The sequence below is a fragment of the Streptomyces sp. NPDC049585 genome (genome assembly GCF_040675615.1).
Taxonomy (GTDB): domain Bacteria; phylum Actinomycetota; class Actinomycetes; order Streptomycetales; family Streptomycetaceae; genus Streptomyces; species Streptomyces luteosporeus.
The window spans coordinates 54,870-98,503 of sequence record NZ_JBFAPE010000024.1 but is presented as its reverse complement, the minus strand read 5'-3'; the positions used below and the strand labels follow the sequence as shown (position 1 = coordinate 98,503).

The window sequence follows — 43,634 nt, the reverse complement described above, 5'->3', positions numbered from 1 at the left end:
CGGCCCCCGGCGTGATCACTACTTTAGCGGATTTCCCTCCCGGCTCCTAATCGGAGCCCGGTCCGAAATTCGGACACGCCGAATTCCATCCCGTTCAGGGGACCCGTACACGTAGTGGGGTGTGCTGCCGTGTGGCAACTCGGAGAACTCTACACGAGGTTCAGGGGTGCTTGCGCCGCCCCTTGGGCGTGCCCTTCCCGGGGCGCGCCGCCGGGTTGCCGGTGCGGGCGGAGCGGCGGCGCTCGTGGCGGGCCAGGGCCTGCTCGTACTCGGTCCGGTGGAGCTTCTCGCCCGGTGCCTCCTTGAGGCTGCGGGCGAAGTAGGCGAGGAGGCTGCCGATGAAGCCGATCATGCGGAGGCTGTGCATCGACCGCTCCACGGACGGGTCCGCCGGTGCCTCGGGCCGCCGGACGAACCCCTCCCAGGTGCGGCGGAAGGCGAGGGCGCTGCACACCGCGAAGGCGACGACGACCATGGCGTTGACGAAGCCGCCGACCTTGGCGATGGCCAGTCCCTCGTAGCCGAGGCGCAGGACGAAGGCGCCCGCCGCGGCTGCCGCCAGGGAGCCGAGGGCGACGCCGGCGCGGCGCAGGGCGTAGCCGCCGTCGTGGTCGACCCAGGTCGTTCCGAAGAACCGGATCGGCTCCGGCCTGGGGCCGCCGGGCTCGGGGGCGGCCCCGCTGGTTGCCTTGTTCTCACCGCTCATGGGCCGATTATCGCCGTCGTCGCTTCGCTCAGGCCGAGCAGTGCGGGGCGACGAGGCCGCTGCTGCCGGTCTTCACGTACGCGTCGGAGACGTACTGGCCGGGGGCTATGCAGTCCCAGACGTCGGTGGTGCCGCAGGGGCCGGAGACGGTCTCGCCGCGGGTCTGGCAGCGGATGGGCACGCTGGAGCCCTGCGGGAGGGTCTTGACGACTTCGCTGTCGGTGCTGGGGCCCCGGCGGACGTTGACCTGGTAGCCGGGCGCTATCGGGTAGGTGGCCATGTGCGGGTCCCCCGTGTTCTGGTGCCGGAAGTGTCCGGGAAAGTCGAAAGGCATGCGCAGGCTAGCAACGCGCGGTGCCGCCTCCCCGTTCGGCCCGGGGCGATCGATTAGGCTCCGCAAGCCGGAGATGCGGCCGGATTTCATGGGTGACGGTGACACGGGGGTGGGCATGCCGCCGCTGCGCAATGCCGGGACGGGACCGGGGGCGGACGACGATCCGGAATATGTGGGTCGGTACCGGCTGGAGGGTCGTCTCGGTTCCGGTGGCATGGGCGTGGTGCATTTGGCGCGCTCGGCGTCCGGGCTGCGCCTCGCGGTGAAGGTGGTGCACGCCGAGTATGCGGAGGATCCCGAGTTCAGGGCGCGGTTCCGGCAGGAGGTGGCGGCGGCCCGGCGGGTGAGCGGTGCGTTCACCGCGCCTGTGGTGGATGCGGATCCGGAGGCCGAGCGGCCGTGGATGGCCACGCTCTACATTCCCGGCCCGACGCTTTCCGCGCAGGTGAAGCGGAACGGTCCGCTGAAGGCGGACGAGCTGCGGCGGCTGGCGGCCGGGCTGGCCGAGGCGTTGCGCGACATCCACCGCGCGGGCGTGGTGCACCGGGATCTCAAGCCGAGCAATGTGCTGCTGGCCGCGGACGGTCCGAAGGTCATCGATTTCGGTATTTCCCGTCCGTACGACAGTGAGCTGCGTACGGAGACGGGCAAGCTCATCGGTACTCCTCCGTTCATGGCGCCGGAGCAGTTCCAGAGGCCGCGCGAGGTGGGGCCGGCGGCGGACGTCTTCGCGCTGGCGTCGTTGCTGGTGCACGCGGCGACGGGGCGGGGGCCGTTCGAGTCGGACAGTCCGTACCTGGTGGCGTACCAGGTAGTGCACGACGAGCCGGATCTGGCGGGTGTGCCGGAGGACCTGGTGCCGGTGGTGCGGGCGTGTCTGGCGAAGGATCCGGTCGATCGCCCCACGCCGGACGCGGTCATGGCGATGCTGCCGCCCGCGGCGGCCGGTGCTCCGGTGTGCGTGCCGGTGGCGGTACCCGTACCGGCGCCGCCGGTGCCCGTCGCGGCGCCCGGTCGGCGGCCGCGGAACCGGCGGCGGATCACCAGCGGCATAGTGGCCGCGGTGGCGGTCGTGGCGGCGCTGGGGGCCGGGGGCGGCTGGTTGCTGGACGAGGTGCGCGAGATAGGTGCTCCGGGTGGGCATCCGTCCGCGTCCCGCTCCGCGCCCGCCGCCGCGGCCTGGCGGCCGTGGGAGACGTCCGTGCCCGCCGATGCGGCGGGCAGCGGTGAGGTGCGGGCGGGTTTCTGCACGTACGCGGCGGGGGCGCTGTACTGCTCGGCGCGCGGGGTGCCCGCGGCCCGGATCGAGGCCGGGAGCGGCACGGTGGCGTGGCGGCGGGAGGCGTCGGGCCGTGCGCCCGGCGCGGGTGCGCCGAGTGCGCCGGTGGTCTGCGGCGGGCTGGTGCACGCGTTGGATCCGGACAAGCGGGAGCTCGTGGCCCTGGACCCGGCCGACGGCCGGCCGCGGTGGACGCGGGACGTGTCGGCGTACGGCGGGCGGGTGTACCACGCGGGCAACACCGTGCTGCTGGTCGCCGGGGACGGCACGGTGACGGCGGTCGACGGCGCGACGAACAGGGAGCGGTGGCGGCACGGGTTGCCGGGGACCGGTGGGGCGAAGCCGGTGTTCTCCGCCTTCGGCGGTGGGCCGGCCTTCGGTGTCACCTTGTCGCCGGACGGGCGCCGTACGCATGTGGCGGCCGTGGATCCCGTCAGCGGCAGGACGCTGTGGGAGTGGACGCGTGAGGGCAGTCTGACGGTGGTGGGGGCGACGGCCCGTGGCGATGTCGTCTATTTGTCGGAGGCGGATTCCCAAACGCGGATTTCCGCTGTGATCCGTTACGCCCCGGGGATCGGGCGGGAGCGGCGGGTTCCGTTGGAGACGCCGCTGGAGGCGATGGGGGTCACGGCGCACGGCGACACGGTCTACGTCCTGTCGTCGGACGGCGGTCTGACGGCCGTGGAGACGGGGGCGTCCGGGGCGGGGAGCAAGTGGCGGATGGAGACGTCCGTGGCCAACGGGTCGGGGCTGGTGGCGGACGGGGACCGGCTGTACTTCTCCGCCGCCGACGGCCGGCTGCTGGCGGTGGATGCGGCGCGGGGTGCGCTGCTGGGGCAGACGTCGCCGCGGCTGGCGCGTGCGGGGCGGGGCTTTCTGCAGCTGCTGCCGCTGCCGGTGGTGGCGGAGGGGAAGGTGTTCGGCGCGGCGCCGGACGGGACGGTGTTCGCGGTGGACGCGCGAAATCCCGCGGCGTGGCGGTGACAGGGCCTGGCCCTGTCACCGCCCGCAATCGCGCCTAGCCCAGCTTGGTCACGTCGCGCACCGCGCCCTTGTCGGCGCTCGTCGCCATCGCCGCGTAGGCGCGCAGGGCCGCGGAGACCTTGCGGTCGCGGTTCTTCGGGGCGTACGTGCCGCCCAGGGCCTCCCTGCGGGCGGCCAGTTCGGCATCGGGCACGAGGAGCTCGATCGACCGGTTCGGGATGTCGATGCGGATCCGGTCGCCGTCCCGGACGAGGGCGATCGTGCCTCCGGAGGCGGCCTCCGGCGAGGCGTGGCCGATGGACAGGCCCGAGGTGCCGCCCGAGAAGCGGCCGTCGGTGATGAGGGCGCAGGCCTTGCCGAGGCCGCGGCCCTTGAGGAAGGAGGTGGGGTAGAGCATTTCCTGCATGCCGGGGCCGCCGCGCGGGCCCTCGTAGCGGATGACGACGACGTCGCCCTCCTTGATCACCTTGCCGAGGATCTTCTCGACCGCCTCCTCCTGCGATTCGCAGACGACGGCGGGGCCCTCGAAGGTCCAGATGGACTCGTCGACGCCGGCGGTCTTCACCACGCAGCCGTCGACGGCGAGGTTGCCCTTGAGGACGGCGAGGCCGCCGTCCTTGGAGTAGGCGTGCTCGGCGGAGCGGATGCAGCCGTTCTCGGCGTCGAGGTCGAGCGACTCCCACCGCTCGGACTGCGAGAAGGCGGTCGCGGAGCGGACACAGCCGGGGGCGGCGTGCCACAGCTCGACGGCTTCGGCGGAGGGGGAGCCGCCGCGCACGTCCCAGGTCTTGAGCCAGTCGGCCAGCGTGGGCGCGTGCACGCTGTGCACGTCCTCGTCGAGCAGGCCGGCGCGGTAGAGCTCGCCGAGGATGGCGGGGATGCCGCCGGCGCGGTGGATGTCCTCCATGTAGTACGTGCCGCCGGGGGCGATGTTGGGGGCGACCTTGGCGAGGCAGGGCACGCGCCGGGAGACGGCGTCGATGTCGCCGAGGTCGTAGTCGAGCCCGGCCTCCTGGGCGGCGGCGAGCAGGTGGAGGATCGTGTTGGTGGAGCCGCCCATGGCGATGTCGAGGGCCATGGCGTTGTCGAAGGCGGCCCGGGTGGCGATGTTGCGCGGCAGGACGGACTCGTCGTCCTGCTCGTAGTAGCGCTTGGTGATCTCGACGACCGTGCGACCGGCGTTCTCGTAGAGGGCCTTGCGGGCGGTGTGGGTGGCGAGGACGGAGCCGTTGCCGGGCAGGGAGAGGCCGATGGCCTCGGTGAGGCAGTTCATGGAGTTGGCCGTGAACATGCCCGAGCAGGAGCCGCAGGTCGGGCAGGCGTTCTCCTCGATGCGCAGGACGTCCTCGTCGGAGACTTTCTCGTCGGCCGAGTCGACGATGGCGTTGATCAGGTCGAGCTTGCGGACGGTGCCGTCGACGAGGGTGGCCTGGCCGGCCTCCATGGGGCCGCCGGAGACGAAGACGACGGGGATGTTCAGGCGCAGGGCGGCCATGAGCATGCCCGGGGTGATCTTGTCGCAGTTGGAGATGCAGATCAGCGCGTCGGCACAGTGGGCCTCGACCATGTACTCGACGGAGTCGGCGATCAGGTCGCGGGAGGGCAGCGAGTAGAGCATGCCGCCGTGGCCCATGGCGATGCCGTCGTCGACGGCGATGGTGTTGAACTCGCGCGGCACGCCGCCGGCGGCCTTGATGGCGTCGGAGACGATCCGGCCGACCGGCTGCAGGTGGGTGTGGCCGGGGACGAATTCGGTGAAGCTGTTGGCCACCGCGATGATCGGCTTGCCGAAGTCCTCGCGCGCTACGCCCGCGGCGCGCAGAAGGGCTCGGGCGCCCGCCATGTTGCGGCCGTGGGTGACAGTGCGGGACCTCAGCTCGGGCATCGGGCTCCACTCCTCGCGTCCTGGGTGCTGGGCCTTCGAGCCTACGCGGACGGCCCGCGATCCGGACAGTGTTTCCGGGATGCGAGACGATCGGGCGACCGGTTCAGTCCCCGGCCCGCAGGTGGTGCTGCACCACCGGTGCCGTCGCCGCGACGATCTCCTCCAGGTCCGCCGAGGCCAGCGGTTCCAGCCCGATGACGTGGCGCATCATGACCACTCCCACCAGCTGGGCGGCCGCGAGCTCGGAGCGCAGCCGGGTGTCGGGCCCTTCCAGGTGGCCGGCCACCCTGGCCATCAGCCGGGTGGCGACGAGGTCGCGGAAGACCGCCGCCGCGGTCCGGTTGGCCACGGCCGAGCGGAGGACGGCCAGCAGCGGCTCGCGGGTGACGGGGTCCTCCCAGATGCCCAGGAAGAAGCGGGTCAGCCGCTCCCCGGCACCCTCGGGGTCGCCCTCGGCCACGGTGTCGGGGGCACCGAGGGCGGGCGTCATGGTCACCTCCACGGCGGCGGCGAAGATCTGTTCCTTCGGGCCGAAGTAGTGGTGGACGAGTGCGGGGTCGACGCCGGCGGCCTTGGCGATGCCGCGGATGGAGGCCTTGTCGTAGCCGTGCTCGGCGAACTCGGCGCGGGCGGCGCCCAGGATCCGCTCGCGGGCGCCGGGGCCGGAGCCCGCCTCCGTACGGGCGGGCCGGCCGCGCCGGCGGGGGGCGGGCGTACGGGGGGCGTCGTCGTCCGTCACCGGCCCGGCACTCCCGTGGGCGAGGCCAGGTGCAGGCGGGTGTAGGCCAGGGCCTCGGCGAGGTCGGCCTCGCGCTCGGCGGCGGACATCGCCCGCCGGGTGTTGACCTCGATCACCACATGGCCGTCGAAACCGCTGGTCGCCAGGCGTTCGAGCACCTCGGCGCAGGGCTGCTTGCCGCGACCGGGGACGAGGTGCTCGTCCTTCGCGGAACCGTTTCCGTCGGCGAGGTGGATGTGCGCGAGCCGGTCGCCCATGCGCTCGATCATCTGCAGGGCGTCGCTGCGCGCGGTGGAGGTGTGCGAGAGGTCGATCGTGAAGTGCCGGTAGTCGTCCTTGGTGACGTCCCAGTCGGGCGCGTAGGCGAGCATCTCGCGGTCGCGGTAGCGCCAGGGGTACATGTTCTCCACCGCGAACCGGACGTCGGTCTCGTCGGCCATGCGCCACAGCCCGCGCACGAAGTCGCGCGCGTACGAGCGCTGCCAGCGGAAGGGCGGGTGGACGACGACGGTGCTCGCGCCGAGCTTCTCGGCGGCGGTGCGGGCGCGCTGGAGCTTGACCCACGGATCGGTGGACCACACGCGCTGGGTGATCAGCAGACAGGGCGCGTGGACGGCCAGGATCGGCACCCGGTGGTAGTCGGACAGTCTGCGCAGGGCGTCGATGTCCTGGCTCACGGGGTCGGTCCACACCATGACCTCGACACCGTCGTAGCCCAGCCGGCCGGCGATCTCGAAGGCCGTCGCCGTCGACTCCGGGTAGACCGATGCCGTGGACAGCGCGACCTTGGCGTCCGGAATGCGCACCACTGGCTCTGTCACGAGGGACAGCGTATGCCCGCCCCTTCCGCGGCGGGCAGGTGGTCCTGCGCACGGGCCCCTAGGGGGTGGGCAGGTGGTCCAGTCGGCGCAGGATGACGCCCTCGCGCAGGGCCCACGGGCAGATCTCCACCTCGTCCACGCCGAACAGTTCCATGGCCGCCTCCGCGACCAGGGCTCCGGCAAGTACTTGTGCTGCGCGGCCGGCGGAGACGCCGGGCAGCGCCGCGCGCCGGGCCTCGCTCATCGCGGCGAGCTTGGGCACCCACTCCTCCAGGGACTTGCGGTTGAGGGTGCGCTGGACGTACAGGCCGTCGGCGGAGCGGGCGGCGCCGCAGATGCGGGCGAGCTGGCGGAAGGTCTTGGAGGTGGCCACCGCGTGGTCGGGGCTGCCGTGCCGGGCGAAGGCGCCGACGTGCCGGGCGATCTCGGTGCGCACGTGGCGGCGCAGGGCCCGCACGTCGGCGGGGTCGGGCGGGTCGCCGGGCAGCCAGGCGGCGGTCAGGCGTCCGGCGCCGAGGGGCAGGGAGGCGTCGGCGACGGGTTCCTCGTCCAGGCCGAAGGCGACCTCCAGGGAGCCGCCGCCGATGTCGAGGACCAGGAGCTTGCCGGACGACCAGCCGAACCAGCGACGGGCGGCGAGGAAGGTCAGCCGCGCCTCCTCGGTGCCGGTGAGGACCGGGAGGGTGACGCCGGTCTCCTCCTTGACGCGGGCGAGCAGCGCGTCGGCGTTGGTGGCCTCGCGCACGGCGGAGGTGGCGAACGGCAGCACCTCCTCCACGCCCTTGTCCTCGGCCGCCTGCAGCGCCTCGTGGATCACCGCGATGAGGCGCTCTATGCCCGCGTCGCCGATCGCGCCGGCCTCGTCGATCAGTTCGGCGAGGCGCAGTTCGGCCTTGTGCGAGTGGGCGGGCAGGGGGCGGGCACCGGGGTGTGCGTCGACCACCAGCAGGTGGACGGTGTTGGAACCCACATCGAGGACACCGAGTCTCATGGCCTGAACGCTACTGCTGTCGCTCCGGCCACTTAGGCTTGAGGGGTGGCGAAGACGAAGAAGTCCAAACCGGACAAGACGCGAGAAAAGTCGCGGGGAGCGGCCGTGGCCGACGAGGTCGGGCTGGATTTCGCCCGCGCCTGGGTCACCTTTCCCGATCCGGCGGACGACGACCAGGTCTTCCGCTGCGACCTGACCTGGCTGACCTCGCGCTGGCACTGCGTGTTCGGCAGCGGCTGCCAGGGGATCAAGGCGGGGCGCGCCGACGACGGCTGCTGCACGCTGGGCGCGCACTTCTCCGACGAGGAGGACGAGCAGCGGGTCGCCGGGCACGTGGCCCGGCTGACGCCCGAGATGTGGCAGTTCCACGACGTGGGCGCCGACTCGGGCTGGACGCAGCTCGACGACGACGGCGACCGGCAGACCCGGCGCTGGAAGGGCTCGTGCATCTTCCAGAACCGGCCCGGTTTCGCGGGCGGTGCGGGCTGTGCGCTGCACATCCTGGCGCTGAAGGAGGGCCGCGAGCCGCTGGAGACCAAACCGGACGTGTGCTGGCAGCTGCCGGTGCGGCGGACGTACGACTGGATCGACCGGCCGGACGACACCCAGGTGCTGCAGGTCACGATCGGCGAGTACGACCGGCGCGGCTGGGGCCCGGGCGGGCACGACCTGCACTGGTGGTGCACCTCGGCCCGGTCGGCGCACGGCGCGGGCGACCCGGTGTACGTGTCGTACCGGGCGGAGCTGATCGAGCTGATGGGCAAGAAGGGCTACGCGCGGCTGGTGGAGCTGTGCGAGGAGCGGATGGCCTCGGCGCTGCCGATGGCCCCGCATCCGGCCGACGCCTGCTGACCCGGCGCAACCGGTCAGCCGGTGCGCGAGGGGTCGGGGGTCTGCCCGGCCGGGGGCGGCGGGCTCGTCGGGCCGGCCGGCGTGGGCGTGGTGGGCTGCGGCTCGGCGCCGCGCCCCTGGATGGTGACGACGGTGCCGCCCGGTGCGATGGCCACGCGGGCGGTCCAGGGCCCGGCCGGTTCGCGGCCGTGGTCGACGGAGACGGTGATCGTCACGCACTGGCCGGGGTGGAGGACGCCGCCCGGCTGGCTCAGGTGCAGCCAGGGCGCGGTGGCGGACATCGACCAGCTGACCGGCTCGCCGCCGTCGGCGCTGAGGGTGATGAGGGTGCTGGTGCCGCTGGGCCGGGCCGTGACGGTCAGCCGGCCGGGCCCGGCGACGACCCGGCCGGACCGGGCGGCCTGCGGCGGCGCGTCCGCCATGGCCGGCGGCGTCGGCCCGGCGGTCACGGGCGGGGTGCTTGTGCCGTCGGGGCCGAGGACGGCGACGGCGACCTGGGGCGCGTGGCGGCCCGGTACGGGCGCCGTGCCGCCGGTGCTGCGAGTGGGGCCGGCGGGTGCCGGCTGTTGTTGGTACGGACCGGTGTACGGGTCGGCGTAGGGGTCCGGGTGGCTGCTGTGGTGGGCGCCGCCGCCGAGGCTGTCGGTGTCGGTGGCGGAGACGGAGGCCCCGCCGGCGTCGGAGTCGGTGCCGAGGGGGCCGCTGCGGTAGGCCGCCCACAGGGCGAGCAACGGCGCGGCGACCACGGTGGCCACGACGGTGGTGGTCAGGGCGCGGGTGCGCAGTCGGCTGCGGCGGCCCGAACGGTCCTTGGGGGCGAGGGGGAAGCCGCGGCGGTCGAAGCGCGGGGCGCCGGCCGAACGGCGGCGCGGGGCGCGGGGAGCAAGGGCATCGAGCATGGCGGCGTGCGTGGCGCCGCGGGGTGCGGTGACGACGGGCAGGGGGGCACAGGAGGCGGCGGTGCCGGGCCAGGGCTCGCCGGCGGTGGCGCGCTCGGCGGTGCGGCGGCAGTCGGCGCACTCGTCGACGTGCCGGACCAGTTCGCGCCGCAGGGCGGCGCCCAGCAGGACCTCCTTCCCGCCGTCACCGGTGAAGCGGCTGACGACGGGGCAGCGGCCGGACTCCACGACGGCCAGCGCGGTGCGGGTGCGCTCGACCTCGCAGGCGGCGGTGGCCAGCAGGGTGCGGGCGGCGTCGTGGTCGAGGCGCAGGACGCAGGCGACCTCGTGGGGGGCAAGGCCGTGGCGGACGGCCAGTTCGAGGGCCTCGCGCTGTTCGGCGGTGGTGCCGGCGGCCTCGGGCCAGGCGAGCCGGGCCAGTTCGGCAGCCTCGGGGCCGGTGGGGGCGGCGATTTCGCCGGCCAGGGGGTCGTCGACGGTGCCGCGCTCGGCGAGCCGGCGCAGACATTCCCAGCGGGCCAGGGCGTACAGCCAGGCGCGGTGCGTCTCCTCGGCGGCGGGCGCACGGTCGGCGCGGCGCTCGGCGAGGGCGAGGACCTCGCCGAGGGCGGCGACGGCGGCGGCGTGGTCGCACAGCACCGACAGGCAGTAGGTGAACAGACCGTCCAGGTGCGGCTCGTAGCGGGAGGGCGGGGTCTGGACAAGGGTGTCGTGCCCGCTGGCGGGGTGCGGGGGGCGCGGGGCGGCCGGGGACAGGTCCGTGCGCGGCGCACCGCTGGGTGCGCGGTGCGCGCCGGTGGCATGCGTGGGGGGCTCGGGCCTGCTCGTCATCATCCCGGGACGGTAAGGGGGTGCCGCGGGCCCGTCGGCCCTGCTCACGGAGGTTTAGCCCATACGGGTGACCGTCTCCCTCGAAAGGGGACAGGAACGCCATATTCCGACCCGATCAGGTGACTCCCGGACCGTTGGTCCGCGCGGACGATCGAACGTCTGCCGTCCCGCGCCCGCCCGGCACCGGACGGTCCCCGTCCCGTCCCGGCCGGCGTTGTCGGTGCCCGCCGCTACGGTGGTGCGCATGGCTGCTGCCCGTACCTCCCGCTCGTCCGCCAAGGACCGGCCGTCCTTCCGCTGCACCGAGTGCGGCTGGACCACCGCCAAGTGGCTCGGCCGCTGCCCCGAGTGCCAGGCGTGGGGCACGGTCGAGGAGTTCGGCGCGCCCGCGGTGCGCACCACCGCCGCGGGCCGGGTGACGTCCGCGGCGGTGCCCATCGGCCAGGTCGACGGCCGCCAGGCGGCCGCGCGCAGTACGGGCGTCGCCGAGCTCGACCGCGTCCTGGGCGGCGGCCTGGTGCCGGGCGCGGTGGTGCTGCTCGCCGGCGAGCCCGGTGTCGGCAAGTCGACGCTGCTGCTGGACGTGGCGGCCCGGGCGGCCGGCCCGGAGCACCGCACGCTCTACGTCACCGGTGAGGAGTCGGCCGGGCAGGTGCGGCTGCGCGCCGACCGCATCGGCGCCCTCTCCGAGGACCTGTACCTGGCGGCGGAGACCGACCTGTCGGCCGTCCTCGGCCACCTCGACGCGGTCAAGCCGTCCCTGCTGATCCTCGACTCCGTCCAGACGGTGGCCTCCCCCGAGATCGACGGCGCCCCGGGCGGCATGGCGCAGGTGCGCGAGGTCGCCGGCGCCCTGATCCGCGCCTCCAAGGAGCGCGGCATGGCCACGCTGCTGGTCGGTCACGTCACCAAGGACGGCGCGATCGCCGGCCCGCGTCTGCTGGAGCACCTGGTCGACGTGGTGCTGCACTTCGAGGGCGACCGGCACGCGCGGCTGCGCCTGGTGCGCGGGGTGAAGAACCGCTTCGGTGCGACGGACGAGGTCGGCTGCTTCGAGCTGCACGACGAGGGCATCACCGGTCTCGCCGACCCCAGCGGCCTGTTCCTGACCCGTCGCGCGGAGCCGGTGCCGGGCACCTGCCTGACGGTCACCCTCGAAGGCCGCCGCCCGCTGGTGGCCGAGGTCCAGGCGCTGACCGTGGACTCGCAGATCCCCTCCCCGCGCCGTACGACCTCGGGCCTGGAGACGTCCCGGGTCTCGATGATGCTCGCTGTCCTGGAACAGCGCGGCCGCATCAGCGCCCTGGGCAAACGGGACATCTACAGCGCCACCGTGGGCGGAGTGAAGCTCTCCGAGCCGGCCGCCGACCTGGCCGTCGCGCTCGCCCTGGCCAGCGCCGCCAGCGACACCCCGCTGCCGAAGAACCTCGTGGCGATCGGCGAGGTGGGCCTGGCCGGCGAGGTCCGGCGGGTCACCGGGGTGCAGCGCAGGCTGTCGGAGGCGGCCCGCCTGGGCTTCACGCACGCCCTGGTGCCGGCCGATCCCGGCAAGGTGCCTGAGGGGATGCGGGTGCTGGAAGTGGCCGACATAGGCGAGGCTCTGCGGGTGCTGCCGCGCCGGCCGCGGCGCGAGGGCGGCTCCGCCGCGGGCGGGCAGGCCCGCGGCAGAGCGGCGGCGGGTGCGGCGGCCGTGCCGGAGGACAGCTGAGGACAGCTCCCTAATAGGCTGTGCGCCAGTAGACTTTCCCCTGGTCCCGCCCGCCCGTACGTACGCTCCGACGCACACGGCCCGCGCGACGCGCACGGCGTGCACGACGGCGCGTGGTACGAGCAGCCGGGCGGCCCGCGGCACCGTTGACCTTGCGACCGGAGGAGTGCAGTGGCAGCCAACGACCGGGCCTCGGGCCCCGGCAAGGCCGGAGGCGGCTCCGGTGGCTCCGGCCTCGACGCGCTGATGCGCGCTTCGCTGAGCGCCGTCGCGCCCGGCACGGCCCTGCGCGACGGCCTGGAGCGCGTCCTGCGCGGCAACACCGGCGGGCTCATCGTCCTCGGCATGGACAAGACCGTCGACTCGATGTGCACCGGCGGCTTCGTCCTGGACGTGGAGTTCACCGCCACCCGGCTGCGCGAGCTGTGCAAGCTGGACGGCGCGCTGATCCTCGACAAGGACATCAGCAAGATCGTGCGGGCCGGCGTCCAGCTCTACCCGGACGCGTCGATCCCCACCGAGGAGACCGGCACCCGGCACCGCACCGCCCAGCGCGTGTCCATCCAGTCCGGCTTCCCCGTGGTCTCCGTCAGCCAGTCGATGCGGCTGATCGCGCTGTACGTGGGCGGGGAGCGCCGCGTGCTGGAGGAGTCGGGCGCGATCCTCTCCCGCGCCAATCAGGCGCTGGCCACCCTGGAGCGCTACAAGCTGCGCCTGGACGAGGTCGCCGGCACCCTCTCCGCCCTGGAGATCGAGGACCTGGTCACCGTCCGGGACGTCACCGCCGTCTCCCAGCGGCTGGAGATGGTCCGCCGCATCGCCACCGAGATCGCCGAGTACGTCGTCGAGCTCGGCACCGACGGCCGGCTGCTCTCCCTGCAGCTGGACGAGCTGATCGCCGGCGTCGAGCCGGAGCGGGAGCTCGTCGTGCGGGACTACGTCCCCGAGCCGACCGCCAAGCGCACCCGCACCGTCCCCGAGGCCCTCGCCGAGCTGGACTCCCTCACCCACGCCGAGCTGCTCGAACTGCCCATCGTGGCCCGGGCGCTGGGCTACAGCGGCTCGCCCGAGACGCTGGACTCCGCGGTCTCCCCGCGCGGCTACCGTCTGCTGGCGAAGGTGCCGCGGCTGCCCGGCGCCATCATCGAGCGGCTCGTGGACCACTTCGGGGGGCTGCAGAAGCTGCTCGCCGCGAGCGTGGACGACCTGCAGACGGTCGACGGCGTGGGCGAGGCGCGCGCCCGCTCGGTGCGCGAGGGCCTGTCGCGACTGGCGGAGTCCTCGATCCTCGAACGCTACGTGTAGGAACCGACATGGGTGAGGGGCCCCGCATCGCGGGGCCCCTCACCCATGTCGCGCGGTGCTCTCAGGCCCGCTCCAGGACGAAGTCGGCGTGCTCGGTCACCCCGGCCACCTTCACCTCGACCCGGTAGGTGCCCGACGTCACGGCCTGCGCACCGGACGGCGTGGCGCACTGCGGGGCGCTGGGCCGGCGGTCCCACTCCAGCGTGTGCCGGGACTCGCCCGCGCCGGGGACCTCGAAGAGGACGGCGCCGGTGGCGCGCGGGCAGTCGTCGGACTGCCACACGTGCGCCTCGCCCTTGCTGTCAGTGATCTTCAGCAGGGCGGCGGTGGCGCCGAAGTTCACCTTGCAGGCGCTGTTGCCGGCGTTCTTCACGACCAGCTCGAACTTCGGCTTCTCGTCGGGCTTGTAGGAGTCCTTGACGCTGCGGATGGCCAGCCGCACCGAGCCGGGCCCGCAGTCGGGCAGGGGCGAGGCGGCCGGCACCGCCCTGCCGCCGCCGCTGACCTGCACCCCGGCGCCGCCGCCGAAGCCGCCGGCCGCACCGCCGCCCGTACCACCGGTCCCGGTGCCGGCGGTCCCGCCGCCCCCGCCCGTACCGCCGCCACCGCCGCCGGTGGCGCCGCCCGTGCCGGAGTCGCCTCGGCCGCCGGGGCGTTGGCTGATGTGCGGGCCCGAGGGGGTGGGTCCGGGGGTGATGGTGCTCTCGGCCGGGGACTCGCCGTTCTTGGAGCCCTCGCTCTGGGCACCGCCCGACCCCCCGCCGTCACCCCCCAGGCTCATCAGCCACATGACCAGCAGGACGAGAAGAACGAGCAGACCAAGCGCAACTGCCCTCCGCCGCCAGTAGATGGAGGAGGGAAGCGGCCCGATCGGATTGCGCAGTGATCCCACGCGAAGACTCTACGAGAGAACCGGGGGCGGACCAGCCAGTACCCGCCGTTGGAGTGCCTACTTTTCCCATGATCTGCCCGCAAGCGGGCCCTAAGCGGGCGGCGTCCACTCGGTCTTGTGCCCGAAACCCCGTCCGTTGTCGACCAGGCGCAGCCAGTTCGGGCGCAGTTCCCACAATCCGGTGCGCGCCATGGCCTCTTTCAGTCGCTCGGTGCGTTCGACATAGGGGAAGCGCGAACTGTAGGCGGGCCAGGCCGCTTCGCGTGCGGCGCCGGTCAGCAGGCGGCAGTTGCCGCGTCCCTGAATACCGGTCAGCACCGTCCAGTCCTGGCCGTCGGCCTGCGCGGTGAAGGCGACACGCGCGTCGCCGGAGAGCAGGGCGCGGCCGTGGCGGGTGTTCTCGGCGGTGACGAAGAGCAGGGTGGGATCGGGGCTGTCCGCGAGGGCGTACAGCACGGCGCAGGCCTGCGGGCCCTGTTCGTCCACGTAGGCCAGGGTGAGTGTGGTGTGCGCCCGGAGGGCCGACCGGATCGCGTCGAGGGGCTGCTGTGACGGCTGGGGCGCTGCGGCAGTCATGGGAACCAGCGTAGGCGGGCCGGTTGCGCGCCGACGGTCACCCGAACGGGGCGGCTCATGGCGCTCGTGGCCGACGCGGGCCCCATCCGTTTCGCGGCATGGCGCGAGCGTGCCAGGATCGAAGGCGACATGACTGCGACGCCCGACACCACCGCGATGCCCCGCCCGGCGGCCCCCGTCCGGGCGGCCGTACCGGCCGCCACGCCCCAGACGTCCACCCTGCTGCACGCCCCGGTGATCGACTGGTTCGCCGTGCACGCCCGCGACCTGCCCTGGCGGCGCCCGGAGGCGGGCCCGTGGGGCGTGATGGTCAGCGAGTTCATGCTGCAGCAGACGCCGGTGAGCCGGGTCCTGCCCGTGTACGAGGAGTGGCTGGCCCGCTGGCCGCGCCCGGCCGACCTGGCGGCCGAGCCGCCGGGCGAGGCGGTGCGCGCCTGGGGACGGCTGGGCTACCCGCGGCGGGCGCTGCGGCTGCACGCGGCGGCCTCGGCGATCACCGAGCGGCACGGCGGCGAGGTGCCGCAGGACCACGCCAGGCTGCTGGCGCTGCCGGGCGTGGGCGAGTACACGGCGGCCGCCGTGGCCTCCTTCGCCTACGGGCAGCGGCACGCGGTGCTGGACACCAACGTCCGCCGGGTCCTGGCACGGGCGGTCAGCGGGGTGCAGTACCCGCCGAACGCCACGACGGCCGCCGAACGCCGGCTCGCCCGCGCCCTGCTGCCCGAGGACGAGCCCACGGCCGCCCGCTGGGCTGCGGCCACCATGGAACTGGGCGCACTGGTGTGCACGGCGCGCACGCCCTCATGCACGCGCTGCCCGATCGCCGCCGAGTGCGCCTGGCTGGCCGCCGGCTCCCCCGCCCACGACGGCCCGCCGCGGCGCGGTCAGACGTACGCGGGCACCGACCGCCAGGTGCGCGGCAAGCTGCTGGCGGTGCTGCGCGAGGCGGTGGCGCCGGTGCCGCAGGCGGCGCTGGACGCGGTGTGGCACGAGCCGGTGCAGCGCGCCCGGGCGCTGGACGGGCTGGTCGCGGACGGCCTCGTCGAGCCACTGGCGGACGGACGGTACCGGCTGCCGCTGACGTAGGTACCAGGGCGATGTGACCTTGGTTCCGAAACGGACAGAGCCGCTCTTTCTTTGATCTATGCCTCCGGCTGTTACACAACCTATGGACAGCTGTGCCTCAGCCGAAGGGCTGGTGCACATCGCGTCGCAACAGCCCCTCCGTAGCGTCCTACCCGTGCTGGAGGACCACCAGCGTGGCGCGGGGAACGCGAGTGGAATGGAGGCTGTGAGTATGGCCAGCAGCAGCGGTCAGGTTCTGGACTTCGAAGAGTACGTGCGCAACCGTCAGGACGCCCTCCTGCGCAGCGCCCGGCGACTCGTCCCGGACCCCATCGACGCGCAGGACCTGCTCCAGACCGCCCTCGTGCGCACCTACGGCCGCTGGGACGGCATAGCGGACAAGTCGCTGGCGGACGCCTACCTGCGCCGTGTCATGATCAACACTCGTACGGAGTGGTGGCGCGCCCGCAAGCTCGACGAGGTGCCCACCGAGCAGCTCCCCGACGCCAGCGTCGAGGACGGCACCGAGCAGCACGCCGACCGTGCGCTGCTCATGGACGTCCTCGGGGTGCTCGCGCCCAAGCAGCGCAGCGTCGTCGTGCTGCGACACTGGGAGCAGATGAGCACCGAGGAGACCGCGGAGGCGCTCGGCATGTCGACCGGCACGGTCAAGAGCACGCTGCACCGGGCCCTGGCCCGGCTGCGTCAGGAGCTGGAGAGCCGCGACCTGGACTTCCACGCCCTCGAGCGCGTCGACCGGGGGCGGGAACGGTGCGCCGCCTGAGCAACACCGCCGGCCGGGTGCCGGCTGCGATCACCGGTGGCACGGTCACGGCGTTGGCCGCTGCCGCCGGTCTTCTGCTTGCCGGGTGCGGCACCGGCAGCGAAGGCGTGCGCAAGGAGGGGCCCGCGCAGAACCAGCCCGCCGCCAAGGCCGCCACCCGCACCCCCTCCCCCTCGGCCTCGGCGAGCCCGGCCCAGAAGGTCGACGCGGTCGCCCTGATCAAGGCCGACCCCAAGGTCAGCGAGCAGGTCAAGAAGAACCTCAAGCCCTGCGTGAAGGACCAGTACCCGGTCGACGTCACCTACGGCCAGCTCACCGGCACCGGCCGCGCCGACGTCGTGGTCAACGTCCTGACGTGCGGGGATTCCCTCGGCATCGGCTCGTATGTGTACCGTCCCAAGGGTGAGTCGTACGAGAATGTGTTCACGGTCGAGCAGTCGCCCGTGTACGCGGACATCGACCGGCGGGAACTGACGGTCACCAAGCAGGTCTACGGCCCGGGCGACGCCGTGTGCTGCCCCTCCGGAGTGGACGTCCTGACGTACCACTGGTCGGGCGGCGCCTTCGAGGAGACCGGCCGTACGCACACCGACTACAACAAGGCCGGCAACACCGGCAAGGCGCCGAGCGAGGGATCGGAGGGCTGAGGGCAGCGTGGCCGATACGCATGTGCTCTTCGTCGAGGACGACGACGTCATCCGGGAGGCGACCCAGCTCGCCCTGGAGCGCGACGGTTTCACGGTCACCGCGGTGCCGGACGGCCTGCTGGGGCTGGAGAGCTTCCGGGCCCGCCGCCCCGACATCGCCCTGCTGGACGTGATGGTCCCCGGACTGGACGGCGTGAGCCTGTGCCGCCGGATCCGCGACGAGTCCACCGTTCCCGTGATCATGCTGTCCGCGCGGGCCGACTCCATCGACGTCGTGCTCGGCCTGGAGGCCGGCGCCGACGACTACGTGACCAAGCCCTTCGACGGCGCCGTGCTCGTCGCCCGCATACGCGCCGTCCTGCGCCGCTTCGGGCACGCCAGCGGCGCGGCCGGCGGCGGCGCCGGCAGCGACGCGGACGAGGGCATCGAGGGCGGCCTGCTGCGCTTCGGCGACCTGGAGGTCGACACCGAGGGCATGGAGGTCCGCAAGGCCGGCACGCCCGTCGCGCTGACCCCCACCGAGATGCGGCTGCTGCTGGAGTTCTCCGCCGCGCCCGGCACGGTGCTCTCCCGCGACCGGCTGCTGGAGCGCGTGTGGGACTACGGCTGGGGCGGCGACACCCGGGTCGTCGACGTCCACGTCCAGCGGCTGCGCGGCAAGATCGGCCAGGACCGCATCGAGACGGTCCGTGGCTTCGGCTACAAGCTGAGGGGCTGACGATCCCGGGACCGGCGGCCTTGGAGGTCGGCGGTCCCCCGAGGTTTTCGGTGACATGGTGAAGTCGTGGTGAAGCTCGCGCTCCGCAGTGGTCTGCGCTGGAAGGTCAGCCTGGCCATCGCGGGCGTCGGCGCGCTCGTCGCCGTCGCGCTCAGCCTCGTCGTCCACAACGCGGCCCGCGTCTCCATGCTCAACAGCAGCCGCGACCAGATGGACGACCGGGTCCAGATCGCCCAGCGCTACTACGAGTCCACGGGCGGCAAGCGCATGCTGCGCGCCCAGGTCAACGACCCCGCCCTGCCCAAGCCCCTGCGCGAGGCCGCCGAACTGGGCATGCGCGCCACCTACCTGCAGGACAACGGCAGCGAGGCACCCGAGGTGTGGGCCTCCACACCACTGCGCGACGGCAAGATCCTCTCGATCCACACCCGGTTCAAGGACCGCTACGACATCCTCAAGGACCTCGACCGCGCCCTGATCATCGGCTCGGTCTCCGTCGTGCTCGGCGGCACCGCCCTCGGCATCCTCGTCGGCGGCCAGCTCTCCAGCCGCCTGCGCAAGGCCGCCACCGCCGCCCGCAAGCTCGCCGACGGCGACCCCGACGTGCGCGTGCGCGACGCCATCGGCGGCCGCGTGCGCGACGAGACGGACGACCTCGCCCGGGCCGTCGACGGCATGGCCGAGGCCCTGCGCGACCGGCTGGAGGCCGAGCGGCGCGTCACCGCCGACATCGCCCACGAGCTGCGCACCCCCGTCACCGGCCTGCTCACCGCCGCCGAACTGCTGCCGCCCGGCCGGCCCAGCGAGCTCGTGCGCGACCGAGCCCAGGCCATGCGCACGCTGGTGGAGGACGTCCTGGAGGTCGCCCGCCTCGACGGCTTCGCCGAGCGGGCCGAGATGCAGGACATCGAGCTCGGCGAGTTCGTCCAGCGCCGGGTGCGCTCCGTCTCGCCGGAGGCCCAGGTCACGGTGGTGCGGCGGGCGTACGTCTCGACCGACCCGCGCCGCCTGGAGCGGATCCTCGGCAACCTGCTCGCGAACGCGGCCAAGCACGGCAAGGGCCCGGTCGAGGTCACCGTCGAGGGCCGGGTGCTGCGCGTGCGCGACCACGGCCCCGGCTTCCCCGAGGAGCTCCTGCGCGAGGGTCCCAGCCGCTTCCGCACGGGCAGCGAGGACCGCGCCGGCAAGGGCCACGGCCTGGGCCTGACGATCGCCGCCGGTCAGGCACGCGTCCTGGGGGCACGGCTGACCTTCCGCAACGCCGACCCCGGGACGGAGGGCGGCGGGGCGATCGCGGTGCTGTGGCTGCCGGAGTCGTCACCGACCAGTACGGGGACGTTCCCGATCATCCAGGTGCCGGACTGAGGCCTCGTATCGGGTGGAGCGGGCGGATCAGGCGGGTCAGAGCTCCCCGCCGCGCTCCTTGAGGAAGCCCACGGGCTCGACGGCGGTGCCGTAATTCGGGGTCGTACGGACCTCGAAGTGCAGGTGCGGGCCGGACGAATTGCCGGTGGAACCGGACAGGCCGATGACCTCGCCGGTGGACACGCTCTGGCCGACCGAGACGTTCACCTGCGACAGGTGGGCGTACTGCGAGTACGTGTTGTCGTCGTGCTTGACGACGATGGCATTGCCGTACGCGGGACCGTCACCGCCACCGTTGGGGCCGGCCTTGACGACGGTGCCGCCGTGCACGGACTTCACGGCCGTACCGGTGCCGACCACCAGGTCCTGGCCACTGTGCTTGTTGGCCCACATCGAACCGGCCTTACCGAACGGCTGGCCGATCTGATAGCCCTCCACGGGCGCCACCCACTCCGCGGTGCGCTTGCGCGAGGCCTCGGCCTTCTTACGGGCCTCCTCGGCCTCCTTGGCCCGCTTCTCCTGCTCGGCCCGCTTCTCCTGCTCGGCCGCCTTCCGCATGGTCTCCGCCTGCTTGTGCAGCGCGTCGCTCGCGGCGACGACGGAAGCGAACGCGGGGAACTCCGCGACCGGAGCGGCCTGCGCCTCGGCCTCCGTCCCGGCCGCCAGCGCAACCCCGGACCCCAGCACGACCGACGCGCCCACGCCTGCGGCGACGAAGCCGGCGACACGGGTACGGAAAGCGGCCTTGCTCGGATTACGGAAAACGGTGCGCTTCGACATACGGATGGAAACCTCCGGGAAAAAGACAGGTCCCGGCCTTCCGACCGGGATCGCCATTCCTTGGTAACCAGCGCTCGGGGGGCCTGCCAAGCCGGGCATTCACCGGGTCCGGTAGTAACGATCAGCTGGCGAATCCCCCGGAGTCCGGGCCTTTTGCGGGTCCCGCGCCGCTAAGCCGCCTAGTAGACGCCGAAACCCCTGTGCGTCTTGTCACCTCGCGGTACGCTCACCGTCATCCGGCAGGCACGCGGCGTCGCGGGGGGAGCCACAGGGATGGGCAACGCTTTCGAGGACATAGAGCTGGAGGAAGCGGTCCGCGCCATCCGGGCCGGCCTGACCAGCGCAGCAGCAGCCGGCGCCGACGAGGACCTGGCCTTCGACGTCGGCGACATCGCCCTGGAGTTCACGGTCGAGCTGCGGCGCGATGCGAAGGCGGGCGGCAAGGTGAAGGCCTGGGTCGTCGAATCGGGAGCCGACGCCTCCCGGTCCTCCGCCCGCACGCACAAGATCGCCTTCACGCTGACGCCGAAGGACCGGCGGACGGGCGAGGGCTGGAAGGTCGGCAACGACAGGCTGCCGGGCCTGTCGGGATTCGGGACGACGACACCCGACCGGTGAACACCGGGAAGGCGTTCCGCGCCAACGAGAGCCGCCTGGCGGCGGTTCTCGGGGAAAGACAGGGCAGCGGGGTGCTGCTCACGTCGGACCTGGTACTCACGAGCGCTCACGTCGTGGGCTCCCGGAGCACGGCGACGGTCCTGCCGATGGGCGGCTATACGCACAGCAATTGCGACGTCGTATGGCGCGACACGGAAGGTGACGCGGCGCTTCTGCACGCAGGCAAACCGGTGCTCCTGGCCGCAAGGCCGACGGTGCGTCTGGGCACCCTGGCCGGTGACTGGCCTGTTCCCGACTGCCAGGCCCTCGGCTTTCCGCAGGTGCAGCGCTACGCGGGCGGGCAGCTGGAAGCCGTGCAGGTCACAGGCACGGTCATGCCGGTGTCGGGGCGCGCGCGCAAACGGTACGTCCTGCGCAGCGAGCACCACCCGCCGGCCGATGTGCCGGACGGTTCCTCGCCGTGGGCCGGGCTGTCCGGCGGCCCGGTGTTCGCCGGTCCGGTACTTCTCGGGCTGATCACGGAGGACTCGGCGGGCTGGGACCACTCGGCTCTCGCCACGATCCCGATCGAATCCATCCTCTTCGCCCCCGGTTTCTCGGCCACGGCGCGGGCGCACGGCCTGCGCCATGCGCTGGAAATCGTCGGTTCCGGGGGCCCGGCGGACCTTTCCTACGAGGACCGTTACGCCAAGGCCGTCAAAGCCCGCTACAGCCGCATGGAAATCTTCGGCCTCGACGATCTGGGCACCAACGAGAACAGCTGGGATCTGGACACCGCCTATCTGAGCCTGGAAGCACTGACGTCCCACGGCACCGCCCACGTCCGGTCCGAGCCGCAGCGCATCGAGGAGGTGCTCGCCAGGCGCCCCCGGGCCGTCCTCCGCGGCGAGGCGGGCGCCGGAAAGACGACGCTCGTGTGGTGGCTGGCCTCCCACGCCATTTGCCGGACGATGCCGGAGGAACTCACGGCGCTCAACGGGCTCATTCCCTTCGTCGTCCCCATGCGCAGCCTGGCCGCCCGAGGCATCACCACTCCTGCTCCGGCGCAATTGCCGACCATCGCGCAGCTCCAGGTGGACGAGGCGCCCGCCGGATGGGCCGGCCGCGTCCTGGAAATGGGGCGCGCGCTGCTCCTGGTCGACGGCCTGGACGAACTGCCGCGGGCCGAACGCGGCACGGCCCGCCGGTGGCTCGCCGATCTGTTGCGGATGTACCCGGCCACCCGCTGCCTGGTGACCGCGCGCCCGCTGGCGGTCGAGCGCTCCTGGCTGGAATCCGAGGGATTCGAGGAGCTGCAGCTCCTGCCCATGAGCGACCACGACATCCAGGAGTTCGTGGCGGCCTGGCACAGAGCCGCCCGCCTGGAGTGCGGCGCTTTCGCCGACCCCCTGAGGGCCGAGCAGGAACGCAACCGGCTGATCGGACTCGAACGCGACCTCTCGCAGGAGTTCGAGCGCAGCCCGGCCCTGCGCGACCTGGCGCGTACGCCCCTGCTGTGCGCCGTCATCTGCGCCCTGCACCGCCGCCGCAGCGGTCTGCTCCCCCGCACGCGCTGGCACCTCTACGAGGCCGCCCTGGCCATGCTCCTCGGCAACCGTGACGCGCACCGCCGCATCGGTACGCCGGAAGGCATCGCCCTGGACGTCGAGGACGGCCGCCAGCTCCTGCAGCGGATCGCCATCTGGCTGGTGCGCAACGGACGCGCCGAGTTGTCGCACGAGCAGGCCGTCCGCCAGCTGGAAGCAGCGCTGCAGGGCCTGCGCAAGGTCCGCGAGCAGGGGTCGGCGGAGCAGGTCCTGGCGCATCTGCTCAACCGCAGCGGGCTTCTCCAGGAGCGCGCCACGGACTCCCTTCAATTCATTCACCGGACCTTCCAGGACTATCTCGCCGCGAAGGAATTCCAGGACAGCGACAGCCTCGGCGAACTGCTGTCGCACGCGGCGGAGGAGCAGTGGCAGGACGTCGTCCGGCTGGTGATCGGCCACTGCGGACGCGGCGAGGTGCGCCGGGTCGTGGCCGGGCTGATCGCGGCCGGTGACGCGGCGACCGAGCGGGAGGCCCGCTGGTCGCTGCGCACGCTGGCGGCGGAGTGCGCGCAAAGCGCGCGATATCTCGACGACGAGCAGCACGAGGCGGTGTGGGAGAAGGTCAAGGAGCTCGGCCCGCCTCTCGGCGACCGGGACGTCGAGCTCCTGAGCTCGCTCGGGCCGGACGTCCTGTCGGTTCTGCCGAGTGCCGAGGGCCTGCACAGGAGGGCCGCATTGCACGTGGTGCACGTACTGACGCGGCTCGGTGACGCGGCGATCCCGTCGCTCGCGCTCTTCGGAAGGCTCAATTCGAGGACCGTTCGGCACAAGGTGGCCGACGCGTGGGCGCGCATGGACGCCCGCACATACGCGGAGCAGGTTCTCGCCCGTATGAAACTGAGCAACATCCTGCTTGCCGTGGGGTCCTCGTCCAGGCTCGAACTGCTTCCCGGTCTGGGGCCGGTCGGTTCTCTGCTGATCCGGGGCGACCACCCGCCCGAGAGTCTGGCCCGGGCGTTCGCCGGGCGGGCGATCCGCTCGTTGGACATCAGGGGGAATCAGGCGCTGCGCGATCTCGACTTCCTCGCGGACCATCCGGACATCCAAGAGCTGAGGCTTTCCGACTGCCCGGAAGTCCGCGACATCACCGCTCTGCAGAGGACTTCCGTGCGCGCCCTCCATCTGCGGCACGTACGACTCCCCCACCCGGCCGTGGAAACCATCGCCGGTCTGCCCGCTCTCTCGCTCCTGTCCTTGGACTCCGTGTGGAGCGATGAGAGGAACAGGCTTCCGCCACCGCATCCGGGGGTGTCAAGGCTCTGGGTGACCGGGGACACCGCCTCCCCGCTCGATCTGAACGGCATCGATTCGTGGACGGGGCTTCAGTCGCTGAGCCTCGCCGTACCGCTGGCCGCTCCCAAAGATCTCGGAAAACTGGCCGGGCTTTCGCAGCTGCGCAGCCTGAAGGTCCGATTGGACAGCGCTCGCGTTCTCGTCGGGGTCGCTCCCCTGCCCGAAGTCAGGTCACTGGCTCTCACCCTGTGCGAAGAGCCCCGCGTGGACACCACGCTTTTCACGGTTTTCCCCGGTCTTCGCACGCTGCGCCTGACGAGTCTCCTGCCCGGTTCCATCGTGCTCGATCTCTCCGGTCTGCCGGTGCTTCCCGAGCCCCTGGAAGTGTGGCCGGGGCAGTCGAACAACGAGCTGGAGCTGATCGACGCCGACCGTTTCGGCGACCGCCTGGAGGTCAGGGGTGCCGGGCTCGACGCCGGCGATTAGCCGAAAAACGGGTCGGCCCCGGAAACCGTGGTGCACACGGTTTCCGGGGCCGCCTGTTTACTGGGCCGCCAGAGGGCGCTGTGCGCCCTTACGCGTCCTTCGAGAGGTTCGGGCCGGCACCGCCGGTCGCCGACTCCACCGGCGGGGTGTCGGGCAGGGCCGACTTCTCCTCGCCGCGGAAGGTGAACTTCTTCTCCTCGCCTTCGCCCTCCGTGCCGACGACCACGATGTGGCCGGGGCGCAGGTCGCCGAAGAGGATCTTCTCCGAGAGGACGTCCTCGATCTCGCGCTGGATGGTCCGGCGCAGCGGGCGGGCGCCCAGGATCGGGTCGTAGCCCTTCTTCGCCAGGAGCTGCTTGGCGTCCGCGCTGAGCTCGATGCCCATGTCGCGGTCCTTCAGCCGCTCGTCCACCTTGGCGATCATCAGGTCGACGATCTGGATGATGTCTTCCTGCGACAGCTGGTGGAAGACCACCGTGTCGTCGACGCGGTTGAGGAACTCGGGCCGGAAGTGCTGCTTGAGCTCCTCGTTGACCTTCGCCTTCATCCGCTCGTACCCGGTCTTGACGTCGCCCTGGGCGGCGAAGCCCAGGTTGAAGCCCTTGGAGATGTCCCGGGTGCCGAGGTTCGTCGTCATGATGATGACGGTGTTCTTGAAGTCGACCACGCGGCCCTGGGAGTCGGTCAGGCGACCGTCCTCCAGAATCTGCAGGAGCGAGTTGAAGATGTCCGGGTGGGCCTTCTCGACCTCGTCGAAGAGGACGACGGAGAACGGCTTGCGGCGCACCTTCTCGGTGAGCTGGCCGCCCTCCTCGTAGCCCACGTAGCCGGGCGGGGAACCGAAGAGGCGGGAGACGGTGTGCTTCTCGCTGAACTCCGACATGTCGAGGGAGATCAGCGCGTCCTCGTCGCCGAAGAGGAACTCCGCGAGCGTCTTGGACAGCTCGGTCTTACCGACACCGGAGGGGCCGGCGAAGATGAACGATCCGCCCGGACGCTTGGGGTCCTTCAGGCCCGCACGCGTGCGCCGGATGGCCTGGGAGAGCGCCTTGATGGCGTCCTTCTGGCCGATGACGCGCTTGTGCAGCTCGTCCTCCATGCGCAGCAGACGCGAGGACTCCTCCTCGGTGAGCTTGAAGACCGGGATGCCCGTGGCCGTGGCCAGCACCTCGGCGATCAGCTCGCCGTCGACCTCGGCGACGACGTCCATGTCGCCGGCCTTCCACTCCTTCTCCCGCTTGGCCTTGGCGGCCAGGAGCTGCTTCTCCTTGTCGCGCAGGGAGGCGGCCTTCTCGAAGTCCTGGGAGTCGATGGCCGACTCCTTATCCCGGCGCACGTCGGCGATCTTCTCGTCGAACTCGCGGAGGTCCGGCGGAGCGGTCATCCGGCGGATGCGCATCCGGGAACCGGCCTCGTCGATCAGGTCGATCGCCTTGTCCGGCAGGAAGCGGTCGGAGATGTAGCGGTCGGCGAGGGTGGCCGCCTGGACCAGGGCCTCGTCGGTGATGGAGACGCGGTGGTGCGCCTCGTAGCGGTCGCGCAGACCCTTGAGGATCTCGATGGTGTGCGGCAGCGACGGCTCGGCGACCTGGATGGGCTGGAAGCGGCGCTCGAGCGCGGCGTCCTTCTCCAGGTGCTTGCGGTACTCGTCGAGCGTGGTGGCACCGATGGTCTGCAGCTCGCCGCGGGCCAGCATCGGCTTGAGGATGCTGGCGGCGTCGATGGCGCCCTCGGCGGCGCCCGCGCCGACCAGGGTGTGCAGCTCGTCGATGAACAGGATGATGTCGCCGCGGGTGCGGATCTCCTTGAGCACCTTCTTCAGGCGCTCCTCGAAGTCACCGCGGTAGCGGGAGCCGGCGACCAGGGCGCCGAGGTCGAGGGTGTAGAGGTGCTTGTCCTTGAGGGTCTCGGGCACCTCCCCCTTGACGATGGCCTGGGCCAGGCCCTCGACGACGGCGGTCTTGCCGACGCCGGGCTCGCCGATGAGGACGGGGTTGTTCTTGGTGCGGCGGGACAGCACCTGCATGACCCGCTCGATCTCCTTCTCGCGCCCGATGACCGGGTCGAGCTTGGATTCGCGGGCCGCCTGGGTGAGGTTGCGGCCGAACTGGTCCAGAACGAGGGACGTCGAGGGGGTGCCCTCGGCGGGGCCGCCGGCCGTGGCGGCTTCCTTGCCCTGGTAACCGGAGAGCAGCTGGATGACCTGCTGCCGCACCCGGTTCAGGTCGGCGCCCAGCTTCACGAGGACCTGGGCGGCGACGCCCTCGCCCTCGCGGATCAGGCCGAGCAGGATGTGCTCGGTGCCGATGTAGTTGTGGCCGAGCTGAAGGGCCTCGCGGAGCGACAGCTCCAGGACCTTCTTGGCACGGGGGGTGAAAGGAATGTGACCGGACGGGGCCTGCTGGCCCTGGCCGATGATCTCCTCCACCTGCTGGCGGACCGCCTCGAGCGAAATCCCGAGGCTCTCCAGGGCCTTAGCGGCGACACCCTCACCCTCGTGGATCAGGCCCAGGAGGATGTGCTCGGTGCCGATGTAGTTGTGGTTGAGCATCCGGGCTTCTTCCTGAGCCAGGACGACAACCCGCCGCGCGCGGTCGGTGAACCTCTCGAACATCGTTAATCGCTCCTCAGAGCGGTCAGGCAGTAAGGGGTCGGTCCCCTCCCTGTCCTTCCGCATGCTAGTCCCGCTGGGCGGGACAGCTCATTCCAACTGCCGACACCCGTCCGGATCACCCCCGCGTTGGCGGGGAAACCTGCTGCCGAACAGCCGACATCTCCTCCAACCCGATGGTGGGAGACGATGTTCCCGCAGGCCAGGCATATACGCCCACCACCACTACGCCGACGGCGAACGCCGGGCCTTCCCGGCGCGCCCGCCCGCGACGGGGCGGAACCCCCCGGCAATACGCCCCAGCCCCCGCATTACCGCCTCTTCCTACGGGGAATGTCCTACCCCCGGCCACCGGCACTCCATGCGGCGCGACCCCTCCGCATCCGCTACGGGCGAACACCCCTGCACCACCCGGAGCGCCTGTGCGCCCCGGAGGTCTTATACGCAGCGTGCCCAACTCTCCACACTGCGTAACCTCTTGGGCTTTCCACAGTTGCACCGTTCATGACGGTAGTCCTTCCGCGCCCGTGCCGCCCCTTGGACGAGCCGCCCCCGGCAGGGGCGGGCCCGGGGCACTGGCGCCGCCGGCGTCAGTGGTACGAGTGCGTCCTTGGCTGGCCCACCGCGCCGACCGCGGCCGGGCGGCCCGTCGAGCTGCTCACCGGCGTCCGGTTCGACGCCCTCGGGATGCCCGCCGAGGCGGGCGTCGCGGTGCTCGCCCGCGTCCCGGCCACCGGGCCGGTGGCGCTGGACGGGCGGGCCGGGAGGATGTGGTTCCTGACCGCCCCGGGAAGCGCGGAGGAGCTGCCCGGCCTGCTCACCTGGCTGGAGTGGAGCGGCGTCGCCCTGGAGCTGACCGCACTGGGCCGCGGCGGCAGGATCCCCGCTCCGGCCCCGGTGGGCGCGGCGGGGCCCGGCTGCGCTCCGGACGGCGGGGCCGCCGCCCACGGCGCCGTGGGCGGCCCCGGAAGGGCTGTGGAGGCCGTCTGGGTGCGGCCTCCGGAGCCCGGGTGCGAGGTCGAGACCACGTTGCCGGTCACCGGCCTCGGGGACGGGGCGGGCGCCCCCGATCTCGTACGGCTCGTGGGCGCGGCGGCCACGGAGTGCCACCGGACCCGGCTGCTGCGCGCCGCGGCGGCGCGCAGTGATCGGCCACCGGACGGGGCGGACGGTCAGCCGTTGGCCTTCTCGTACGCCTCGCGGATGTCGGCGGGGACACGGCCACGGTCGTTGACGTTGTAGCCGTTCTCCTTCGCCCAGGCGCGGATCTTGGCGGTGTCCTGGGCGCCGGCGGTGGCCACGGCACGGCCCTTGCCACGGGCGGCGGCGGCACGGCCACCGGTGCGACGGGCGGCCTTCACGTAGTCGGCGAGGGCCTCGCGCAGCTTGTCCGCGTTGTCCGTGGTGAGGTCGATCTCGTAGGACTTGCCATCCAGGGCGAACGTCACCGTCTCGTCGGCCTCGCCGCCGTCGAGGTCGTCGACAAGAAGGACCTGAACCTTCTGCGCCACGGGGGATTCCTTTCGTCAGCGGAAAAGGGATTACGGAGGAATAGCAAACCGCCTTTCCCGGAAAAACACAAACCCCCCGGGAAGGTTCAGCCGGGCATCCGCATGGGAACGATGGCTTCCGGGCCCGCGCGATAGGGGCGCGATTCGGACATAGGGACCGCGATCACAGATGCAGAAGCATCCGGCTGTTGCCAAGGGTGTTCGGCTTCACTCGTTCGAGACCCAGGAACTCGGCAACGCCCTCGTCATAGGAACGCAGCAGCTCGCTGTAGACATCACGGTCCACGGGGGTCTCGCCGATCTCGACGAAGCCGTGCTTCGCGAAGAAGTCCACTTCGAAGGTGAGGCAGAAAATGCGCCGCACGCCCAGCCAGCGCGCGGTCCGGACGAGCTTCTCCAGCAGCTGGTGGCCCACTCCGGCGCCCCTGGCCTCCGGGTCGACGGCCAGCGTGCGTACCTCGGCGAGGTCTTCCCACATCACGTGCAGGGCCCCGCAGCCGATGACGGTGGCGTCCTCGTCCCGCTCGGCCACCCAGAACTCCTGGATGTCCTCGTAAAGCGTCACCGTGGCTTTGTCGAGGAGGATGCGGTCGCGCGCGTAGGCGTTGATGAGCCGGCGGACGGCGGGCACATCGCTGGTGCGGGCCCTGCGGACGGTGACGGCTTTTGAGAGACGCGGCATGTCCGGACGCTATCGCCCCGGCTCTCCCGGGGTCTCGTCGGGCCCGTCCAGTTGCACGACCCGGATCGCGTCGCGCAGCGCTTCGCGTTGTTCGGCCGACATCATGCCGAAGAAGGCGACGAGAGCAGCCGCGGGGTTGTCGCTGAGCGACCAGGCTTCGTTCATCAGTGCGGCCGAGTAGGCGGCGCGGTTCGAGACCGCCTCATATCGATAGGCCCGCCCTTCGGCTTCCCGGCGCAGCCAGCCCTTCTGATACAGGTTGTCCATTACGGTCATCACCGTGGTGTAGGCGATGGACCGTTCCTGCTGAAGGTCTTCCAGGACTTCCCGAACAGTGACCGGCCGGTTCCACTCCCACACGCGCGTCATCACGGCGTCTTCCAGTTCACCCAGGCGTCGAACCACACGCGAATAATAGTGGGAGATGTCTTGAATGCCGGTTTATCGGCGCGGCAATCCGGGCGTCAAAAAGGGCGTACGGACCGCTCCTCGGTCCGTACGCCCGGTGCCGGTGCGGGGGCGGGCCCCCGGACGGCTCAGGCGCCGGCCTGCTTCGCCGCCTCGGCGCGGGCGAGGGCCGCGTCGACGATGGCGTCCTCCTTGGCCTTGTTCGCCCCGCCCTGGCTCTTGACGATCGTGACGACGAGCGCGGTGAAGGCGACCGCCATCACCACGGGCGGGACCAGCGCGGCGACATAGTCCATGGCCGTCGGCTCCTTCTGGATCGGTGGTGCTGCGAGCGACCCGTCCAGAGTACGCGCCCGCCCGTTTCGCCCCACCGACCGGGTGGGGCGAAACGGGCGGGCGCGCGGCGTACGTCAGCGGCGGGCGTCGGCCAGGCGGGACCCGGTCGGCGGTACGGGTTTGCGGCGGGGCGGGAAGACCTCGCCCGGCGTGGGAATGGGCCGGTCCGGCCGGGGCGGATTGGGTGAGGGCGCCGCCGGCGGCGGCGTCGGGGCGGGCTTGGAGGGCGGGGCCGGACGGGGCTGCCGCGCGGGCTCCTGCTCGCCGGCCAGCTCCGTGCAGCGGGCCAGCAGGGCCTGCCGGCGCGCGCTCTCCCGGGGCCCGGCGGGCAGGGCGCACAGCGAGCGCAGGGCGGCGAGATCCGCCCGCTCGGGCCGGTGGCCGCCCGCCAGGGCGTCCTGCAGGCGCCGCAGGTAGCCGGGGGCGGCGCCGGGCAGGGCGGAGCGGTGCCGGTCGAGGTCGGCGACCAGGAAGGCGTGCAGCCGATCGCCTTCCCGGCCGGCCTCGGCCACGGCCTCGGCGAGCCGGAGGCAGTCCCTGACCTCCGCGTCCCGGGCGGGCCCGGGACGGCCGGTGGAGGGGTGGGGGCGAAGTGCGATGTCGAGGGCACGGCGCAGCACGCGCAGCTCGTCCGCGCTGAACGCCATGCCGCCGCGGGATCCATAGGGCGTGGGCATGGGGCGACTTTAAGTGCTAAACGGACAAAATCCGCTGAGCCCCGCCTCCCGGCGTGGCACGGCCGCGGGCGCGGGCGCGGGCGCGGGCCGGCCGGGGCCGGCCGGGGACAGCCGGCTGCAGGTCGGCCGCGAGGACCGTCAGCCGGGGGACGACCAGCCACGGGGACGGTCAGCCAGGAGGACGGCCAGCCACCAGGACGATCAGCCGCGCATCATGTTGCGCTCGTAGACCAGACGCAGGCCGATCAGCGTCAGCCACGGCTCGTGCTCGTCGATGACCGTCGCCTCGCCCAGCACCAGCGGAGCCAGGCCGCCGGTGGCGATGACGGTGACGTCGTCCGGGTCGTCCGCCAGCTCCCTCGCCATCCGGCCGACGACGCCGTCCACCTGGCCGGCGAAGCCGTACAGGATGCCGGACTGCATGGCCTCGACGGTGTTCTTGCCGATGACGCTGCGCGGCCGGGCAATCTCGATCTTGCGCAGCTGGGCACCGCGTACGCCCAGCGCCTCCGTGGAGATCTCGATGCCCGGGGCGATCACACCGCCGGCGTACTCCCCGCGGGCGCTGACCGCGTCGAACGTGGTGGCGGTGCCGAAGTCGACGACGATCGACGGGCCGCCGTACAGCTCGACGGCCGCCACCGCGTTGATGATGCGGTCGGCGCCGACCTCCTTGGGGTTGTCCATCAGGATCGGCACGCCGGTCTTCACGCCGGGCTCGATCAGCAGCGCGGGCACGTCGCCGTAGTAGCGGCGGGTCACCTCGCGCATCTCGTGCAGCACCGAGGGCACGGTCGAGCAGATGCAGATGCCCTCGATGCCGTCGCCCAGCTCGTCGCCGAGCAGCGGGTGGCGGCCCATCAGGCCCTGCAGAAGGACGGCCAGCTCGTCGGCGGTGCGGCGCGGGTCGGTGGAGATGCGCCAGTGCTCGACGATGTCCTCGCCGTCGAACAGGCCGAGGACGGTCTGGGTGTTGCCGACGTCGATCGTGAGCAGCATCAGGCGCTCTCTTCCCTCAGGTCCAGCCCGATGTCCAGGATGGGCGACGAGTGGGTGAGCCCGCCGACCGCCAGGTAGTCGACGCCGGTGCCGGCGTAGGCCCGGGCGTTGGCCAGCGTCAGCCGTCCGGAGGACTCCAGCTTGGCACGGCCCGCGACCAGTTCCACGGCCTCGCGGGTCTGCTCGGGGGTGAAGTTGTCGAGCATGATCAGGTCGGCGCCCTCGGCGAGCACCGGCTCGATCTGGTCGATCCGGTCGACCTCGACCTCGATCGGCAGGCCCGGGAACTCCCTGCGCACCGCGCGGAACGCCTCGGCCACCCCGCCGGCGGCGACGACGTGGTTGTCCTTGACCAGCGCGGCGTCCGACAGCGACATGCGGTGGTTGACGCCGCCGCCGCAGCGCACCGCGTACTTCTCCAGGGCGCGCAGGCCGACCGTCGTCTTGCGGGTGTCGCGCACCGCGGCGCCCGTGCCCTCCAGCGCGTCGGCCCAGGCACGGGTCGCGGTGGCGATGCCGGACAGGCGGCACAGGATGTTGAGCATGCTGCGCTCGGCGGTCAGCAGGTCGCGGGTGCGCGTGCGCACGGTCAGCAGCTTCTGGCCGGCCTCCACCCGGTCGCCGTCCGCGACGTGCCGCTCGACCTCGAACTCGTCGGTGGCCACCACCGACAGGATCGCCTCCGCCACGCGCAGGCCGGCGATCGTGCCGGCCTCGCGGGCGGTGAAGTCGCCGGTGGCCACCGCGTCCTCGGCGATGGTGGCGACGCTGGTGACGTCGACGCCGCCGTCGAGGTCCTCCTCGATGGCCAGGTGCGCGATGTCCTCGACCTGCAGCGGGTCCAGACCGGAGGCGACCAGCAGGGCCGCCAGCTCCGGGTCGAGGCCGCACTCGAGGGTGCCCTCGCCGAACTCCTCGCCCGCGCAGCCGCAGGCGTCGCCGCAGCCGCCGGCCGTGGCCTCGGCGGCCTCCTGGCCGGCGCGGCCGATCTGGTGCAGGGGACGGTCTTCGGACGTGCTCACGGTGTTCTCCTCGGAGGCGGCGGCAGGAGTGACGGGTGGGAAGGCGGCCGTTGCCGTGGCGGACACGGCGAGGGTGCGGTCCGGGCGCAGGGCCAGCAGCAGGTGACGGCGGGAGTGCTCGTCGTCGCGGTCCGGGTGGTCCTCGCGCCAGTGGCAGCCGCGGGTCTCCTCGCGGCGCAGCGCGGCTTCGACAAGTACTTGTGAGACCAGCAGGAGGTTGGTGGTCTCCCACGCCTCCGTGCCCGGGACGACGGCCTTGTCGACGCCGTCGCGGATGCGGGCGAGCTCGGCGGCCGTACGGGCCAGGGACTGCGCGGACCGCAGGACGCCGGCGCCCTGGGTCATGGCGCGCTGGATCGCCGTACGGGCCTCGGGCGCGACGAGCCGCAGCTCGGTGCCCTGCGGGGCCGACCCGGCGGCGGACGCGGGCTGCGGGGCCTCGGACAGGGGGTCGCCGGTTCGCCCGTCGATGTGGTCGGCGATGTGCGCACCGATGTGGTCGGCGATGCGCTCGGCGAAGACCAGGCCCTCCAGCAGCGAGTTCGACGCCAGGCGGTTCGCGCCGTGCACACCGGTGCAGGCGACCTCGCCGCACGCGTACAGCCCCTGCACGGTCGTACGACCGTGCAGGTCGGTGCGCACCCCGCCGGAGGCGTAGTGGGCCGCCGGCGCGACCGGGACGAGCTGGGTGACCGGGTCGATGCCGTGCGAGCGACAGGCGGCGAGGATCGTGGGGAAGCGCTGCTCCCACTTCTGGGCGCCGAAGTGGCGGGCGTCGAGGTACATGTGCTCGGCGCCCTTCTCCTGCATGCGCCGCATGATGCCCTTGGCGACGATGTCGCGCGGGGCGAGCTCGGCCAGCTCGTGCGCGCCGACCATGAAGCGGTGGCCGTCGGCGTCCACCAGGTGGGCGCCCTCGCCCCGCACCGCCTCGGAGACCAGCGGCTGCTGGCCCTCCGCGTCGGGACCCAGCCACAGGACGGTGGGGTGGAACTGCACGAACTCCAGGTCCGAGACCTCGGCACCGGCGCGCAGGGCCAGCGCCACGCCGTCGCCGGTGGAGACCGCCGGGTTGGTGGTCGCGGAGAACACCTGGCCCATGCCGCCGGTGGCCAGCACCACGGACCGGGCGCGCACCGCGCCGACGCCGTCGTGCTGCCCCTCGCCCATGACGTGCAGAGAGACGCCGGCCGCGCGGCCCTCGGCGTCCTTGAGCAGGTCCAGCACGAGGGCGTGCTCGATCGTCTCGATGCCCGCGGCGCGCACGGCCTCGACCAGGGCGCGGGAGATCTCGGCGCCGGTGGCGTCGCCGCCGGCGTGGGCGATGCGGTTGCGGTGGTGGCCGCCCTCGCGGGTCAGCAGGATCTCGCCGGTGCCGGCGTCGGTGTCGAAGCGGGCGCCGGTGGCGATGAGGCGGCGCACGGCGTCGGGGCCCTCGCTGACCAGGGCGCGCACGGCCTCCTCGGAGCACAGCCCGGCGCCGGCGACCAGTGTGTCGTCGAGGTGCTGCTCGGGGGTGTCGCCCTCGCCGAGCGCGGCGGCTATGCCGCCCTGGGCCCAGCGGGTGGAGCCGGCGTCCAGGCGTGCCTTGGTGACGACCGTGACCCGGGCGCCCGCGGCGGCGCAGCGCAGTGCGACGGTCAGCCCTGCGACGCCGGAACCGATGACGACGACGTCGGCGTCGACCGCCCAGCCGGGGCGGGGGGCGGTCAGTCGTATGCCGGTCATCGCGTCGCTCCCAGCGTGGTCGCGCCCAGGGTCAGGGGAAGGTTGTCGATCAGGCGGGTGGTGCCCACCTTGGCGGCGACGGCCAGGACGGCCTCGCCGGTGTGGTCGTCGGGGACCTCGATGAAGTCGGCCGGGTCGACCAGGGCGACGTAGTCCAGCTGCAGGGGCGGCTGGAGGCCGGCCGCCTCCTTCAGCACGCCCTGCGCCGCCTGCCGTACGGCCGAGGCGCCGCGCGGCGCCTCGGCCTGGGCGGCGAACAGGGCACGGGACAGGGCGAGCGCGGTGGCCCGGTCGGCCTCGGAGAGGTACCGGTTGCGGCTCGACAGGGCGAGGTTGTCGCGTTCGCGGACGGTGGGCACGCCGAGGATCTCTACGGGGAAGTTCAGGTCGCGCACCATGCGCCGGATCAGGGCGAGCTGCTGGGCGTCCTTCTGCCCGAAGAGGGCGACGTCGGGCCGGGTCAGGTGCAGCAGCTTGGCGACGACGGTGAGCATGCCGTCGAAGTGGCCGGGGCGCGAGGCGCCTTCCAGGCGCTCGCCCATGGGGCCCGCGGTGACGCGCACCTGGGGCTCGCCACCGGGGTAGACCTCGTCGACGGCAGGGGCGAGGACGAGGTCGGCGCCGGCCTCCCGGGCGACGACCATGTCGGCGTCGAGGGTGCGGGGATAGCGGTCGAGGTCCTCGCCGGCCCCGAACTGCAGGGGATTGACGAAGACGGTGACGACGACCTGGCCCTCGGGGCCGGCGGCCTCGCGCGCGGTGCGGATCAAGGTGGCGTGGCCCTCGTGCAGGGCGCCCATGGTCATCACGACGGCGCGGCGGCCGCGGCCCGGGAGCGCCTGCAGCTCCTCGGCGGTGCGGATGAGCCGGGTGGTCACTGGTTGCCTCCGTCCGCGAGGACGCCGAGCAGGTCCTCCGCCAGTTCGGGTTTGAGCAGGCCGTGCGCGAGCGCGCGGTCGGCGGTCGTACGGGCCATGGCCAGGTACCCGGCAACGGCCTGGGGCGCGTGGGTGCGCAGCTGCTCGATGTGGGCGGCCACGGTGCCGGCGTCGCCGCGGGCGACCGGGCCGGTCAGGGCGGCGTCACCGCTGCGCAGCGCGTTGTCGAGGGCGGCGCCCAGGAGCGGGCCGAGCATGCGGGCGGGGTGCTCGACGCCCGCGGTGCGCAGCAGCTCCATGGACTGGGCCACCAGGGTGACCAGGTGGTTGGCGCCGATGGCGAGGGCCGCGTGGTAGAGCGGGCGGGCGGATTCCTCGATCCACTCCGGCTCGCCGCCCATCTCGATGACGAGGGCCTCCGCCGCCAGCCGCAGCTCCTGAGGGGCTGTGACGCCGAACGAGCAGCCGGCCAGGCGCTGGACGTCGACGGGGGTGCCGGTGAAGGTCATGGCCGGGTGCAGGGCCAGCGGCAGGGCGCCGGCGCGGGTGGCCGGGGCGAGCACGGCGGTGCCGTGGCGGCCGGAGGTGTGCACCAGGAGCTGGCCGGGCCGCACGGCGCCGGTCTCGGCGAGCCCGGCGACCAGGCCGGGCAGCGCGTCGTCGGGCACGGTGAGCAGCACGAGGTCGGCGTGGGCGAGCACGTCGGCGGGCGCCATGACGGGGACGTCGGGCAGCAGGGCGGCAGCGCGGCGCAGGGAGGCGTCCGAGACCGCCGAGACCGCGACCGGGCGGTGCCCGGCGAGCTGCAGCGAGGCGGCGAGGGCGGGGCCCACGCGGCCGGCGCCGACGACGCCGACGGCGAGCCGGGCCGGGCGGTCCTGGGGGCCCGGGTGGTCCGGGGAATGAGGTGCGTTCACGCGGCGGGGTGCCTTCCGTTCCAGTCCGCGGGGGTACCGGACGATTCCTTTGTCATGCTACGCGAGGCGTGGCGCGCGCCCTCCGGGTCGTCCACAGGGGTGGGCGGACCATCACACCGCACGGTGGATTGTCGTACTGCAGCCCGTGCCTGTGGATATCCCGTCGCGGCCGGACCGGGGGCTGGGCCATGCTCGCCCCATGAGCGACGAGACGACCTTGGCCCGCAGGATCGCCGCCCTGCGCGGCTCCGAACGGGTGCTGTCGGGCGGCCGGATGGGGGTGCCCCTGGGCGGGCTCCTGAGCGACCTGGTCGAGACGGCCCCGGAGCTGTACGACATGGATGCGCTGCCCGACATGTACGGCGACGGTGTCGTGGCCCGGCTGGAGGAGCGGGTCGCCGAGCTGCTCGGCATGGAGGCGGCCGCGTTCTTCCCCACGGGCACGATGGCCCAGCAGGTGGCGCTGCGCTGCTGGGCGGGGCGCACGGGCAACCCGACGGTGGCGCTGCACCCGCTCTCGCACCTGGAGAGATTCGAGCGCAGCGCCTATGTGCAGGTCAGTGGCCTGCGCGGGGTGCACACCACCGATGAGCCGCGCACGCCGACGGCCGCGGAGATCCGTGAGCTGGCGGAGCCCTTCGGCACGCTGACCCTGGAGCTGCCCCTGCGCGATGCCGGGTTCCTGCTGCCGACCTGGGAGGAGCTGGTCGAGGTCGTCGAGGCCGCCCGGGAGCGGGAGGCGGTCGTCCACTTCGACGGGGCGCGACTGTGGGAGTGCACCGAGCACTTCGGGGTGGGGCTGCAGGAGATAGCGGCCCTGGCGGACTCGGTGTACGTCTCCTTCTACAAGTCGATCGGGGGCATCTCGGGCGCTGCGCTGGCGGGCCCGGCTACGCTGATCGAGGAGGCGAGGACCTGGCGGCACCGCTACGGCGGCACCGTCTTCCAGCAGTGGCCGGCGGCGCTGTCCGCGCTGGCGGGGCTGGAGCGGGAGCTGCCCCGGCTGCCGGAATACGTGGCCCATGCCAAGGTGGTCGCGAAGGCCCTGCGGGAGGGGTTCGCCGAGGCGGGGGTCCCGTGGTCGCGGGTGCACCCGGAGGTGCCGCACACCCATCGGTTCCAGGTGTGGCTGCCCTACGAGGCGGACGCGCTCACCGCGGCAGGGACACGGCTGGCGGAGGAGACCCGCACGACGCTCTTCGGCGGCCGCTGGATGCCGGTGCCGGTGCCGGGGCTGTCGTTCACGGAGGTCACCGTGGCCGACTCAGCGCTGGCCTGGACGGCTGCAGACGTCCGCGAGGCGGTCGGCGCCCTGCTGGAGCGGCTCGACCGGCCGGAGCGGGAGGGCGGAGGCAGGTGAGGAAGGGGCAGCGGCCGGGCGGGGCGTCGTGGCCGGGCGGAGCCTGGAGAGCAGGGCCGTCCAGCGTGCGCGGTGAGCGGCGACGCGCTCGTCCACCACTGCCCGGAACCGCCACCAGGTGCGCACCTCCTGCAGGGTCCGCAGGTCGGCGGTGCCCGGCGCCGGAGGGGCCGGGTCCTGGTGGGAGGCGGTGCGGTAGAGGTCGAGCAGGTGCTGCTGAGTGGCGTTCATGCACTCCACGGTGGGCCGTGCCCGACGCCGCTGCGCATGGATTGACGAGGAACGTCAAATGACGGCCCGGCCCGCCGGGAGAGAGGCACGATGAGCCCATGAGCGTCATGATCGACATCGCGGGGCTGCCGCCCGAGCGCATGGTCTTCCGGGCGTCCCCGCTGGCCGAGCTGTGCGCCGCCCTGCACGCGCTGGCCGAGCCGGTGCACCACCCGGGGCTGCACGGCTGGACCACCGCGACGAACTCCGCCCTCAAGCCGGACCTCGCGGACCGCCTGTGCGAGGCGGACTTCCTGTGGCGTTCGACGTTCTCCGACATCTCCCTGCCGTTCGCCGCACTGCCGCACACGCAGGGCGTGCCCGGCGCCACCCTCGCCGAGGACCTGGACCTGCTCGACCGGCTCGACGACCAGGTGTTCGTCGACGCCGCGCTGGAGATCTCGTGCTCCAGCCGCTACAGCCGGCCCGGACCGTCTCCCCTGGTGGACGCCGAGGCCCGGCATTACGCGATGGAGCGCGCCATGGCGCGCGGGCCCCGGGCGGTGGAGTTCGCCCGCCGGATCCTGGACGACCCGCCGACCGTGCGCGCCTGGCTGCGGCGACTCTTCGAGGACTGCGCCGAGGCGTTCTTCAACGACACCTGGCAGCGGGTGCGCGTACAACTGACCGCCGATGCCCGGCACAAGACCGAGGTGCTGCGCCGCAAGGGCCTGACCGAGGCCCTCGCGGAGGTCTCGCCCGCGGTGACGCTGACCGAGGACGGCACCCGGATCAACGTCGACAAGCTCGGCAACGGCCGGACGACGGCACTCGACCCCGCCATCGGCCCGGGCGTGACCTTTGTGCCGTCCTCCTTCGGCTGGCCCCATGTGTGGGTGCTGCACGCCCCCGGCTGGCGGCCGGTGGTCCACTACCCCGTGGCCGCGGCGGAGCTGCCCGGGCCGGAGTCCCTGGAGCTGCTGAAGCTGCGCCTGGAGGCCCTCGCCCACCCGATGCGCATCCGGATGTGCCGCTACCTGGCCCGCTCCGCGTACACCACGGGCGAGCTCGCCACGGCGCACGACATCAGCGCGCCGGAGGTCTCGCGGCACATATCCGTGCTGAAGAAGGCGGGCCTGCTGACCACCCGGCGCCGCGGCCGGTACGTGCTCCACCAGCTCGACCTGACGGTGGTGGCACGGCTCGGCAGCGACTTCCTGGAGGGCGTGCTGCGCTAGGTCGTGTCCGGCGGATCGTGTGCAGCGCCCCGTCAGGGGCGCGGGGGTGCTACTGGGCGGCGGCCCCGCCGCCTCCGGCCCGTACCAGACCGCTCTCGTAGGCCATCACCACGACCTGCACGCGGTCCCGCAGGCCGAGCTTGGTGAGGATCCGGCCGACATGGGTCTTCACCGTCGCTTCGGACAGCACCAGGCGGGCGGCGATCTCGCCGTTGGACAGGCCCTGGGCCACCAGCAGCATGACCTCGCGCTCCCGCTCGGTCAGGCGGGAGACCTCGGCGCTGACCGGCTCGGCGCCGGTGCTCGGCAGCATGGGGCTGAAGCGGTCGAGCAGCCGGCGGGTGGTGCTCGGCGCGACCACCGCGTCGCCGCTGTGCACCGCCCGGATGGCGCCCAGCAGCTCGTTGGGCGGCACGTCCTTGAGCATGAAGCCGCTGGCCCCGACCTTGAGCGCGGAGAAGGCGTACTCGTCGAGGTCGAAGGTGGTCAGGATCAGCACCTTGGGCGGATCGTCCTGGACGCAGATGCGGCGGGTCGCCTCCACCCCGTCCAGCCGCGGCATGCGGACGTCCATCAGCACCACGTCCACCTCGGTGCCGGCCAGCACCTCGAGCGCCTCGGCGCCGTCCCCGGCCTCGGCGACGACCTCCATGTCGGGCTGGGCGGCCAGCACCATGCGGAAGCCGGTGCGCAGCAGCACCTGGTCGTCGACGAGCATCACGCGGATCGCCATGCGGGGTTCCCTTTCACAGGTTCACGGATCGAGCAGGAGCGGGGGTATCGATGGAGGGTTCCATGGTGGCGGCGGGGTCAGCGGCCCGGCCTGTTCGGCAGCAGCACGCTGATGCGGAAGCCACCGCCCGGGCGGGGCCCCGCGTCCAGAGTGCCGCCGACCATGCCGACGCGCTCGCGCATGCCGATCAGGCCGTGGCCCATGCCGTCGGCGCCACCCGCCTCGTACAGCTCCTGCTGTGCGCCCCGGCCGTCGTCCTCCACCAGCAGGCCCAGGCCGTCGTCGAAGTACGTCAGCCGCACGCTGGCGCCCACGTCCGGGCCGCCGTGCTTACGGGTGTTGGTCAGGGCCTCCTGCACGATGCGGTAGGCGGTCAGCTCCACGCCGCTGGGCAGCGGGCGCGGCGCGCCCTCGATCTTGAAGTCCACCGGCAGGCCCGCGCTGCGGACCTGCTCGACCAGCTCGCCGATCCGCTCCACGTCCGGCTGCGGCACGTACTCGCCGCCGGTCTCGCCGCCCTCCTCGGTGCGCAGCACGCCCAGCAGCCGGCGCATCTCGGCGAGGGCCTGACGGCCGGTGGCGGAGATCGTCGACAGCGCCTGTTTCGCCTGATCGGGCGAGGCGTCCAGCACGTACGCCGCGCCGTCGGCCTGCACCACCATGACCGACACGTTGTGGGCGACGACGTCGTGCAGCTCGCGGGCGATCCGGGCGCGCTCGGCCGTGACCGCCATCCGCGCCTGCTGCTCGCGCTCCTTCTCCAGCCTCTTCGCCCGTTCCTCCACTTGTGCCCAGTAGGCGCGGCGGGTGCGCATCGAGTCGCCGAGCACCCAGGCGAGCAGGAAGGGCACCGCGAGGAAGACGGTCACCAGGAGGTTGGTGGACAGGGAGTTGTGCGGGTTGGGCCAGCGCAGCTGGGCGAGCGGTGCCGCCACGAAGCTGCCGGCCAGGGCGAAGCGCGAGGCCCAGCGGACGTGCCCGGACGCCACCGTGTACACGATCACGAGCATGGCGAAGTCGGCGACGCCCGCGGGCTGGTTCAGCGCCAGCTGGGCCACGCCGGTGGCGGTGGCGAGCAGCAGCATCTTCTGCGGGGCCCGGCGGCGCAGCGCCACGACGAGGCACAGCGGCAGGGACAGCAGGGCCGGCACCGCCGGGGATCCCCCGCTGAAATCCGCCGCAGACAGCAGACTCATCCCCAGCAGCAGGACGGCCCAGAAGCTGTCCACACAGGTGGGGTGTCTGCGGAGGAAGTCGTAGAGACGCTGCACGTCACCCAGCGTAGGCATGCGGAGTCGGTGCCCGGGTCAGCCCGGGGGGCGATCCATGCCCCGGGCGACTACTCCCCAAGGTGGAGGGTCGCCCCCGGACGCCCCCGCTTACCGTGGGCACATGGCGAGTGCGAGCAGCGGCCCGGACGGGACGCGGACCTGGCGGGAGGCGGCCGATGCCGCCCTGTACGGCCCCGGAGGCTTCTACCGGCGCCCCGAGGGGCCGGCGGGCCACTTCCGTACGTCGGTCCATGCCTCGCCGCTGTTCGCCGGGGCGGTCGTGGAGTTGCTGCGGCGGGTGGACGCGGCCCTGGGGCACCCGGAGGAGCTGGCCTTCACCGATGTGGGCGCCGGCCGGGGCGAGCTGGTGCGCGCGGTGCTGGAGCGGTGCCCGCAGGACCTTGCGGCGCGGCTGCGCCCGTACGCGGTCGAGATCGCGGACCGCCCGGCCGGGCTGGACCCGCGGGTCGTCTGGCTGGAAAAGGTCCCCGAAGGCGTCGAGGGGCTGCTGTTCGCGAACGAGTGGCTGGACAACGTTCCGGTGGACGTGGCCGAGGCCGACGGCGCGGGCAGCGCCCGCCGGGTGTTCGTCGGCGAGGACGGTGAGGAGATGCTGGGCGAGCCGGTCGCCGGAGAGGACGCCGCGTGGCTGGCCCGCTGGTGGCCGCTGGAAGGCGCGCCGCCCGGGAGCCGGGCGGAGATCGGGCACCCGCGCGACGCCGCCTGGGCGCACGCGGTCGGCAGCCTGCGGGCCGGGCTCGCGGTGGCCGTGGACTACGCCCACGAGCGCGCCACCCGGCCGCCCTTCGGCACCCTCGCCGGCTTCCGCGACGGCCGCGAGGTGCGGCCGGTGCCGGACGGCAGCTGCGACATCACCGCGCACGTCGCCCTGGACGCCTGCGCCGCGGCCGGGCCCGGCACGGGCGCCGCGGTGACCACGCAGCGCCGGGCGCTGCACGCCCTGGGCGTGGACGGCGGCAGGCCGCCGCTCTCGCTGGCCTCCTCCGACCCCGCCGCCTACGTGCGGGCGCTGGGCACCGCCGGGGAGGCGGCGGAGCTGACGGCACCGGGCGGGTTGGGCGGCTTCGGCTGGCTGCTGCAGCCGGTCGGAGACGCCTGTGCGCCGGTGGTGGCCGAGGTGCTGGGCGCGCCCGGCGGCGACGGCCGGGGCGGGTCGTCCGGCGGGGCTGAGAAACTGTTCCCATGACGGAGACGACAGTCGGCATCGGCGGCGCGGCGGAGAGCACCGACATGGTGCTCAACATCGGGCCTCAGCACCCGTCCACCCATGGCGTGCTGCGGCTGCGCCTCGTCCTGGACGGCGAGCGGATCATCTCGGCGGAGCCGGTGATCGGCTACATGCACCGGGGGGCGGAGAAGCTCTTCGAGGCCCGCGACTACCGGCAGATCGTCATGCTCGCCAACCGTCACGACTGGCTGTCGGCGTTCTCCAACGAGCTGGGCGTGGTCATCGCCGTCGAGCGCATGCTGGGCATGGAGGTGCCCGAGCGCGCGGTGTGGACGCGGACCCTGCTGGCCGAGCTGAACCGGGTGCTCAACCATCTGATGTTCCTCGGCTCCTATCCGCTGGAGCTCGGCGGGATCACGCCCGTCTTCCACGCGTTCCGCGAGCGCGAGGAGCTGCAGACGGTCATGGAGGAGGTCTCCGGTGGCCGGATGCACTACATGTTCAACCGCGTCGGCGGCCTGAAGGAGGACCTGCCGGCCGGCTGGCTCGGGCGGGCCCGGCATGCGGTGGCCGAGGTGCGCTCCCGGATGGACGTCTACGACCGGCTGGTGCTCGGCAACGAGATCTTCCGCGGCCGTACGCGCGGGGTCGGGGTGCTGACGCCGGAGACGGTGCACGCCTACGGGGTGAGCGGGCCGATCGCCCGGGCCTCCGGCGTCGACTTCGACCTGCGCCGTGACGAGCCGTACCTGGCCTACGGCGAGCTGGGCGACGTGCTGAAGGTCGTCACCCGGCAGGAGGGCGACTGCCTGGCGCGCTTCGAGTGCCTGCTGGAGCAGACGCACAACGCGCTGGAGCTGGCGGACGCCTGCCTGGACCGACTGGCGGAGCTGGCCCCGGGCCCCATCAACCAGCGGCTGCCCAAGGTGCTCAAGGCACCGGAGGGCTCGACGTACGTGTGGACGGAGAACCCCCTGGGGCTCAACGGCTACTACCTGGTGTCCAAGGGTGAGAAGACGCCGTACCGGCTGAAGCTGCGGTCGGCGTCCTTCAACAACATCCAGGCGCTGGTGGAGCTGCTGCCGGGGACGCTCGTCGCCGACATGGTGGCGATCCTGGGATCGCTGTTCTTCGTCGTCGGCGACATCGACAAGTAGACGTCCCCGGCCGGGGCTCCGTCAGGAGATCGCGGTGCGCAGTTCGGCCACGTCGATCTGCTCGGTCTCGTCGTGGGCGGTGAGGTCTATGACCTTGCCGTCCTCGTCGACGCCGGCCGCCTCGGCGAGGGCCTCCTCGCCGACCACGTCGGCCAGGTCCTGCTCGTCCACCGGCTTGTCCTTCTTCGCGTTGCCGAAGAAGTCGAAGCCGCCCTGGGTGCGGGCCACCTTTCGGCGTGCGGCCGGCACCGGCGGGGCCGCGTCGGCCTTCGCGATCTTCTTGGCGGCCGGCTTCTGCTTCTTCGCGGCGTCCTTCACGGCGTCCTGCGCAGCGGCCTTCTCGGCGGCTTTCGCAGAGGCCTTCTCGGCGGTCTTCGCCGCAGCCGTGGCCTCGGCCTTGCGCTCCAAGGTGCGCAGGGCGTCGGCGGCCCGCCGGTAGGCGTCGGGGCCGATCCCGGCCGGGGGCAGGGCCTTGGCCTCGCCCGCTGCCGCGGGCTTCGCCCCGGCGCCCTTCTCCAGCAGGCGGCGGCCCTCCAGGGCGCTGGCCCGCTCGGTCTCGGCGGTGGCGTAACGGCGCAGCAGGTCGGCGTGCTCGGTGCGCAGGCGGGCGAGCTCGGCGCGCT

General features: G+C 72.8%; 40 protein-coding genes and 1 pseudogene (1 of these 41 only partly in view). 16 read left to right on the top strand and 25 right to left on the bottom strand.

Annotation, left to right across the window (positions count from 1 at the left end; all coding sequences use genetic code 11):
- Positions 1-160: 160 nt before the first annotated feature.
- Both AB0K17_RS23080 and AB0K17_RS23075 read right to left on the bottom strand, forming a co-directional pair.
- The gene (locus AB0K17_RS23080) at positions 161-706 is read right to left on the bottom strand and encodes a hypothetical protein (RefSeq protein ID WP_365984089.1); all 546 of its coding nucleotides are present in this window, start codon (positions 704-706) and stop codon (positions 161-163) included.
- Positions 707-734: 28 nt separating this feature from the next.
- Positions 735-1,040 (bottom strand): SH3 domain-containing protein, encoded by a 306-nt coding sequence (locus AB0K17_RS23075; RefSeq protein ID WP_365984088.1) that lies wholly within the window; start codon positions 1,038-1,040, stop codon positions 735-737.
- Between the two features lie 73 nt (positions 1,041-1,113).
- Between AB0K17_RS23075 and AB0K17_RS23070 the strand changes: the two genes are divergently transcribed.
- Positions 1,114-3,303, top strand: a complete 2,190-nt coding sequence (locus AB0K17_RS23070) for a serine/threonine-protein kinase (RefSeq protein ID WP_365984087.1) — start codon at positions 1,114-1,116, stop codon at positions 3,301-3,303.
- A 34-nt stretch (positions 3,304-3,337) separates the two neighbouring features.
- On the opposite strand, the gene ilvD is transcribed toward AB0K17_RS23070, so the two are convergent.
- The 4 genes from ilvD to AB0K17_RS23050 all read right to left on the bottom strand — a co-directional run bounded on the left by ilvD (position 3,338) and on the right by AB0K17_RS23050 (position 7,739).
- Positions 3,338-5,188: a dihydroxy-acid dehydratase gene (gene ilvD / locus AB0K17_RS23065; RefSeq protein ID WP_365966216.1), complete on the bottom strand. Its 1,851-nt coding sequence runs from the start codon at positions 5,186-5,188 to the stop codon at positions 3,338-3,340.
- Positions 5,189-5,291: 103 nt separating this feature from the next.
- The gene (locus AB0K17_RS23060; RefSeq protein WP_365984086.1) at positions 5,292-5,927 is read right to left on the bottom strand and encodes a TetR family transcriptional regulator; all 636 of its coding nucleotides are present in this window, start codon (positions 5,925-5,927) and stop codon (positions 5,292-5,294) included.
- A complete protein-coding gene (locus AB0K17_RS23055) occupies positions 5,924-6,748 on the bottom strand; it encodes a sugar phosphate isomerase/epimerase (RefSeq protein WP_365984085.1) in 825 nt (274 codons plus the stop codon). The genes AB0K17_RS23060 and AB0K17_RS23055 overlap by 4 nt, the downstream gene beginning before the upstream one ends.
- A gap of 58 nt (positions 6,749-6,806) precedes the next feature.
- Entirely contained in the window at positions 6,807-7,739 is a 933-nt protein-coding gene (locus AB0K17_RS23050) for a Ppx/GppA phosphatase family protein (protein ID WP_365966213.1), read from the bottom strand.
- A 45-nt stretch (positions 7,740-7,784) separates the two neighbouring features.
- Here AB0K17_RS23050 and AB0K17_RS23045 point away from each other — a divergent pair, with 45 nt between their 5' ends.
- On the top strand, positions 7,785-8,591 hold the full coding sequence (locus AB0K17_RS23045) for a hypothetical protein (RefSeq protein ID WP_365984084.1): 807 nt from the start codon (positions 7,785-7,787) through the stop codon (positions 8,589-8,591).
- 14 nt (positions 8,592-8,605) lie between these two features.
- Here the strand turns inward: AB0K17_RS23045 and AB0K17_RS23040 are convergent, their stop codons facing one another.
- The gene (locus AB0K17_RS23040; protein ID WP_365984083.1) at positions 8,606-10,324 is read right to left on the bottom strand and encodes a sigma-70 family RNA polymerase sigma factor; all 1,719 of its coding nucleotides are present in this window, start codon (positions 10,322-10,324) and stop codon (positions 8,606-8,608) included.
- 241 nt (positions 10,325-10,565) lie between these two features.
- On the opposite strand from AB0K17_RS23040, the gene radA reads away from it, so the two are divergent.
- The gene (radA, locus tag AB0K17_RS23035; RefSeq protein WP_365966210.1) at positions 10,566-12,029 is read left to right on the top strand and encodes a DNA repair protein RadA; all 1,464 of its coding nucleotides are present in this window, start codon (positions 10,566-10,568) and stop codon (positions 12,027-12,029) included.
- Between the two features lie 171 nt (positions 12,030-12,200).
- Complete coding sequence (gene disA / locus AB0K17_RS23030; protein WP_344438904.1) at positions 12,201-13,334, top strand: DNA integrity scanning diadenylate cyclase DisA; 1,134 nt, start codon at positions 12,201-12,203, stop codon at positions 13,332-13,334.
- 61 nt (positions 13,335-13,395) lie between these two features.
- Here disA and AB0K17_RS23025 read toward each other — a convergent pair whose 3' ends face one another.
- Positions 13,396-14,115 carry a hypothetical protein gene (locus AB0K17_RS23025; RefSeq protein WP_365984082.1) on the bottom strand — a complete coding sequence of 240 codons (720 nt, stop codon included), beginning with the start codon at positions 14,113-14,115 and terminating at the stop codon, positions 13,396-13,398.
- Between the two features lie 201 nt (positions 14,116-14,316).
- Positions 14,317-14,802, bottom strand: a complete 486-nt coding sequence (locus tag AB0K17_RS23020; RefSeq protein WP_365984081.1) for a pyridoxamine 5'-phosphate oxidase family protein — start codon at positions 14,800-14,802, stop codon at positions 14,317-14,319.
- Positions 14,803-14,931: 129 nt separating this feature from the next.
- Between AB0K17_RS23020 and AB0K17_RS23015 the strand changes: the two genes are divergently transcribed.
- The 5 genes from AB0K17_RS23015 to cseC all read left to right on the top strand — a co-directional run bounded on the left by AB0K17_RS23015 (position 14,932) and on the right by cseC (position 19,381).
- Positions 14,932-15,888, top strand: coding sequence for an A/G-specific adenine glycosylase (locus AB0K17_RS23015; protein WP_365966207.1), 957 nt, complete (start codon positions 14,932-14,934; stop codon positions 15,886-15,888).
- A 211-nt stretch (positions 15,889-16,099) separates the two neighbouring features.
- Complete coding sequence (locus tag AB0K17_RS23010; RefSeq protein ID WP_344438911.1) at positions 16,100-16,651, top strand: SigE family RNA polymerase sigma factor; 552 nt, start codon at positions 16,100-16,102, stop codon at positions 16,649-16,651.
- Positions 16,639-17,298: a hypothetical protein gene (locus tag AB0K17_RS23005; RefSeq protein ID WP_365966206.1), complete on the top strand. Its 660-nt coding sequence runs from the start codon at positions 16,639-16,641 to the stop codon at positions 17,296-17,298. Before AB0K17_RS23010 ends, AB0K17_RS23005 begins: the two co-directional genes overlap by 13 nt.
- Before the next feature lie 7 nt (positions 17,299-17,305).
- Positions 17,306-18,016 carry a two-component system response regulator CseB gene (cseB, locus tag AB0K17_RS23000; RefSeq protein ID WP_365966205.1) on the top strand — a complete coding sequence of 237 codons (711 nt, stop codon included), beginning with the start codon at positions 17,306-17,308 and terminating at the stop codon, positions 18,014-18,016.
- 66 nt (positions 18,017-18,082) lie between these two features.
- Positions 18,083-19,381, top strand: a complete 1,299-nt coding sequence (gene cseC / locus AB0K17_RS22995) for a two-component system sensor histidine kinase CseC (RefSeq protein ID WP_365966204.1) — start codon at positions 18,083-18,085, stop codon at positions 19,379-19,381.
- A gap of 36 nt (positions 19,382-19,417) precedes the next feature.
- Here the strand turns inward: cseC and AB0K17_RS22990 are convergent, their stop codons facing one another.
- Positions 19,418-20,161: a peptidoglycan DD-metalloendopeptidase family protein gene (locus AB0K17_RS22990; protein ID WP_365966203.1), complete on the bottom strand. Its 744-nt coding sequence runs from the start codon at positions 20,159-20,161 to the stop codon at positions 19,418-19,420.
- 273 nt (positions 20,162-20,434) lie between these two features.
- On the opposite strand from AB0K17_RS22990, the gene AB0K17_RS22985 reads away from it, so the two are divergent.
- Complete coding sequence (locus AB0K17_RS22985; protein ID WP_365966202.1) at positions 20,435-20,779, top strand: trypco2 family protein; 345 nt, start codon at positions 20,435-20,437, stop codon at positions 20,777-20,779.
- A complete protein-coding gene (locus tag AB0K17_RS22980; RefSeq protein WP_365984080.1) occupies positions 20,776-24,084 on the top strand; it encodes an NACHT domain-containing protein in 3,309 nt (1,102 codons plus the stop codon). Before AB0K17_RS22985 ends, AB0K17_RS22980 begins: the two co-directional genes overlap by 4 nt.
- An 88-nt stretch (positions 24,085-24,172) precedes the next feature.
- Here AB0K17_RS22980 and AB0K17_RS22975 read toward each other — a convergent pair whose 3' ends face one another.
- Positions 24,173-26,698 carry an ATP-dependent Clp protease ATP-binding subunit gene (locus AB0K17_RS22975; RefSeq protein ID WP_365966200.1) on the bottom strand — a complete coding sequence of 842 codons (2,526 nt, stop codon included), beginning with the start codon at positions 26,696-26,698 and terminating at the stop codon, positions 24,173-24,175.
- A 501-nt stretch (positions 26,699-27,199) separates the two neighbouring features.
- Between AB0K17_RS22975 and AB0K17_RS22970 the strand changes: the two genes are divergently transcribed.
- Entirely contained in the window at positions 27,200-27,937 is a 738-nt protein-coding gene (locus AB0K17_RS22970; RefSeq protein WP_365984079.1) for an SCO3374 family protein, read from the top strand.
- Here the strand turns inward: AB0K17_RS22970 and AB0K17_RS22965 are convergent.
- From AB0K17_RS22965 to AB0K17_RS22920, 10 genes and pseudogenes are all read right to left on the bottom strand, one after another.
- Positions 27,868-28,206, bottom strand: a complete 339-nt coding sequence (locus tag AB0K17_RS22965; protein WP_365966198.1) for an Lsr2 family protein — start codon at positions 28,204-28,206, stop codon at positions 27,868-27,870. The two genes, AB0K17_RS22970 and AB0K17_RS22965, sit on opposite strands and share 70 nt — an antisense overlap.
- 163 nt (positions 28,207-28,369) lie before the next feature.
- A complete protein-coding gene (locus AB0K17_RS22960) occupies positions 28,370-28,888 on the bottom strand; it encodes an amino-acid N-acetyltransferase (RefSeq protein ID WP_365966196.1) in 519 nt (172 codons plus the stop codon).
- A gap of 9 nt (positions 28,889-28,897) precedes the next feature.
- Positions 28,898-29,293, bottom strand: coding sequence for a BlaI/MecI/CopY family transcriptional regulator (locus AB0K17_RS22955; RefSeq protein ID WP_365966195.1), 396 nt, complete (start codon positions 29,291-29,293; stop codon positions 28,898-28,900).
- A gap of 131 nt (positions 29,294-29,424) precedes the next feature.
- Entirely contained in the window at positions 29,425-29,592 is a 168-nt protein-coding gene (locus AB0K17_RS22950) for a hypothetical protein (protein ID WP_365966194.1), read from the bottom strand.
- A 114-nt stretch (positions 29,593-29,706) separates the two neighbouring features.
- A complete protein-coding gene (locus tag AB0K17_RS22945) occupies positions 29,707-30,309 on the bottom strand; it encodes a hypothetical protein (protein WP_365966192.1) in 603 nt (200 codons plus the stop codon).
- A 201-nt stretch (positions 30,310-30,510) separates the two neighbouring features.
- Positions 30,511-31,308, bottom strand: a complete 798-nt coding sequence (locus AB0K17_RS22940; protein WP_344438935.1) for a type III pantothenate kinase — start codon at positions 31,306-31,308, stop codon at positions 30,511-30,513.
- Positions 31,308-32,330: a carboxylating nicotinate-nucleotide diphosphorylase gene (gene nadC / locus AB0K17_RS22935; RefSeq protein ID WP_365966227.1), complete on the bottom strand. Its 1,023-nt coding sequence runs from the start codon at positions 32,328-32,330 to the stop codon at positions 31,308-31,310. Before nadC ends, AB0K17_RS22940 begins: the two co-directional genes overlap by 1 nt.
- Positions 32,331-32,351: 21 nt before the next feature.
- Positions 32,352-34,058: pseudogene (locus tag AB0K17_RS22930) on the bottom strand (L-aspartate oxidase); the annotation flags it as partial.
- On the bottom strand, positions 34,055-34,936 hold the full coding sequence (panC, locus tag AB0K17_RS22925) for a pantoate--beta-alanine ligase (RefSeq protein WP_365984078.1): 882 nt from the start codon (positions 34,934-34,936) through the stop codon (positions 34,055-34,057). The pseudogene AB0K17_RS22930 and the gene panC, both read right to left, overlap by 4 nt.
- Positions 34,933-35,853, bottom strand: a complete 921-nt coding sequence (locus tag AB0K17_RS22920) for a DUF2520 domain-containing protein (protein WP_365966190.1) — start codon at positions 35,851-35,853, stop codon at positions 34,933-34,935. The genes panC and AB0K17_RS22920 overlap by 4 nt, the downstream gene beginning before the upstream one ends.
- 199 nt (positions 35,854-36,052) lie before the next feature.
- Between AB0K17_RS22920 and AB0K17_RS22915 the strand changes: the two genes are divergently transcribed.
- Entirely contained in the window at positions 36,053-37,213 is a 1,161-nt protein-coding gene (locus AB0K17_RS22915; RefSeq protein WP_365984077.1) for a beta-eliminating lyase-related protein, read from the top strand.
- Here the strand turns inward: AB0K17_RS22915 and AB0K17_RS22910 are convergent.
- Positions 37,118-37,444 (bottom strand): hypothetical protein, encoded by a 327-nt coding sequence (locus AB0K17_RS22910; RefSeq protein ID WP_365966187.1) that lies wholly within the window; start codon positions 37,442-37,444, stop codon positions 37,118-37,120. The two genes, AB0K17_RS22915 and AB0K17_RS22910, sit on opposite strands and share 96 nt — an antisense overlap.
- 98 nt (positions 37,445-37,542) lie before the next feature.
- Between AB0K17_RS22910 and AB0K17_RS22905 the strand changes: the two genes are divergently transcribed.
- Positions 37,543-38,661, top strand: a complete 1,119-nt coding sequence (locus tag AB0K17_RS22905; protein ID WP_365966186.1) for a DUF5937 family protein — start codon at positions 37,543-37,545, stop codon at positions 38,659-38,661.
- 49 nt (positions 38,662-38,710) lie between these two features.
- Here AB0K17_RS22905 and AB0K17_RS22900 read toward each other — a convergent pair whose 3' ends face one another.
- Entirely contained in the window at positions 38,711-39,394 is a 684-nt protein-coding gene (locus tag AB0K17_RS22900; RefSeq protein WP_365984076.1) for a response regulator transcription factor, read from the bottom strand.
- Between the two features lie 77 nt (positions 39,395-39,471).
- Positions 39,472-40,665, bottom strand: coding sequence for a sensor histidine kinase (locus AB0K17_RS22895; RefSeq protein ID WP_365984090.1), 1,194 nt, complete (start codon positions 40,663-40,665; stop codon positions 39,472-39,474).
- A 121-nt stretch (positions 40,666-40,786) separates the two neighbouring features.
- On the opposite strand from AB0K17_RS22895, the gene AB0K17_RS22890 reads away from it, so the two are divergent.
- Entirely contained in the window at positions 40,787-41,872 is a 1,086-nt protein-coding gene (locus AB0K17_RS22890; protein WP_365984075.1) for an SAM-dependent methyltransferase, read from the top strand.
- Positions 41,869-43,011, top strand: coding sequence for an NADH-quinone oxidoreductase subunit D (locus tag AB0K17_RS22885; RefSeq protein WP_365984074.1), 1,143 nt, complete (start codon positions 41,869-41,871; stop codon positions 43,009-43,011). The genes AB0K17_RS22890 and AB0K17_RS22885 overlap by 4 nt, the downstream gene beginning before the upstream one ends.
- A gap of 21 nt (positions 43,012-43,032) precedes the next feature.
- Here the strand turns inward: AB0K17_RS22885 and AB0K17_RS22880 are convergent, their stop codons facing one another.
- Positions 43,033-43,634, bottom strand: partial view of a hypothetical protein gene (locus tag AB0K17_RS22880; protein ID WP_365984073.1) — the 3' portion only. Its footprint extends 334 nt past the window's final position; only the last 602 of its 936 coding nucleotides appear in the window; its start codon lies off the right edge, out of view — the gene reads right to left on this strand; the stop codon is at positions 43,033-43,035.

Excerpts from the sequence above, each read along its gene's own strand:
- AB0K17_RS23050 (WP_365966213.1), bottom strand. The coding sequence starts at position 7,739 with ATGAGACTCGGTGTCCTCGATGTGGGTTCCAACACCGTCCACCTGCTG.
- ilvD (WP_365966216.1), bottom strand. The coding sequence starts at position 5,188 with ATGCCCGAGCTGAGGTCCCGCACTGTCACCCACGGCCGCAACATGGCG.
- AB0K17_RS23070 (WP_365984087.1), top strand. The coding sequence starts at position 1,114 with ATGCGGCCGGATTTCATGGGTGACGGTGACACGGGGGTGGGCATGCCG.
- AB0K17_RS22970 (WP_365984079.1), top strand. The coding sequence starts at position 27,200 with ATGACGGTAGTCCTTCCGCGCCCGTGCCGCCCCTTGGACGAGCCGCCC.
- AB0K17_RS22960 (WP_365966196.1), bottom strand. The coding sequence starts at position 28,888 with ATGCCGCGTCTCTCAAAAGCCGTCACCGTCCGCAGGGCCCGCACCAGC.
- AB0K17_RS22890 (WP_365984075.1), top strand. The coding sequence starts at position 40,787 with ATGGCGAGTGCGAGCAGCGGCCCGGACGGGACGCGGACCTGGCGGGAG.
- AB0K17_RS23025 (WP_365984082.1), bottom strand. The coding sequence starts at position 14,115 with ATGAGCCTGGGGGGTGACGGCGGGGGGTCGGGCGGTGCCCAGAGCGAG.
- AB0K17_RS22945 (WP_365966192.1), bottom strand. The coding sequence starts at position 30,309 with ATGCCCACGCCCTATGGATCCCGCGGCGGCATGGCGTTCAGCGCGGAC.
- AB0K17_RS22900 (WP_365984076.1), bottom strand. The coding sequence starts at position 39,394 with ATGGCGATCCGCGTGATGCTCGTCGACGACCAGGTGCTGCTGCGCACC.
- AB0K17_RS22915 (WP_365984077.1), top strand. The coding sequence starts at position 36,053 with ATGAGCGACGAGACGACCTTGGCCCGCAGGATCGCCGCCCTGCGCGGC.
- AB0K17_RS22910 (WP_365966187.1), bottom strand. The coding sequence starts at position 37,444 with ATGAACGCCACTCAGCAGCACCTGCTCGACCTCTACCGCACCGCCTCC.
- AB0K17_RS22885 (WP_365984074.1), top strand. The coding sequence starts at position 41,869 with ATGACGGAGACGACAGTCGGCATCGGCGGCGCGGCGGAGAGCACCGAC.
- AB0K17_RS22985 (WP_365966202.1), top strand. The coding sequence starts at position 20,435 with ATGGGCAACGCTTTCGAGGACATAGAGCTGGAGGAAGCGGTCCGCGCC.
- radA (WP_365966210.1), top strand. The coding sequence starts at position 10,566 with ATGGCTGCTGCCCGTACCTCCCGCTCGTCCGCCAAGGACCGGCCGTCC.
- AB0K17_RS22950 (WP_365966194.1), bottom strand. The coding sequence starts at position 29,592 with ATGGACTATGTCGCCGCGCTGGTCCCGCCCGTGGTGATGGCGGTCGCC.
- AB0K17_RS23010 (WP_344438911.1), top strand. The coding sequence starts at position 16,100 with ATGGCCAGCAGCAGCGGTCAGGTTCTGGACTTCGAAGAGTACGTGCGC.
- AB0K17_RS22940 (WP_344438935.1), bottom strand. The coding sequence starts at position 31,308 with ATGCTGCTCACGATCGACGTCGGCAACACCCAGACCGTCCTCGGCCTG.
- AB0K17_RS22905 (WP_365966186.1), top strand. The coding sequence starts at position 37,543 with ATGAGCGTCATGATCGACATCGCGGGGCTGCCGCCCGAGCGCATGGTC.
- AB0K17_RS23075 (WP_365984088.1), bottom strand. The coding sequence starts at position 1,040 with ATGCCTTTCGACTTTCCCGGACACTTCCGGCACCAGAACACGGGGGAC.
- AB0K17_RS23015 (WP_365966207.1), top strand. The coding sequence starts at position 14,932 with ATGACTGCGACGCCCGACACCACCGCGATGCCCCGCCCGGCGGCCCCC.
- AB0K17_RS23080 (WP_365984089.1), bottom strand. The coding sequence starts at position 706 with ATGAGCGGTGAGAACAAGGCAACCAGCGGGGCCGCCCCCGAGCCCGGC.
- AB0K17_RS22990 (WP_365966203.1), bottom strand. The coding sequence starts at position 20,161 with ATGTCGAAGCGCACCGTTTTCCGTAATCCGAGCAAGGCCGCTTTCCGT.
- AB0K17_RS23020 (WP_365984081.1), bottom strand. The coding sequence starts at position 14,802 with ATGACTGCCGCAGCGCCCCAGCCGTCACAGCAGCCCCTCGACGCGATC.
- AB0K17_RS23040 (WP_365984083.1), bottom strand. The coding sequence starts at position 10,324 with ATGATGACGAGCAGGCCCGAGCCCCCCACGCATGCCACCGGCGCGCAC.
- AB0K17_RS22975 (WP_365966200.1), bottom strand. The coding sequence starts at position 26,698 with ATGTTCGAGAGGTTCACCGACCGCGCGCGGCGGGTTGTCGTCCTGGCT.